Consider the following 42,527-nt stretch of genomic DNA (forward strand, 5'->3'; position numbering starts at 1 on the left):
CTAATCATTCCCTTAATCTCGCCTTCATCCATGACAACTAAATGATGTACACTGTATCTTAACATCATTTTGGCTGCTGCTTTAGCGCTAGAATCTACATGAACAACTCGAACATTTGATGATGTCATCACATCATCAATAGTAGTATTGTCAGCCACGACTTTGTTTAAATCTGTTGCAGTAACAATACCTTTAATAGTGACCTCAACTTTTAATTTATCATTGGTGTAGGAAATAATTGGAATAGCGTGAATCCCTTTGTCTTTCATAAGTTCTCTAATGTCTTGAACGCTATCTTCTCCAATTGCTGTTGTTACTGGAGCAGACATAAAATCTTTTACTTGTATTCTCATAGACTAGTTTTTTTGTTAAATTAGATACTATTTCAATTAATTGCTGTTCTATAAAAGTAAGACTATAAATTGATTTAAGATATGACAAAAATCATACTAAGTGATTGAATATTAACAAAAAAGCCACTCAATATGAGTGGCTTTTTTTAAACTAAACTAAAACTAATCTCCACTTAAGTTTTTATTGTATACCCAAATTTCATCCCATCTGTTTGAAAATGTATCATCTAATGTATCAAGAAAAGTATCCCAGGAATTTTCACCATATAGCTTTTCATATGCCTCTTTAAAATTCCTATCTTCATCCATTTCCGCCCAGTTTTTCATAAATCCAACTGTGGCGATGTGTCTACCTAAATCACCTTGTAAAAAAGCATTATAATATAATCCCCAAGGATTTTCGCCATCCATAGATTTAACTGTTTTACTTACTTGTTGAAAAACCTGATCCATAGTATAATCATGATCATCAGAAACTTCAAAATATCTAATATATAATATTGGATACTTGACCTCTGGACCAGTTAACATACTAACATTTGATTTTTTGTCATCTTGCGACCAATACTCTATTGTATGGATTTTTTTGATATATGGCATGATATTGTCTCTCCAATCTGCATCATGACCATCTGCACCTGGTCGACCATCATTGTGTTTAAGCATCATAGAACCCATTTGCCAAATCATTTTACCTGCATTTGGACCAGTTGTTATGTTGTAAACCGTAGCTTTGTAAGGGCCTTCCTTGTGATACGTTTCGTTATGCTTCCGCATATTTTCGCCTAATGTTTTTAATTGTGTGTAATCTGGTGTAAACATCATGCTTTGCCACATGTTATAGTCTTCAGATTCTTGAGCATTTACAGAAGTAGATAATGTAAATACTAGTGCAAGCATCATTATTGATGCAATAGTTGTTTTAAACATAATAAATTGTTTTTGTTGGTTAGTGTTGCTCTTACTATAAGAGCTTAAATGATTAACAGCATATAATAAATGAGGTCTCTACTTACATTTAAGATAAAGATCAGATTTGAAGACATCTAAATGTAATATAGAACTAACACATTGCCAACCGACTTAGGACGAAAGCAATCAAATACTGTGCGAAAGTGGCTTTATGTTTATCGAAGAATTAAAAAAAACTATAAGTTGAAATATGACACTCCTTTAAACTTTATATCTACGTTTATCAAGATATACCTGTAAGAATTGAAGCATTTATACATGTACTTAATTTTGAATTACGACTTAATGCAAAAAATACCGTATTTTTAACTAAAAAAAAGCGCTTTAGGTTTCAACCAAAGGCATTGAAAAAAGACTATTATTTATAAATGAAAAGAAAAATCATAAAATTGCAAAGTCAAGTAAATATGGAAACAATTTACGGAAACTTTGACATCGCTACTTTTACAAGTTCTACTAAAGATTTAATGCCACATATTGCCCTGTTTACCGATAGAAAAAAATGGAGCCAGGACTTACCTGTTAGAATTCATTCAGAATGTATGACTGGAGACCTTTTTGGTTCTAAACGCTGCGAATGTGGTGAGCAACTTCAGCAGTCTTTGAAATTCATTCAAGAACATTCAGGTATTTTGATTTATCTAAGACAAGAAGGCAGAGGAATTGGTATCATTAACAAACTAAAAGCTTATTGCTTACAAGATGAAGGTTACAATACAGCAGAAGCTAATAAAATTCTCGGTTTTGAAGAAGACCAAAGACAATACAATGATGCTGTAAATATTCTAGAATATTTTAAGGTAGAACGTATACGACTTCTTACTAATAATCCTGATAAATTAAGTTTTTTTGATGATAAAAAAATTGATGTTGTAGAGAGAATTCCTATTGAGTTAAAACCCAATGAGACAAACTATAATTATTTAAAAACAAAAAAGGATCATTTTGGTCATTTCCTAACAAAACTATGAACATAAATAATATACTTTGGCAAAACATATTGGATTTAAAAAACAAATCTGCTACCGAAAATTGTTTAGGTTGGGCTTTTAATGGAACATCATTTTCAGAATTATTAAACGAAACTGAAATCAATGACAACTACATTGCCTTGTTATTAAAATCAAGTAAATTAACAAAAATCAACACTAAATTATCTACCCATGAACAAAAAAGTATACCGTTTGATGGACTAGATTTCTTTACTAATTCTAAGATTTCAAATGACATTTTAAACATTCTACAAAATTATTGGCCGTTAAGTGTTTTGCCTCATCTCAATACAGAAATACCACACGTATTTATTCATTCTGCAATATCACTGGATGGATATTTAGCTACTAGCTCTGGGCATTCTCACTGGATTGGCAACGATGAAAATTTAATGCATGCGCACAGACTTCGTGCGCTTTCAGATGCAGTTTTAGTTGGAAGTAAAACTGTTTTAAATGACAAGCCATCATTAAATGTGAGGCTTACTGAAGGTCATAATCCCAAAAGACTAATTCTTTCAAATAAGTGTGAAGATTTATCGTCACTAAAAAAAATCGAAAACTGTAAGACCTATTTACTTAGAGATTCAGATTATAAATATGATGACTGTACAAATCATTTTGACAAAATAATAGCTTTTAGTGGTGCATCTAAAAAAGAAAAAATGTTAAACCTGCTTCATAAATGTAAGCAAGACAATATTACTTCGATTTTAGTTGAAGGTGGTGGCAAAACATTAAGCTCATTTATTGAAACCAAACTAGCAAATACCATACAATTTCATATGTCACCAATGCTTTTTGGTAGTGGTATTAAAGCAGTGACTTTACCTAAAGCAAACCTGATAGATGAAACCCTTAAGTTAAAAGACATGCAAGTCACTCCAATTGGAAATTCGTTTATGGTAACAGCAGGATTGCTATGATTAAATCACTTTGGCATACATCATCACTTACTGAAATCAGACCAAATAGGTCTCCTCATATTGAATCTAATCAAATTAGGGTTGAAAGCAAATACTCTATGATTAGCCTTGGTACTGAATCTTTAATTCTTAATAAAAATGTCCCTAAAGCGATTGAGGATTACATGACTATCCCATATATGGATGGTAACTTTGATCTGCCAATTAAATACGGTTATGCATTATCTGGTATTTTAAATACTGGAGAAAAAGTTCATCTTATGCATCCACATCAAGATAATTGTATTGTTGATAAGACTTCTATTTTTAAAGCATGTCAAGAACTGCCTCTTAAACGCATACCACTAATTAGTAACATGGAAACAGTGATTAATGCGATTTGGGACAGTGATCTAAATCAAGATCATACTATTGTAATTTCTGGTTTTGGTAATATTGGGTCTCTTCTAGCAGTCACATTAAAACACCATTTTAATATAAAGTCAAAAATTATAGAAACCAATGAATGGCGGAAACGAAAAGCTCAAGAGTTAGGGTTTGAATTGTTTTCAGAAACATCAGGTTTCGATATTGCTTTTAATACTGCAGCTAATGAAAACGCACTTCAATTTTGTATTGATAATGCTAATGAAGAAGGAAAAATCATAGATCTAAGTTGGCATGGCAACTCAAAAACCATTTTGGATTTAGGCGGAAATTTTCATAAGAACAGACTGCATTTAATCGCAAGTCAGGTTTCAAAAATCCCTATTTCTAAACGAAAAGAATATGATTATTTCAAACGAAAAGTTTTAGCAGTAGACATTCTAAAAAACAACATCTTTGACCAATTAATAACGACAATTATTCCGTTTGAAGGTGCACCAGAATTCTTCAATTCAGTTCGCAACAATAAAGTGCCAAATGGACTTATTTATCTCATAAAATATTAAATATATGTATACAGTAAAAGTTAGAAATTCTATAATGATTGCACATTCACTACCAAATCCTTTTTTTGGTCCAGCACAGCACATGCATGGTGCTACTTATGTTGTAGATGTTACGTTTTCTTCCGAAAAATTAGATCCGCATAATGTTGTTATTGATATTGGAAAAGCTAAAGATATTACAAGCGATGTACTAAGTCATTTAAACTATAAAAACTTAGATGAATTACCACAATTCATAAACAAACTCACTACTACTGAGTTCATGGCTAAATATATACACGATAAAATAAAAGAACAAGTTGTTGCTTTTTTTGAAGGAACAATTAGTGTTTGCCTTGGTGAAACACACGATGCTTGGGCAAGCTATTCTGGAAGTTAATTTATGAGCAATTCTTTGCTAAATAAACATATTGAAACATGGAGCATTTACAATGCTTTCATATTAGTTATTGCATCAATTTTTGCTTTGGCTAATAAGGAATTAAATATCTTACTAGTAGTGTTTTCGTTATCTGTTATAGTCTTAATTTCTATAAACCGAAAACAACTTTTAACATCAAAACCCTTATTTGGTATTGCAAATACAATAACATTAATAAGGATTATTATCATTGTATCCAGTTTTATTCTTCTAGATTTTAATGATACAAACGTACTTTTTTATTATCTGTGTGCTGCAGTTGCATTAGATTTCTTTGACGGAAGAGCTGCACGATATTTTAATGAATCTTCTTTCTTTGGTCATTATTTTGACATGGAAGTTGATGCTTTTTTTGTACTAGTCATGTGTTTCTTTTTTTATCTACATGGCGATATTTCGTGGTGGATTTTAATTCCAGGCTTATTAAGATATGTTTTTAGATTGTACACCTTTTGTTTTCCGAAGCCCAACGTTAAAGAAGAAAAAAAAACATATGCAACAGTTATAGCTGCGAGTTATTTCATAGTCCTTCTAATCGGACTCATAACTCACGGCACCTTACAATTTTTAATTTTATTATTAGGTTCTCTTGCTATTGTAATATCTTTTTTAATTGGAATTATTCAATATCACAAACAATGAGATCTATTAAATGAAACTTCAATTTATAAATAAGATAGCACTAGATGTGATTTCTGGAGGAAACATATATAACAAGACAGTTATTGATGGCTTAATACGAAAAGATGTTTCTATTGATTATAATACTTCACCTTCAAGAAAAAACTATGACCTGAGTATCATTGATAGTTTATGTATGAATAAAATCAATCTAAATCATCTAGATACAAACAAGCCTATAATTGCATTGATACATCAGTTGCCAATTTTGAATTCAACTGCTTTAGATTTTTATAAGAACCATTCTAAATTTATTGTCACTGGTGAACCTTCAAAAGAAATGCTCATTAATGCTTGGAATGTACATGAAGACAAAATCACTATTATTAGACCTGGAGTACCTGAACAATGGAAACCTAAAACAACATTTAATAACAAACCGAAGCGCATTTTGATTGTTTCAAATTTTATTGAAAACAAAGGTTTTGAAATGCTTATTAAACTTTTAGAACGTTTAAATCATTTGAATATTGAATTTGATATTATTGGAAATAATCAATTAGATAAAATTTACGCTAATGCTATTATTAAATCTATCAATCTAACTAATGCAAATGTTTCATTTTATTATAATCTTAATAGAGATGAGATTTATAAACGATTTATAAACTCAGACATCTTTTTAAGTCTTTCAAAATCTGAATCTTTTGGAATGGCAATTTTTGAAGCATTAAGTTTAGGTTTGCCATCTATAGCTTATAAAACAGGTGACTATACATATTTTAATAATCACTTAAATTATATGAGGATAGACAACTATTCTGAATACAGTTTTTCAGAAATCATTAAAGAATGGATTAATAACCCTATAACTTACAAAAGATATTGCGATATTAAATCGCGTAAAAAAAGACATTGGAATCAAGTAGTTGATGAATTTTCATTATGTCTAAAAAACACTATGATATGCTAGAAGCAGTTACCATAACTAGTATTGTTTTATTTTATATATCTCTTTTTGTGGAGTTATACTTCTATAGTATTCCAAGTATCGTATCTACAAAAAAAATACTCAAACCAGATCAATCGATTACAGATTATTTTTCAGAACACATCAAGAGCATTTTAAACTGGTCGCTTCCATTAAAAGTATTGGTATTTGTAGTTCCTATGATATTTATTTATGTCCTTCATCTTTTACCTGCTTATGCATTATATGATTTACTTTTCTTTGATATTCAAATACAAAATTCATATTCAACGTACATTATAGGAATAGGTTTGGTCGTTTTTGGAAGAATTATCAGTCACTTATATTTATTGAGTATAAAAAAAATAAAAACACAATCCTTTACAGGTTTTGTTACAAGTGGATTATTTAAATTTAGTAGAAATCCGGGTTTACTAGGCTTATATATATCCTTTTTAGGCTTTTATGTAATTCAACCTTCTACATTATTTTTAATATGTTATCTCATTTATATCATTCATATGCATTTTAAAATTATAATGGAAGAAAATTATTTAACCAATACACATGGTGAAGATTATAAAGAATACCTACAAAAAACAAGACGCTATTTATGAGCAAACAATTAGATAATCAAGAACAAATAACACAGTGGTTTAACAATACCTACACTAAAAGAGGATTTTGGTATTTAAGACCTATAAAAGCATATTACATTTATTTAGAACTTTTAGAGGCAAAAGCTGATCAAAAATTACTTGATATTGCTTGTGGATTAGGGAGATTACTAGAAGCGTCACAAGATTATAAAGTTGAACCATATGGGATTGATATTTCAGATGTAGCAATTTCAAAAGCCAAAGAACGGTTTCCAGATTTTAATCTTCAGGTAGCCAATGCAGAACGCTTACCTTTTGACGACAACACTTTTGACCTCATTACATGCATCGGTTCATTAGAACGCATGGTAAATACTGATGACGCATTAAAAGAAATGTACCGAGTTGGAAACAAACAGAGTAAGTATTGCTTTTTAGTTAGAAATTCTGAAACAACAAGCTGGCAATTTTTTAAGACCTTCCTTGGTATGAAAAACGAAAAAGGTCATCAAGATGCAAAAAATCTAAAAGAATGGACATCAATTTTTAAAACTGCTGGTTTTGATGTTATCGATGTATATCCTGATCAATACCCACTCATGAAAAAAGCGAGACGTAAGTATCTGTGGCTAAAAAAAGTAAATTACAAGGAAGTTATCAAATCTCATGAACCTATTGAAAAAGCAAACGAATTTTTATTCATATTAAAAAAGCATGACTGAAAGAGCCATTCAAAATATATACAATAAGCTTTTAAATTGGGAAGGAAAGAATGCTTCGCAACCCTATCCGATTCATAAAAAATTAAATGCAGACGATTTTGGTTATGCTGACATCTATGAATGGATTGCTAACACATACAAACTTGATGCAAACAAAAACGTTTTGGACGCAGGATGTGGTGTCGGATATGGTTCATTGTATTTAGCAAAGCACTATAATTGTGAGGTAACAGGTATAAGTTTGAGTGATGCTGAAGTTGAAAAAGCCAATATATTTGCAAAAAATGAACCTAGCTTAAACAAGGTTAATTTTAAGCTTCAATCGTTTGATAATCTTGAACCAAACTGTTATGATTTTATTATGGCAATAGAATCTGTGAAGCATACTTTAAATATTGATAAAACTATTCATTCGCTAAAAAACGCACTCAAACCAGAAGGAATTTTGATTATAGTAGATGATTTTTTAGTCCATGAAAATCACAATGCTTTAATCATTAAATACTCAAAAGATTGGGCTCTTAAAGTCATTTTGAAACGCAACCAGTTCTCTTCAGATTTCATAATAAAGAAAGACCTTACTTCTTTCGTTTTAACGAAAAATCAATTATCACTTTCCCTAGGAATATTGATTTTAACCCTTTTAAAACCTTTAATTAAAGTGGCCTCAATTATGAGAGGAGGTTTATATTTAGAAAAGTTATTTAAACATAATAGCATGAAATACTATGTATTAGAATTTAAAAAATCTAAAGTATGAGTGCTTTGACCATATTTATTTTAAGCTTTTTAGGAATTAACTTTATTGTATTTATTCCATATTGGTTAATTGGTCTTTTTTCAAAAATTGACCAACCAAAAACATCATTTTTTAAGGATTCTCCTTATTTCATTCTAAAAAAAATACTGTATCAAAGATATACAGATGATTGCTTTAGGCTAATTCTAGAATTACAAATACTCACACTTGTTTTACTAATGATAAACATAGAATACGTTTTATATATAAAGATCATATTCATGATTCTTATTTTACTATCATTTGTATACATCGCTTATATTTCAACGATTATTAAGGTTTTTAAAAAGGAACCTATGTTAATCAATGATGTAGATTTTGCTAAAACAGGTCTTATGGTCTATAAGAAAAAGATTCCACTAGCTATTATTGCTTTGGTGTTTTGTATTGCTTTGGTTCTTTATATAAGTAATCATTTGGTTGATGTTCTTATAAATTCTTCAGCTGAAATAAATCAAAAATGGCCTTTAATCACACTTTTATTTCTAAGTATTTTGATATCCTTCTATGCCGTTAAAAAAGTGAGTTATAATATGTATCACAGTTGCGTGAGTTTTTCTTTGATAAATCATGTTAAGCTTAATTTAAAGAAATGTTCAACACTAAAAAAATCTTTAAAAACACTTAAAAACGACTTTCCATATGATTACGTTAAGACCATCAAACTGAAAAAAAAGCCTAATATCATTTTTATGTTTTTAGAGTCTTATGGTAGTTTTGCGTTTTCTGAACCAGAACACAATAGAGAATTTAGACAGAAACTTGACGACATTTATAAATCTTTACAAACAAATGACTACCATGTTGCGAGTACTCTTAGTGAATCTCCCGTTTCCTCTGGTGGGTCTTGGTTAAGTCACTCTAGTATTTTATTTGGAACAAAAGTAAGAGACATTGCTGCACATGAAGTTATTTTTAGTCATACAGACTATGTGTCTAATCTTGAATCTTTACCAAAGTATTTTGAAACACATGGATATAATACAGCTATGACAACGACATTATCTTATGATCAAAATGAAGTTGACTGGCAAAAAGTGACAAACGCTTATCCTTTTGAAAAATTAATGCTTTATAATGATTTCAACTATAAAGGTAAGACGGTTCCAATATTTGGGGACAGATTTACAATACCAGATGAATACACTCTCAACTTTGCTTATCAATCACTTGTTGACAAATCCCCTTTCTTGTTGTCTGTGAGTACAATAAATTCACATTACAATTATATTTCACCTATTGCACCTTTAAATCATTGGGGAGATTATAACTCTACTGATTTCTCTCTTACAGATGGGCTCAAAAAAAACAATATCAAAAATTATTTTACTGCTATTAATTATCAAATAGATTACATCCATAATTTTTTACTAAATAATAAGTTAGATGATACTATTACTGTGTTAATTGGAGATCATCAACCACCATTTATAACACCTTCAGCAATTGATAAAGCAACACCAATACACATCATAACTAAAAACAACGATTTTGTAAAAGCATTTAAAAGATTTAATTTTTCTGAAGGTTTAGTCCCTAGCCAACAAACGCAAAAACACGAATCTTTCTTTTCAAAATTTCTTTATGCCTTAAATGATGCCTATGGTGTAGATAAAAATTTAGAACTCCCTATTTTTGAGGACGGCATTCATTTATATTAGCATATGAATTTCATTAAAACAAAAAATCCACTTAAATCTACACTACTCTTTGGTGTGTTTTCTGCATTACGTTCAGGGATTTCATTGTTGCTTCTACCTATATTCCTTAATTACTTAAGTCCTGAAGATTATGGCATTGTTTCAATTGTAATCATATACTCTACTATAGTCGCAGTAGTTGGATCCTTAGGACTTAGGAGTGCATTGTATACATTTTATTTTGATTATGATAATACAGACAAGCTAAAGGAGTATCTGAGCAACCTGTTTTCAGTACATCTGATTTCATTTTTTTTAATTGTATGTATACATCTACTTATTGGTGATACCATCTATGAATTACTATTTAGTTCTAATCAATTGTCGTTTTACAATTATGGACTTATTGCATTATTATCGGTATTTTTTGACACGCTTAATAGTTTATACTTTATATTCTTAAAAAATGAAGTTAACCTTAAAGTCTATTTTAGATATACTCTAGGTATAATTATATTGACTGCTTTTTTTCAAATCATATTAATAACACAATATGATTTAAAAGCTACTGGTTTACTTCTTGGCGCATTAATACCAAACTTTATAATATTCGTCCTAATTTCCTTTTCAAACAGTTATTTGTTTCAATTTAAGTTTAAAAAATCAGTGCTCTATCCGTCACTAAATTACAGTTTAAAACTACTTCCTTTTTTGTTGTTTTTTGCTTTTGAAAATCAAATAGGCAAATATTTAATTGAGTTAAACCTTGGGTTAAAAGATGTTGGACTATACACTTTATTGATAAAAATATTCGGGATACTTGCTATTTCGGTAAACGCTTTAGACGATGGAATTAGGCCCTTTTTATATCGAGATTTAAATGAGGGAAAATCGACAATAAACAAATATTTCAACCTCTATTGTGGCTTCGGAATTATGGTTCTTGTGATCATAAACACCATAGGATTTAATTTAGAGTACATTATAAAAAACGCTGAGTATTTAGTGATACAAGAGTACTTCTTTCTTGGCTCAATTGTATTCTTATTAATTATTCCTGTTAGATTTTATGGACTAATGCTGGTGTATTATAAAGAATCTCTAAAGCTTTCCGCAGTAACATTTGTCAAAGTGATATTGATGGTATTACTTATGATATACCTCATCCCAAAATATGAGATCTATGGAGCGCTTTATGCATTGCTTATTTCATACGTCATCAACATTGTTATATATGTATTTTTCCTTTTCAAAAAAGTAAATTTAATTCCGAAATTAAAAACATTCATTTTTACTATCTTATTTATTTTTGGAACTTATTGCATTTACAATCAAGAATTAATTATAAACAAACTCTTCTTCACTACTATTTATGTTTCAATAACGATCTTCTTATTTGCAGTATTTTATATTAAGGATGGAAAAACACTAGTGAAGCCTGAATAAGTGTTATTTATTCGTTTTCTTTTTACTCTTCTTCAAGAATGAAAAAATTCCTTTTTTCTTTTTCTTCTTATCATTTGAATCAGAATCAAACTCACGTTCTTTTTTATCTTTCGAAAATAGTCGTTTAAGAAACCCGTCGCGTTGTTCTGGTTCACAATCTAAAGCAGCTATTACATCATCGGAAGGTGTTTCAAACTTAGCTTTTGTTATTGTATTAAATTTAGAATCTGTGTTCAATTCTTTAAGAAACAAAGCGACTATTGGTAGTGCAGAGTTTGCACCTTGACCAATTGTTGTATTACTAAAGCCAATGCGATGATCGTCATTCCCTACCCAAGACAGCATCACTAAATTTGGACTTAATCCCACAAACCAACCGTCTTTATTGTTTTGAGTAGTTCCTGTTTTTCCAGCTAAATCATTTTTTAATCCATAAGTACTTCGTATGCGTTTCGCAGAACCAGAATTGATGGTTGCTTTCATCATCTCAATCATAGATTGTCTAGTCGCTTCAGAAAAGGCTTCAGTTCCTATATATCTATCTGATTGCTCATAAATAACATTTCCTAATTTGTCTTCAATTTTAGTAATATAAAATGGTTTTGAAACGTGACCTTCATTTGCAAATGATGTATAAGCTTCAGCTAATTCTAACATTGACAATTCTGCTGTTCCTAAAGCTAACGATGGTACTTTTGGTAATTTTGATTGAATTCCCATACGCTGAGCTTGCTCAATAACAGCATCAATACCAACGTCTTCAAGAACTTTTACTGCTATCGTATTTACAGATTCACTCAGTGCTTTTTGAAACGAATAATTTAGATGTCTATCAACTTCTTCTTTACCTCCATTTGTTGGTGTCCAACCTTTTTGGTTCGTATAAGTGACTTCTTTTATTGGATAATAAGTACAAGCATCCATACCTTTTTCTAATGCAGTAGTATACACTATAGGCTTGAATGTTGAACCTACTTGTCGTTTAGAATCAGATACATGATCAAATTTAAAACGTTCGAAATTAATGCCACCTACATAAGCTTTAATTGCACCATTATTAGGGCTTACAGCAACAAATCCAGAATTCAAAAACTTCATCATGTGTTGTAAACTATCAACAACTGAAGCATCTATTAACAGATCTCCTTCCCATGAAAATAAGCTCATTTTTGTTTTTATATTCAATGAATCTAGTATCGCTTTTTCACTCCATTTCTTTTGTTTTAGTCGCTTATAAATTGCTAAATCTTTAATTCGCTTCTCAATTAATTTTTTGTTAGAAAGCCAAGGCGCATTTTTACCATAAGAATTTTCAAATTGACTTTGCAACGATGCCATATGCTTTTGCATCGCTTTTTCAGCATAACGCTGCATATCAATATCTAAAGTGGTGTGGATTTTAAGTCCATCTTTATATAAATTGTAGGTTTTGTCATTGGCTAAAGCCAAGCTATCTAAAATGATTTTTAAGTCTTGTCTTACCTGTTCTCTGAAATAGGATGCTGTTCCTACATTATGATTGAACTTCCTATAATTTACGATTAGAGGTTGTTCACTGGTTTCAGTTCTTAAATCAGTTGTGATGTAATTATATTTTTCCATTTGCTGTAAAACGACATCACGTCTAAACTGACTACGTTCTGGAAACAATCTCGGATTGTAACTATGTGGTGCTTTTAAAGTTCCTATCAATGTCGCAGATTCTGACAAACTAAGGTCTTCAGCTGATTTACTAAAAAATCGCTGTGAAGCACTTTCTATTCCGAAAACATTCTCACTAAATGGCACTGTATTTAAATACATAGCAATGATGTCTTCCTTTGAATACAGTTCTTCAAAACGCTTAGCAAGAATCATTTCCTTTGTCTTATTGACTGGCATTGAAAACCAACCATGACGTGCTCTTCCGTAGATATTTTTCGCGAGTTGTTGACTAATTGTACTTCCGCCTCCAGAGGAATTATTCTGTAATAAAATTGATTTAAAAAGCACACGAAACAAACTCTTATAGTCAACACCACTATGCTCATAAAACCTCACATCCTCTGTTGCGACTAACGCATTGATCATATGTTTTGGAAGTATATCATAGTTTACTATTTGTCTGTCGAAAATAAAATACTTCCCTAAAAGCTCTTGATTAGTATCTAATAACAAACTTGCTTCAGCTTGTTTAATGTTGGAAATATCTTCTTTTGTAGGTAACTTTCCCCAAAACCCAAAATATACTGAACACCAAAAACAAAATATTAAAACCACACCACTTAGGCACAGTTTAAATAGCAATCTCAACCAAGTTCTTTTTGACTTAATACTCATATTTTAAATTTAGATACGTTTTATATACGTACGAAAAACCTTATTCGATGTTTTAGGTATGATAATATTAAATTGTGTAATTTTCCACTATGAAAAAAACAGCATCAGAAGCTATAAACTATAGACGTTCTACTCGAATTTATAAAGATGAGCCCATTGATAATGAAAAGGTAAAACGGTGTCTAATAAATGCATCTTTAGCACCAACGAGCAGTAATCTTCAACTTTGGGAGTTTTATCACGTAACTTCAAGTGATATTTTAGAAAAACTATCTGTAGCATGTTTTAATCAAAATGCAGCTAAAACTGCGCAACAGATGGTAGTGGTGGTAACTCGAAAAGATTTATGGAGAAAACGTGCTCAAGCCAATATTGAATTTTTAGATAAAGCCTTTGACAAACCTGATTTAGAACCAAGACTACAAAAAAGAAAAAAACAAGCTACAGATTATTACAAAAAATTGATTCCAACCATCTACTCTGATGTCTTTGGCTTACTAGGATTCGTTAAGTATTGGATATTTCAAATTATTGGATTATTCAGACCAATATATAGACAAACTAGACTAAGTGATATGCGCATTGTTGCACATAAAAGTGCTGGATTAGCCGCACAAAATTTTATGATAAGCATGGCAGCAATTGGTTATGATACATGTCCGATGGAAGGCAGTGACACACTTAGAGTTAAACAGATTTTAAAGCTACCAAGAGGTGCAGAAATCAATATGATTATTGGCTGCGGAATACGAGATGACAAAGGTATTTATGGTCCTCGTTTTCGTGTGCCTTTTGAAAATGTCTATTTTGAGAGATAATTATTTATTTTTCAAAATTTCCAATTCCATTTTTTAACCAATCATAGTATTCATTAGCATCAGGAGTATAACCAACTGGCTTTATCAAATTCTCTTCATTGTGATCCATTAAAACATAAAAAGGTTGCGTATTTGTTTTATATTTAATGGTTTGTAATTCACTCCATTTTTGACCAATATACTTAAGCTTTTTACCTGGTTTCAATTTTGAATCCGTAATCGCTTCTTCAGAAAGTTTTCGTTTATCGTCAACATATAAGGAAATCAGTACAATATCATTTTTGAGTGCATTCAAAACCTTGTCTTTTACCCAAACATTTTGTTCCATCTTTCTACAGTTAACGCAAGCCCATCCTGTAAAATCAATCATAACAGGCTTACCAACTTGTTTGGCATAAGCTAAGCCTTTATCATAATCATTGAAAGCTAAAATATCGTGTGGTGCTAATAAGTGTCCACCATCTGGTAAATCTGAATGATCTACAGAGCTAGACCCTCCACCTTTTGAATTACCAACACCATATGGAGATTCACTGTAATCTAAAGGAGGAGGAAAAGCACTAATTAAATTTAAAGGTGCTCCCCAAAGTCCAGGAATCATATACACTGTAAATGATAATGTCAATAATCCTAAAAGTAATCGTCCCACTGAGATATGTTTCAATGGTGAATCATGTGGTAACTGAATTTTCCCAAGAAGATACAAGGATAAAGCTCCGAAAATAGCAATCCAAATTGCAATAAACACTTCACGTTCTAAGAAATGCAATTGTAATACTAAATCAGCTTGAGATAAAAATTTGAAAGCGAGAGCTAACTCAAGAAATCCTAAAACAACTTTAACTGTATTTAGCCATCCACCAGATTTTGGTAGTGAATTTAACCAACCAGGAAATGCAGCAAATAATGCAAATGGTAAAGCAATTGCTGAAGAGAATCCAAGCATACCAATTACTGGAGCAATTCCACCTTTAGATGCTGCTTCAACTAGAATGGTACCTACTATAGGACCAGTACATGAAAATGAAACAATTGCTAAGGCAAGCGCCATAAAAAAGATACCAACTAATCCTCCACGATCAGCTTGTCTATCGGCTTTGTTAGCCCAAGAATTTGGTAAAACAATTTCAAAAGCACCTAAAAAAGAAATAGCAAAAATGACTAATAATAAGAAGAAAATTAAGTTAAACCATACATTAGTAGCTAGAGCATTTAAGGCATCAGCACCAAAAATGGCAGTAATAATTGTTCCTAATAAAACATAAATAATTATGATTGATAATCCATAAATAATAGCATTACGAATTCCTTTTGCTTTAGATTGACTTTGTTTAATAAAGAAACTTACAGTCATAGGAATCATTGGAAACACACAAGGTGTCAACAAAGCCACAAAACCAGATAAGAAAGCCACTAAAAAAATAGACCATAATCCACGTGTTGAACCTTCTTCAGATGAATCGCTTGACACGGCTGATTTAGCTTTAGTTGTGTTTGTCAAATCAAAATTTAAATCAACATAACTTGGTGTTAAACATTTTTCATCATCACAAGCCATAAAACCAACTTCTCCGCTCACAGACTTAATACCAGTATTTGAAAGTTTAATTTGCTGTCTGAATTCAGCTTTATTTTTGAAGAATTTGATCTTCATGTCAAACACCTTATCATGAATTTCTTTTCCTTTGTCTTCTGCAGTATTATTAATCAATTGAATACCTTCAGGTAAATCATATATAAATTCAGTAGGAATTGGTCCATCTTCAGGAACTTTTTGCGAGTACAATTTCCATCCTTTATCTATTCTAGCTTTAGATACAAGAATAAATTCTGTGTCTGACAGCTTTTCAACAGCGCTTTCCCATTTTACTGGTTCTAATATTTGCGACGTATCATCTGAAGTTTCAGCTTGAAATAGACTTGATTGTGTTTCAACTGAATCTATCTTTTTTGCTTCGTCTAAATTAAATTTAAGGTCAATATAATTGGGAGGCAAACATTTTTCATCATCACAAACCATAAATTCTACTTCCCCTTCAACTAGAGATAATTCTTGGTTAAGCACTTTTATTCGTTGTTTGAATTCAGCTTTATCTTCAAAAAATTTAATTTTCATTTCAAAAATAGGATCATCAACTGTATGACCTTCCTCCTCTTGAGTTTTATCAATAATTTCATAATCTGAAGTCATTTTGTACGAAAAAGTTGTAGGAATTGGTCCATCTTCTGGTACATTTTGAGAATACAAATGCCAACCAGCATCAATAGTCGCTGTTGAAATTAAATTATATTCAGTATTAGAAATTTTCTCGACTGAAGTTTCCCATTTAACGGGCTCAAACACTTGTGCATTAGCTGTAATAGAAAACATTACAACACTACAAATCGCTATTATGAAATTTTTCATTAGAAATAATAAGGTTTTGAAAGGAGCTAATTTAACAAAAATGAAGCGATAATTAGTGTCTATTAGCTGTTGATTCACAAATATCAATTAGAAATAAAAAAAACCGAACACTAGGTTCGGCTTAGATCTTTTTATAAAATAAAGTATTATTCGAACGTTTTTAGTTCAAGTCCTTTAAATTTCCATTGTGTGATACCTCCATTTAAATCATAGATTTTGACAAATCCAGCGTCTTTGAGTTTTTTAGAACATTTAGCACTACGACCTCCTGACTTACAATATAAAACAACTGGTTTAGTCTTGTCCAATCTTGTAATATCTTCATCAAAAGTAGGGGACTTAAAATCGATGTTTTGAGAGTTATCAATAAATCCATTTCTATATTCTTCTGGAGTTCTAACATCTACAATTTGAACATCGTCTAACTCTAAAAGCGTTTGCATTTCTTCAGGAGATATGACTTTAATCTCTGATTGGGTGTCTTGTTCGCAACTAAATAGAAAAATTGCAAAGAGAAGACCAAATACGATTGTGATTTTTTTCATTTTTTGATTGATTTATAATGAGGATACTTCGCCTTGCCATTGACTAAAGCCTCCTAATAGGTTGAATGTTTTTTTAAATCCGAGTTGATTCATCACAGCACATGCTTGTCCACTTCGTGCTCCTGCTTTACAATACACAAAGTAAGTTTTAGTTTTATCTAAGGTTTCCACCTCATCAATAAACCCTTGACCTTTAAAAATATCAATGTGTATGGCATTTGGAATAATGCCTTCAGCTACTTCTTCTGGTGTTCTAACGTCTAAAACCACAGCTTTATTATCTGACTTTAATTGAGAAATCCACTCTTGTTGTGTTAAATCTGCCATATTAATTTTATAAAATGTTATATATCAAAAATCATGCTAATTTAACATTTTCTTATGAAAAAAACAAAAAAAAATCCGAAGCGTTACACTTCGGATTGTTAAAGTTTTATTTTTTTTCTTAAACTTTTATTGAGCATCCAATTGCTCTTGTTTGCTTTTCTTTAATTTCTTGACCAGACAACAAAGCATCAACAGCCTGTTCAACATATTTATTGTTAACAGCTTCAGCATCTTGATAATTATCATCAATAGCACCAATATATTCTACCACGTTACCCTTTTTAGTTTTCTGTAGAATGTATACATGAGGTGTTTTTGTAGCTCCATATTGCGGATAAATTTTCTGACCTTCATCCATTAAATAAGGAAAAGTAAATCCCTTTGCTTTAGCTCTAGCCTGCATTGCTTCCATTTTATCACCTGGTTTGACATCTGTGTTATTAGGCATAATAGCTACAACTGGATATCCTTGATTTGCATATTTTTTATTTAAGGCTTCAATACGATCTTCATAAGCTACTGAGTAGGGACATGTATTACATGTAAATACAACTATAAAGCCTTTGGCAGATTTAAAATCTGATAAAGAAACTGTTTTACCATCAATATTTTCAAGTTCAAAATCTGTAGCTACATCACCAATATGATAACCATGGTTTCCTCCTACATACGTAAAGGAAGAAAATGCGGCGATAGCGAATAATGCAATAAATGTTTTAAGTGTGTTTTTCATGGTTTTTTTTATTTAAGGAATTGTTTTACTTCTATTTCAAGTTCTTCATAATCAAATGATTTTTCGTAGAACTCACGTTTGTTTTTATTAAAAATTACAGTTGCTGGTATCGCTCCAGTCCAACTTTCATCAACTTTCGGAATCCAAGAGTTTGAATCTACATCGTTTAATGCAACAACCTTTGACTGCAAATTTTTGTTCTTAATATATGGTTTTAACTTTGTTTCGTATTTACTCGGAAAATCTAAACTCACTAAAATGACTTTAACATCTTCAGAATACAAAGTATTAAGTTTTTCAAAATAAGGCAATTCTTTTACACAAGGTGCGCACCAAGTTGCCCAAAAATTAACAACATACGTTTTATCATCTGTTGTGCTTAAAAACTTCTGTAATCCATCAAAATCATACACTTCAAGCGTAAATTCTTTTTCCAAAACACCATTAGTTTCATCTAATTGCTTCTTTTCTGAAACATCTTTGCAACTAAAAAAAACCACCAAAATGACAAACAATACATACTTCATATTTTAAAGTTATTAATCCTACAGTGGCATTGTAAAACTTTAACAAAAAATTAAATAAAACATATTAGATTAACAATACATTTGTATATACAATTGTTGTATATGAAAGAAATAAATAATCGTTTACAAACTAATGTAAAATTACCTTTATCAAAACAGACTGTAATTAACATATTCATGTCCAATATTTGGGTAAAAAACGATTTACTTAGTGTTTTAAAACCTCATGATCTTTCATTAGAACAATTTAATGTATTGAGAATACTTAGGGGTCAAAAAGGACAACCTATCAACCTCCAAGATGTTCAAGAACGTATGGTTTACAAAATGAGTAATACAACAAGATTAGTAGATAAACTTATTTTAAAAGGGTATGTAAAACGAAATCAATGTAAAGAGAACCGACGAAAAATTGAAATCTATATTACATCAAATGGTTTAAATATATTAAAAAAACTAGACACTAAAATAGATAAAACGGAACAACATATTACTTCAAACTTATCAGAAATAGAATTAGAACAATTAAACAAATTATTAATAAAACTCAAACAAAATACAACATGAAAAACAACATTTTAAAAACAGGATTAATGATGATTTTGGCAATCACAATTGCTTCTTTTACTTCAGTATCAAAAAAAAACATCAATATTAAAGACAGTACTGTTAGTTGGAAAGGCCATAAAGTTACAGGATCACATGAAGGAACCATCAACTTATCTCAAGGCTCCCTTACATTTGAAGGCGATAAGCTTTCAGGAGGAAGTTTCACAATAGATATGACAACTATTAACGTAACAGATTTAGACTATAAAAACGGAAAAGAAAAACTAGAAGCTCACTTAAAATCTGATGACTTTTTTGGTGTTAACAACCATAAAACAGCAGTATTCAAAATCAATAGCGTAACTGGTGACAAAGGGAAATACAGAGTGTTTGGTGACTTGACAATCAAAGGCACCACTAAACAAGCAACTTTTCAAATGATGATTAAAGACAATACTGCAACAGCAAAATTTCAAATTGATAGAACAGAATATGATATTAGATATGGTTCAGCTAGTTTCTTTGATAATTTAAAAGATAAAGCCATCTACGACAATTTTGATCTAAATGTAACTTTAAAGTTTTAAACCTATAAGTTGATTAATAGCGCATTTAGAATTTAAGATTCCCATGAATTTGGGAATCTTTTTTTATTTAGTTTGAAATGTAAAAATTGATTTCTATATTTGAGCTTTAGATTAATAATGAATAAAAATTTAAATAATACTTGGTGGTGGAACTTTCGAAACTCAAACTTCGTGAAGTAGCACTATCGTATATTTAAATAAAAAATATCAAAAGGCTTGTCATTCACGACAAGCCTTTTTCAATTCATACAAATGAAAACATTTAGTTTATATACACATTACAAAAAGATATTAGCAGATACAATTACACCTGTTAGCATTTACCTTAAAATTAGAGATAAATACCCTAACAGTATTCTATTAGAAAGTAGTGATTATCATGCTAACGATAATAGCTTCTCATACATTTGCTTTAATCCAATTGCGTCAATTAAAGTTGACAATCAAACAATAGAACAGCATTATCCAGATGGAAGCAGTAAAAAAAATTACACTCAAAAGGTTGCTGTAACTGAAGAAATTCACAAATTCACCAAACGTTTTAAAGTCAATTCAGATACAGATTTTAAGTTTATCAATAACGGAATTTTCGGTTACACAGCTTATGATGCCGTACAATATTTTGAAGACATTCAAATTAACAAAAAACCAGATTCTTTAGATATTCCTGATATTTATTATGCTGTTTATCAAAATATAATTGCCATCAATCATTTTAAAAATGAAGCTTATATTTTCGCACATTGTTTCGAAACCGAAAATAATATTGATGAAATTTTACAATTAATTAGCTCAAAAAACTTTGCGTCATATAATTTTAAAACAGATTCAGAAATCACATCTAATTTATCTGATGAAGACTACAAATCACATGTAGAACTCGCAAAAAAGCATTGCGCTCGTGGCGATGTTTTTCAACTCGTATTATCGAAAAAGTTTTCTCAAAGTTTTAAAGGTGACGAATTCAATGTCTATCGTGCTTTAAGAAGTATTAACCCCTCGCCTTACCTTTTTTACTTTGATTACGGAAACTTCAAAATTTTCGGAAGTTCTCCTGAGGCACAACTTGTTATCAATAATGGTTTAGCAGAAATACATCCTATTGCTGGAACGTTTAAAAGAACAGGAAACGATGAAAAAGATCAAATCCTTGCCAAAAAATTAGCTGAGGATGATAAAGAAAATGCCGAACATGTCATGTTAGTAGATCTTGCAAGAAACGACTTGAGTAGACATGGAAGTCAAGTAAAAGTTGAAACCTACAGAGAAGCACAGTTTTTCTCACATGTGATTCATTTGGTAAGCAAAGTTACTGGCAAAATTCATGATAATACGCCAACTATTCAGGTCGTTGCTGACACATTCCCAGCAGGTACTCTTAGTGGTGCACCTAAACATAGAGCAATGCAACTCATTGAAGATTATGAAAAAACAAGTAGAGCTTTTTATGGAGGAGCAATAGGTTTTATGGATTTTGAAGGCAATTACAATCACGCCATTATGATACGAACATTTATGAGCAAAAATCATAAGTTGCATTGGCAAGCAGGTGCAGGATTAGTCTCAAAATCTAATCCTGAAGATGAATTACAAGAAGTCTATAATAAATTAGGCGCATTAACCAAAGCTATTGAAATGGCTAAGGATATTTAAAATTATGGCGTTACCCAAGGGTCAGGCTTTCAAGGCTCGCTATCAGAGATGAGCTCAAATAAACCTTTCAATCCTTAACGCAGCTTAAAAATAAAACGTGTAACAAAAAGAAACCTGCATTTGCAGACATTAATTATGAAAGTATTAGTCATAGATAACTACGATAGTTTTACTTACAATTTGGTTCATTATTTAGAAGATTTAAATTGTGAGGTCACTGTAAAACGAAATGATAAATTGACCATAGAAGAAGTTGATACTTTTCAAAAAATAGTACTATCTCCAGGACCAGGAATTCCCAGTGAAGCAGGATTATTAAAAACCATAATTCAAACTTATGCACCAACAAAAAGCATTTTAGGGGTCTGTTTAGGACAACAAGCTATTGGTGAAGTGTTTGGCGGAACACTTATAAATCTTGAAGAGGTGTATCATGGAATTTCTACTCCTGTAGAAATTGCTGTTGATGATGAATTATTATTCAAAAACATGAACAAAATCATTGAAGTTGGTCGATACCACTCTTGGGTAGTAGATGCAAACTTACCCGAAGTTTTAGAAGCTACATCTTTTGATAGTAACGGACAAGTAATGTCTCTCAGACATAAAATTTATGATGTACGAGGTGTACAATATCATCCTGAATCGGTATTAACACCTAATGGAAAACAAATTTTAGAAAACTGGATTAACAGCTAACATGAAACAAATACTCAACAGACTAATCAATCACGAAAGTATCTCAAGCGAAGAGGCTAAACATGTTTTAGTAGATATTTCAGACGGTAAATACAATCAAAGCCAAATTGCTTCCTTTTTAACAATATTCATGATGAGAAGCATCACCATAGAAGAGTTACAAGGCTTTCGTGATGCATTATTAGAACTATGTATTCCGGTAGATTTATCAGATTTTAATGCCATCGATTTATGTGGTACTGGTGGTGATGGAAAAGACACATTTAATATTTCTACATTATCGTCTTTTATAACCGCTGGTGCTGGAGTTAAAGTTGCAAAGCACGGTAATTATGGTGTGTCTTCATCATCAGGCTCTTCAAATGTTATGGAAGCGTTAGGTGTAAAGTTCACAAACGATATTGGTAAACTTCAACAAAGTATTGATAAAGCAGGAATTTGTGTGATGCATGCACCTTTATTTCATCCAGCCATGAAAAACGTTGCTCCTATTAGAAAAGAATTAGGTGTTAAAACATTTTTTAATATGTTAGGCCCAATGGTAAATCCCTCTTTTCCAAAAAATCAAATGGTAGGTGTTTTTAACCTAGAGCTTCAACGCATCTATGGATATCTTTATCAGAATACAGATAAAAATTATAGTATCGTTCATGCCTTAGATGGTTATGATGAAATTTCTCTAACTGGAAACACAAAAATCATATCAAACAACTCTGAAGTGATGCTAAATCCAATCGATTTGAACGTAAATCAAATAGAACAATCTGAAATTTATGGTGGTGCTTCCGTTAAGGAAGCTGCAAAGATTTTTAAAAATATTATTACAGGAAATGGTACTGAAGCTCAAAACAATGTTGTGTGTGCAAATGCAGGTCTTGCAATTGCTACAGTAAACCAAATTTCTCATAAAGACGGATTTCAATTAGCGAAAGAAAGTCTAGAAAATGGAAAAGCTAAAACATGTTTAGAACAACTAATAGCAATCAGTAAGTAATGGATATTTTAGATAAAATAACAACTGATAAACGCGTCGAAGTAAAACTTCGAAAACAACTAATTCCCAACAGACAATTAGAACAATCTGTATTATTTGAACGAGAAACTATATCCTTAACACATAAATTAAAAAATAGTACTTCTGGAATTATTGCTGAACACAAAAGACGTTCGCCATCAAAACAAGTCATTAATCATAGTCTTAATATCTTTGATGTTGCAAAAGGTTATGAAAATGCTGGTGTTTGTGGCATGTCTGTACTTACTGATGGAAAATACTTTGGAGGTAGTCTTGACGACCTAATTATTGCTCGTTCGAGTTGTAATTTACCCCTACTCAGAAAAGAATTTATAATTGATGAATATCAAATATTAGAAGCAAAAGCTTATGGTGCTGATGTTATTTTACTTATAGCAGCAATTCTTACTAAAGCTGAAATAAAGACATTTTCAGAATTGGCTCAGCAATTGCATTTAGAGGTATTACTTGAAGTTCATAACGAAGAAGAACTTCAAAAATCAATCATGCCTAGCCTTGATATGCTAGGTGTGAATAATAGGAATTTAAAAACATTCGAAGTCAGCTTAGAAACCAGCAAACATTTAAGTAATTGTATACCAAACGATTTCGTAAAAGTATCTGAAAGTGGTATTAGTAATATTGATGCTATAAAAACGCTACATCCTTACGGTTATAAAGGGTTTTTAATTGGAGAAAACTTTATGAAAACTGACAACCCAGGAGGTTCAGCCACTCAATTTATAAATGACTTACAATTATGAAACGTGCATGCTAAAAGCATCATTAAACAAGATAATGATTAATAGCGAACAGCATGTCACAGTTAAAAACAATAAATATAAACACATGAAAATAAAAATCTGTGGAATGAAAAACAAAGACAACATTTTAAATGTTGCTAAATTAAATCCTGAATTCATGGGTTTCATTTTCTATAAAAAATCACCACGTTATTTCAATACTGTTATCCCAGATTTACCTGAAAGCATAAAAAAAATTGGTGTATTCGTAGATGAAACTTTTGATTACATTAAAGGTATTGTGCAAAAACACAATTTACAAGGCGCTCAATTGCATGGCAATGAGTCTCCTGAACTTTGTAAACAACTAAAAGACATAAACTGTATAGTCATAAAAGTATTTTCTATTAAAGACAGTTTTGATTTCAATAGTTTAGAACCTTATGAAAACGTTTGTGATTACTATTTATTCGATACAAAAGGAAAACAACCAGGTGGAAATGGTTACAAGTTTGATTGGAGTGTTTTAAAAAAATACTCATCAATAAAACCATTTCTATTAAGTGGTGGTATTGGACCGAATGAATTAGATAATTTATTATTATTTCTAAAAAGACCTGAAGCGTTTTTTTGCCACGCATTAGATTTGAATAGTAAGTTTGAAACAAATTTAGGATTAAAAAACACAGAAAAATTAAAAGCATTTAAAGATCAACTTATAGCGAACAACTATGACGTATAATATTAATGATAAAGGATACTATGGTGAATTTGGAGGAGCATATATTCCAGAAATGCTGTATCCAAATGTTGAAGAACTGAGACAGAATTATCTAAAGATTATGGCTGAACCGTCTTTCAAAGAAGAGTTCGACCAATTACTAAAAGATTATGTAGGTCGTCCTTCTCCTCTCTATTTTGCTAAACGGCTTTCAAAAAAATATAGTACAAAAATCTACTTAAAACGAGAAGATTTAAATCACACAGGTGCACATAAAGTTAATAATACTATTGGACAAATTTTAATGGCTCAACGGTTGGGTAAAACTAGAATTATTGCCGAAACTGGAGCTGGTCAACATGGCGTTGCAACTGCTACTGTTTGTGCCTTAATGGGTTTAGAATGTATTGTATATATGGGAGAAATTGATATTGCACGTCAAGCTCCAAATGTTGCTCGTATGAAAATGCTTGGTGCTACAGTTCGTCCTGCGCTTTCTGGAAGTCGCACACTAAAAGATGCCACGAATGAAGCCATTCGTGATTGGATTAATAATCCTATAAACACACATTATATTATTGGAAGTGTGGTTGGTCCTCATCCATATCCGGATATGGTAGCGCGTTTTCAAGCTGTAGTTTCAGAAGAAATCCAATGGCAACTAAAAGACAAAGAAGGGACAACAAAACCAGATTATGTAGTCGCTTGTGTTGGCGGTGGAAGTAATGCTGCAGGCGCTTTTTATCATTATTTAGAAGATATAGATGTTAAACTCATTGCTGTTGAAGCTGCAGGAAAAGGTATTCATAGTGGTGAAAGTGCAGCAACGTCAGTATTAGGAAAAGAAGGTATTATTCACGGTAGTAAAACCTTATTGATGCAAACTGATGACGGGCAAATTACTGAGCCTTACTCTATTTCTGCTGGTTTAGATTATCCTGGTGTTGGACCATTGCATGCGCATTTATACAAATCTGGTCGTGCAGAATTTATTTCAATAACAGATGACGAAGCCATGAAAGCTGGCCTAGAGTTAAGTCAGTTAGAAGGTATAATTCCTGCTATAGAAACATCGCATTCATTAGCTATATTCAAGCAGAAAAAATTTAAAGAAACTGATGTTGTGGTGATCAACCTTTCAGGACGAGGAGATAAAGACTTACAGAATTATATTGATTATTTTAAATTATAAAATGAACAGAATAAACACAAAACTTGAAGAAAACAAAAAACTGTTATCCATTTATTTTTCAGCAGGTTATCCTAGCTTAAATGATACAGTTTCAATTATCGAAAACTTAGAAAAAAACGGTGTTGATATGATTGAAATCGGATTACCGTTTAGTGATCCTTTAGCAGATGGACCAACCATTCAAAAAAGCTCCACGAAAGCTCTACAAAATGGAATGACAACAGAGCTACTATTTCAACAACTAAAAAACATTCGTAAAACCGTTTCTATTCCGTTAATTATTATGGGATATTTTAATCCGATGCTTCAATATGGTGTTGAAGCATTTTGTGAAAAATGCCGAGAGATTGGTATTGACGGACTCATAATTCCGGATTTACCAATTGATGTATATCATGAAGAATATAAGACCATATTTGAAAAACATGGATTGATTAATGTCTTTTTAATTACACCTCAAACCTCAGTTGAACGCATCAAATTTATTGATTCAATTTCTAACGGATTTATTTATATGGTTAGCTCTGCAAGTGTTACTGGAGGTAGCTCTGGTTTTGGTGACGAACAAACAGCATATTTCAAGCGTATATCAGATATGAAGCTAAAAAATCCTCAAATTATAGGTTTTGGAATTTCAAATAATGAAACTTTTACTCAAGCTACACAATATGCAAAAGGAGCAATTATCGGGAGTGCGTTTATAAAGCATTTAACTCATTATGGTGTCAATAAAATTGATAATTTTGTTAATCGAATACTGCAAAAATGAAACTCTTAAATAATTATAGAGTGTTAATCATACTCTGCCTTACCCTTGGTTTAGCACCATTCTTTCCTGAACCACATATTTGGGGAAAATTAAAATGGATATTTGGAGGTGCTAATGGCATGGTTTTAAAAGATTGGTTTGATGTTTTGCTCCATGGAGCTCCATGGGTACTGTTAATTCGATTAACGCTTCTAAAATCTTTTAAAAATGTCACTTAATATTGTTTTATTCGAACCTGAAATACCAAATAACACAGGTAATATTGGCAGATTAGCTCTTGCATCTGGATCAAAACTACATTTGGTAAAACCCTTTGGCTTTGAAATTTCTGACAGCAGACTTAAACGTGCTGGCTTAGACTATTGGCAACATCTAGAGCTTAGAATTTATGATTCTATTGAAGACTTTTTTAAAGTAAATACTGATAAAGAATTTGCATTCTTTTCAAGTCATGGACATAAATCACATTGGGAGATACCTTTTAAAGATGATTTGTTTCTTATCTTCGGAAAGGAATCCGTTGGATTACCTAAAACAATAACTAAAACAAATAACAAGCAACTATATAAAATTCCTTTACACAGTAAGCATATAAGAAGTCTTAATTTGGCAAATGCAGTGAGTATTGTAGTTTATGAAGGCTTAAGACAATTGAACAACTAACACTATCTATGAATAAAGAATCTTTAAGAAAGTTTTGGTATAGCTTATCTCCAAATTATCGATTTATCATCAGGCGACTATATTATTTACCTGCAGACTTCTTTGATAAAATTCGAGGGAAACGTCATAAATATGTACCACCAAGAGGCTCTATTTATACAGGTTCTCCTGCTAATGCCGAAGCTTATATTGAACAAGGCAATCAACAACTTATTTGGTTAAAATCTCACATCAATTTAAAACCTAATGATAAAATTTTAGATATTGGAAGTGGTATTGGTAGAACAGCCATAGCGCTGACAGAATATCTCGAACCTGAAGCAAAATATTGTGGTTTTGATGTGGTGAAACTTGGTGTAGATTGGTGTAATTCTAAAATTGGAAGAGACTACTCAAACTTTGAATTTAAATACGTACCACTTTTTAATGATTTGTACAATACATCTACTCTAAAAGCAGAGGAATTCACCTTTCCCTACGACAACAATTCATTTAATAAAATATTTTCTTTTTCAGTTTTCACGCACATGCAAATTAATGAAATTCAAAATTATTTTAAAGAAGTCAATAGAGTTCTAACTGATGATGGATTAGCATTTTCAACTTTTTTCTTATATGATGATGCTAATGAGCATCAAATAAGCTCTGTTAATGCTTTTAAATTCCCTATTAAAAAAGAAGGCTACCGTTTAATGAATGAAGATGTAAAATCTGGTAATATCGCCATTCATAAAGACACACTAAGCACCATGCTTAATCAAGGAAATCTTAAAATTGTTAAAGTAATTGATGGTTTTTGGAAAGACAAAAGTAAATACGCAGAAGGTGTAAATTATCAAGACTTTGTTATCTTTAAAAACATATAACAACTAGGGTTTATGCTATCTAAACGAACAAAAATTTACAAATCATTATCTGAATATTTTCAAATATTTCTAGGTATAATATTGGCAAGTATCGGCTTAAAAGCATTTTTATTGCCAAACGGATTTTTAGATGGAGGTGTTACTGGTGTTGCGCTTTTGATAAGAACTCAAGTCGATATAAATTTATCATACTTACTACTCATTTTCAGTATTCCCTTTTTAATACTTGGCTATTATACAGTTTCAAAACGGATTGTTATAAAATCAATTATAAGCATATTAGGTTTAGCATTATTTATTCATTTTGAAAACTTTGATACTATAACAGACGATAAGCTTTTAACATCTATTTTCGGAGGTTTATTTTTAGGAGCAGGAATTGGGATTGCGATACGCAATGGTTCTGTTTTAGATGGTTCAGAAATTTTGGGTGTTTTTATTAATGATCGTTTTGGAATCAGTATAGGAAAAGTCATTTTGGCTTTTAATGTCATTTTATTCAGTATTACTGCTTTTGTGATTTCTACAGAAGTCGCTATGTATTCTATTCTTACTTACATTGTAACTGCAAAAGTTACAGATTTAGTTATAGAAGGTTTTGAAGACTTTATTGGTGTCACTATTGTATCCAAGGATTTTGCAAAAATTGAAGCCGCTATTATTACACAACTTGGAGCTGGAATGACTTTATATAAAGGAAGAAAAGGTTTTGGAAGTACTGGAGAAAAACAAGATTTTGATATTATTCATTCTATTATTAATCGTATTGATATCAAAAAAATGTACCGAATAGTATCAAATATTGATGAAAATGCATTCATCGTCGAGTTTGACGTAAATAATGTAAAAGGTGGTGTTTTAAGGCGTTATTTAGATAGAAAAAAAGGAAAAAAATTGGCGAACTTCCTTGCTGAACAAACGTTATGATTTCCTGTTATTTTTTAAATAATATAGATACATATTTTCAACCTTAGTCCTAGCCCAAGGTGTGCGTCTTAAAAACTTTAGACTTGATTTAACAGAAGGTTCATGAGTAAAACAACGAATATTAATTTGATGAGCCATGTATTCCCAACCATAATGAGCTTGCAAATCAGTAACAATTTGTTCTAATTTAACACCATGTAGTGGATTATTTTTTTGCGTTTCCATTATAATTTCTCAACAAGCTGCTTGATCTTTATTGCTTTTTCAAAATGGTCTAATTTGTGAGTTTTAATCCACCATGTAGCTGCTTCCATCAACAACTCAGGATTGTCATTTTTATTCTTGAAAAAGGCATAAAATGAAACACCAACAGCAGTTCCTTTTTGAGCAATTTTCTTCTCACAAACTTCTAGTATTTTTTGCTTTAAACTAGCTGTCATTTAATTTCGTCTATCGTTTCGACGTCTAGAATTATTTCTATTGTTTTTATTATTTCTGTTACCTCCAGATTTATTCGAATTTCTAGGATTTCGTCGTTGTCTATTTTGACCTGGCTTTATAGGTTCTGTTGAGGCATTTGGATCAGGTTCAAAACCTTCAAGTATTTCAACATCAATTACTTGCCCGATTAATTTTTCAATGTTTTTTAAATATGAAGTTTCATCAGCACTTACCAATGATAGCGCTTGACCATTTGCTCCTGCTCTTCCTGTTCTACCAATACGATGCACATAGTCTTCAGAAATGTTAGGCAACTCAAAATTAACTACATGAGGCAATAACGGAATATCTAATCCACGAGCTGCAATATCAGTTGCAACTAATACACGAACACTTCCATTTTTGAAGCCTGCTAAGGCTTTGGTTCTAGCACCTTGACTCTTATTTCCGTGAATAGCAGCTGCGCTAATACCAGCTGAGATCATTTTTTTTGTTAAACGATTAGCGCCATGTTTAGTTCTTGTAAAGACAAGGACTTGTTTCCAGTTACCATCTTTAATAAGCTTAATGATTAAACCAGTTTTTAAGCCTTTTGCAACACGGTATACTTTTTGAGAAATGGCTTCTACTGTTGTGTTTTCTGGTGTAGCCTCAACTTGAACTGGATTATTTAAAATGCCATTTGCTAATTTTCTTATATCCTTTGAAAAGGTTGCCGAAAACATCAAATTCTGACGCTTCTCAGGCATTAATTTCATCACACGCTCAATATCTCTAAGAAACCCCATATCTAACATACGATCTGCTTCATCGAGCACAAATACCTCAACACGTTTTAGTGATAATAGATTTTGATTATGCAAATCTAATAAACGACCAGGTGTTGCTACCAAAACGTCAACTCCACGACGAATCGTAGCTGCTTGTGGCTTTTGATTCACACCGCCAAAAATAACAGCACTTCTAATATCCAAAAATTCACTATAGTCTTTAACACTTTCATATACCTGAGCAGCAAGTTCACGAGTTGGTGTTAATATTAAAGCTCTAATTGGTCTAAATTTTGCTTTCGGATTTTCAGATAAATAATGTAATAGTGGTAATGTAAAACCAGCTGTTTTTCCTGTTCCGGTTTGTGCTGAAGCCAAAACATCACGTCCCTCTAATACAGGAGGAATTGCTTTTTCTTGAATTGGACTTGGAGTCTTATATCCTTTTTTGCTAATTGCTTTTAACAGGGCATCAGATAAGCCTAAAGATTGAAATGACATAAAAATTATTTGGTAAATGACCTTCTAATTTTAAGCGTCATTTTGTTGGAGGCAAATGTAGTGTTAATTTATTCGAATGTAGAATTTAGTTTTATTATACCAAACACTTACGAAGTGTATCTTCATAAATTTTTTCATACTGAGGCACTATGGCATGAATTCCAAATTTTTCAGACGTGGTTTTAGCATTTACTTTAAATTCTGCTAGACGATTATCATCAATTAAAATATGAATTGCATTTTTAGACATGTCAGCTACATCGTTTACTGAACTTAAATAACCTGAAACACCATCTTCATTTACTTCTGGAATACCTCCTGTGTCACTTGAAATAACAGGTACTCCTGAAGCCATAGCTTCTAAAGCTGCCAAACCAAAACTTTCTGTAATTGAAGGCAATAAGAATAAATCACTAAAACAAAGAATCTTATCTATTTCATTACTATTTCCGAAGAAAATCACCTTATCACTTATTCCTAATTCAGCACATAACTGTTCAGCTGGTTCACGTTCTGGACCTTCACCTACCATCATCAATTTTGCAGGCATTTGTTTTTGAATATTGTAAAAAACTTTTATGACATCTGGAATTTGTTTTACAGCTCTAAAATTACTGATATGTGTAATGATTTTCTCATCGTCTGTAGCCATCATACCACGTTGACAATCGGTAAAATGATTTTTATATTTATCTAAATCTATAAAGTTTGGGACGACTTCTATATCATTTTTGATATCGAATAATCGCAATGTATCCTCTTTCAAACTCTGAGATACAGAAGTCACAGCGTCAGATTTGTTAATACTAAACGTAACTGCAGTTTTATAAAATGGATGGCTTCCGACTAAAGTAATATCAGTTCCATGGAGTGTGGTAACGATTGGAATATAAACACCTTCTTCTTGCAACATTTTTTTCGCCATATAAGCTGCATAGGCATGCGGAATAGCATAGTGCACATGTAAAATTTCTATATCATGTAACTTGACCATATCAACTAACTTACTAGATAAGGCTAACTCATAAGGTTGATAAAGAAACAAAGCGTATTCAGGAACAGTAACTTCATGATAATGTACATTATTACTCAATAACTCTAAACGAACTGGCTGGCTGTAGGTTATAAAATGAATTTCATGTCCGCGTTTTGATAACTCTAATCCTAATTCTGTAGCTACAACGCCACTACCTCCAAAAGTTGGGTAACATACTATTCCGATTCTCATGTATTCAATTTTATATATTAGGTCTCAAAACTCAGCACAACCTAACAGTGTAACTATTTCATATGACTAATCGTAAAGATAAAGATTAATCAACATTATTGAAAAACGTTTTAACATTTTGAAAACTATTAATCTATAATGGCTTCATAAATAGCTTCTTGAATATTGGTACGAATATTTTCTCTTAACAATAAGTTTTTTCCGGCTTTAGGATAAGTTCTATTAGCTAAGAAGATATATACAATTTCTTCTTCAGGATCTGCCCAAGCATAGGTACCTGTAAAACCTGAATGCCCAAAACTCGTCATAGATAAACAGCCACAAGTTGGCCCTTCTTCACCTAGTTGAGGTTTATCAAAACCTATACCTCGTCTATTATCGCTTTCACAATAATAACATGTATTAAACTTGTCTAGCGTTTCTGTATTAAAATAACGTTTTCCACCATAGTATCCTCTTTGTAAATACAATTGCATGAGCTTAGCTACATCATTGGCATTACTAAAAACACCTGCATGACCACCAACGCCATTTTGCATGGCTGCTCCCATATCATGTACATATCCTTGAATTTTCTGATAGCGATAATAATCATCAATCTCTGTTGGTATAATATTCAAATTACTGAACTTAGCAGATGGATTATAGGTTGTATAATTTGCACCAATAGATTGATAAAAGTGATCTTGAACTAATTCGTCTAAAGATTTATCATAATACTTTTCGATGTATCTTTTTAGAATATAATAAGGCATGTCACTGTAGCGATAACGCAACCTAGACAACAAATCACTTTCCTTTATGATTTTTTGAATTGAGTCTGGATAATCTTTTCTTAAATATAAATCTTCTGCAACTTTTATACTAAACTTAGAACTAGGCTTTTTTCTATAATACTTGGGATCTGGTTTTTTAGTGACTGAATCTAAAGTTGCAACATAAAATGGAATCCACGGCTTAAGCCTAGCATAATGCGACAACATTTCTTTTATTGTTACATCTTTTTTATTGGATGAATTATATTCAGGAAGCATCTTAGAAAGCTTGGTATTTAATGAGACTATCCTTTTTTCTTCAAGTTCCATGACTAAAGGTAATGTCGCTAAAATCTTAGTTAGTGAAGCGACATCATAGACATCATCAAACTTAACAGCTTGTTTTTTACTGTAAGTATGATATCCAAAATTTTTATTGTAAATCACTTTTCCTTTTCTAGCTATTAGCAATTGAATTCCTGGAGTCATTTTATTATCAACAGCATATTGTGCAATAGAATCTACACGCTTTAAAAGTTCTGAACTCATACCTACACGTTCAGGCAAGCCGTAACTTAAAGCGTTAAGTGCATTATAAGTAAAACCATCATTTACCTTAAAATACTCTCCTGTTGACACAGGCAATTTCGCTTTTACAGGAACAGCTCCAAAAATAGCTTGAGCTGATTTTTGCTGAGCAATTTTACTGTTTTGATAACTCATCACAATACCTTCAATATTTTCAACTGTTTTTAGGTCGATGAGTGCATAAGGTCGAGCAAATACATCTAAAATCACGGTATTGGTTCTAGCAATTTCATAGAGCCATACCAATTCTTTATCGGTGAATTTATAAGGTTTCCATGGATGATCATTTTCACGATGTAAACCAATTATAACTGTATTATAATTTTGAAGTTTAGTAATCATCTCATCAAGCTTATCAGCTTTAATTTGATGTACTTTAGTATATTTTTTTAATTCGTTGTAAAAGGTTGAACCATCGTCATCACCTAATTGTACGTAAGCGATTTTTTTTGTTTGAAGATTCCTTATTGGTAATAATTCAGATTTATTTCTAACAACTGTTATGGCATTTTCTAAAAGTTCTTCATAAAGAACGTCATCTTTGGTTCGATTTAAATCACTGTATAATGTGGCAGTACCTATCGGACTATAATTTTGTAATCCAACCTTATGTTTTGCCATTAATATTTTTTTAACTGAATGTGCTAAACGCGCTTCGGAAATCTCTTTATTGTTATAAGCTTCTATAATCTTATCAATCGCTTTTGGCACATCTTCAGAAATCAGAAGCACATCATTTCCAGCTTGAAACGCAGCCAAATCTATTTCGCCAGGAACACTATAATTTGAAACACCTTTCATTTCCAATGCATCAGTAAAAATTAACCCTTTAAAACTCAAAGAATCTTTTAAAATATCAGTCACTATATGTTTTGATAATGACGATGGAAATCCATTTCGAGGTTCTAAACTCGGTACATTCAAATGTGCAACCATGACACTTGACAAGCCTTTATTTATTAACTTTCGATAAGGATACAACTCAACAGAATCAATTCGCTTTTCATCAAAATTGATTGTTGGCAAGGTTTTATGAGAATCGCTTTCGGTATCACCATGACCTGGGAAATGTTTAGCATTTGCAAGAACTCCAGCATCTTGCATACCTTTCATAAATGCGAGTGCTTTTTCTGTGACGTTGTCACGATCTTCACCAAAAGAACGATTACCAATAATAGGATTTTTCGGGTTGGTATTAATATCAACTACAGGCGCAAAATTAAAATGCACTCCAATACGCTTACAATGTTCACCAATATGATATCCAGTTCGTTCTATTAAAGCGTTATCACGAATCGCTCCAAGTGTCATATTCCAAGGGAAAGCATAAGTTGAATCAAGTCGCATACTCAAACCCCATTCTGCATCCATTCCTATTAACAATGGTGTTTTTGAGATGGCTTGGTATAAGTTATTAAGTTTTGCTTGACGAACCGGTCCTCCTGTAGAAAAGATCAAACCACCTATGTGATGTTTGTTAATGAGTTTAGCTATTTGATTTTCATGAGCTTTTGTTTGGTTTGAAAACGCTCTAACCATAAATAGTTGCCCAACCTTTTCTTTTAAAGACATTTTGTTATAAAGGCTATCTACCCATTGCTTTTGGGCTAGAATATCTTTTGAAGCCAATGGATGATCAACATCTTGAGTTGCTGCAGTATTTGAAAAAATGATTAAGGTGATGAGGGACAGTATATATCGCATAAATCTATTTACATGTTAAGTCTAATAAACATAACTAAAAACTATGCCAAAATAGTATTTTTAAGAAGAAGAATAAAGACTTTAAGATAGATTTATAAAGAAGGTTGTAAACAAAACTGAAGCAATACTATTCAACCAAATCAATATGTCGATCATGAAAACCGAGTAAATAAAGCACACCATCTAAACCAACACTTGAAATAGAACTTTGAGCATTATCTTTTACTGTTGGTTTTGCATGGAAAGCAATACCTAATCCAGCTAAATTGAGCATAGGCAAATCATTTGCGCCATCACCAACAGCAATAGTTTGACTGATATCTATATTTTCTATTTTGGCAATTTCTTTGAGATATTCTGCTTTTTTATTACCATCTACAATATCTCCAATATAGCCACCAGTTAACTTACCATCTTTAATCTCTAATTGATTTGCGTAGACATAATCAATTCCTAATTCCTTTTTTAAATGCTCACCAAAATAAGTAAAACCACCAGACAAAATCGCTGTTTTAAATCCATAACTTTTTAAAGTATCTATCAGCCGCTTTGCTCCTTTTGTAATCGGTAAGTTAGTAGCAATATCATGAAGTACCTCTTCACTTAAACCCTTTAAGAGTTTCATTCGCTTTTGAAAACTTTCTTGAAAGTCAATCTCACCTTGCATCGCAGCTTCTGTGATCGCTTTGACTTCATCTCCAACTCCGGCACATTCAGCTAATTTATCTATAACTTCAGCTTGAATGAGTGTCGAATCCATATCAAAACATACAAGGCGACGATTTCTTCTGTAAATATTATCTTCCTGAAAAGCAATATCAACATCTAGATCCCTTGAAATTTCCATAAATTTTTCAGTAAAATCTGCTTTACAATCAATTTTACCTCTTATCGATAACTGGATAGAGGCACGAGGGTATTCTTCGGTTTTAACAAGTGAAGTTCGACCTGTTAAACGCTTAATAGCATCAATATTCAAGTTCTTTTCTGAAATAACCTGAGTTACTCGAGCTATTTGTTCTGCGGATAATTTTTCTCCTAATATAGTAATGATGTAACGATCTTTCCCTTGAAGGTTTACCCATTTCTCATAGTCTTCAAGTGTAATAGGTGTAAATTTAGCCGACACTCCAAGTTCGTATGATTTAAATAGTAAATCTTTCAATACGGAAGCAGAATTATGTCCAGATTCAATTTCAAACATAAATCCTAAAGACAAGGTGTCGTGTATATTTGCTTGTCCAATATCTAAGACTTTAGCTCCATATTGGGATAACACATTTGTAAGACTTGAAGTTAATCCTGGTTTGTCTTGTCCAGAAATATTCATCAAAAAAATATCGTTAGTCATATTAAATTGATGCTAGATTTATTTTAGGAATCTACTATGCCAGCTTTCACTTGCAGGCACTTCCCAGTTTTCATTAAACTCTGCAATGTTATTGACCATATTGTTAAATACAATTGTGTTTCTTGATACAGCCTTATCCTTAGCCATCTTTTTAAAATCTAATAATGGCTTATAAGCAATAAATTCACCTTGTTTGTAAGACACATTCATCTTATCCATTAAATCAACATTGTATTCTTTTTCTATTTGCTGAATAAAATGTACGGATGCATCAATACTGCAACCTGTTGCTTGGTTTAAACTTTGATTCAATCCAATTATAATAAAACGTTTGTACTTTATGGTATATCCTGATTGAAGATCACTTCCATGAGCAGTCCAGTTTTCAATAAATGTATCTAATTTAGTTTTTAATTCAGAAAGTTCTTGCTCTGAAAACGACCTATTTGCTTGATAAATCCAAACTCTAGACTCTTCTGGTAATGTATTGAAATCAACTAACATATATTGTAGTTATTTTTTATGTTTTTTAAAATTTCTATAAGTAAGAAAACCGTACATGATTGTAGCAAATACGTAGTAAAAACCTAATCGTTGCCAAGAAAACCCTCTTCCCAAAATATAATCAATAAGTAATACTATTAGGCAAAAAACAACTCCACCTACTAAGGCAGCAATCACTACTTTTTTCTTATCAACCTCAGCCATTATATTAATTTTAAAATCTTAATCTTTATCTTTTATATACTTATACCTAAAACTTAAAGCCATCATAAAACCAAAGCAAATAACATAGAATAAAAATTTATAAAAAGAAAAAACCTCATTATTGAAATAATCAAATCCAGCCATAATTAAAGCAAAAAATAAGCCACTTAAAACACCTATGGTTAATTGGGATTTTGGGGACAATTTTTCTCTTTTCATTACAATTTACAAACCTTCAGAATTTGCTATTATTTCAGCAACATCCATAACTTTAACTTCATTTTCCTTTTCATGAGCTTTAATTCCATCTGTCATCATGGTATTACAATAAGGACATCCTGTGGCTATAATATTCGGATTTGTTTCTAGGGCATCTTTGGTTCTCATAACATTGATATCCATATCGCCTTTTTCAGGTTCTTTAAACATTTGAGCTCCTCCTGCTCCACAACATAAAGCAGTACTTTTATGACGCTTCATTTCGATAATATTTGCATTCGTTTTTTTAAGAACATCTCTTGGAGAATCGTAAACACTGTTTGCTCTACCTAAATAACATGGATCATGAAAAGTAATTCGCTTTCCTTTAAAGGTATTTCCTTCAATATTTAAACGTCCTGCACTTATTAATTCTTCTATATATTGTGTGTGGTGAATTACGTCATAATTACCTCCTAAACTCGGATATTCATTTTTTATACAATTAAATGAATGCGGATCACATGTTACGATACGTTTTATTTCATAAGCATTAAGAACTTCAATATTCATAACTGCTTGCATTTGAAATAAAAACTCGTTACCAGCACGTTTTGCAATATCACCAGTGTTACTTTCTTCTGTTCCTAAAACAGCGAAATCAACATTAGCTTTGTTTAATATTTTCACAAACGCCTTAGTTATTTTTTTGGCTCTATCATCATAGCTTCCAGCTGAACCAACCCAAAACAAAATTTCTGGTTGTCTACCTTCTGCCATCAGTTCTGCCATAGTTGGCACTCTGAGTAGTTCGCTCATATTTTATTCATCTTTAATTGCTGCAAAATCTTTCTTTGCTATTCTAATATAAATGGCTAATTTCTTTTTACCATTTTCTAATCTATTTTTCGGATTTTGACTTTCAGCATAAGTTCGTTGTAAAGCTTCTTTTCCTATAGCTTTCTTTTGAATTTCATTACAATAATCACATAATACTTTTGAGAGTTCAATACTCTTAATTTTATTATTTACAAATTCAATCACAGTATACGATTTAATTTGAAGTGAATCTTTTTTATATGATTGAGCACTTAAAATCATGAAATTCATACAAAAAACACAACTTAAAATAAGTTTATATTTATGATTAAATAGTTTCATTATTACTCATCTTTCCAATTTAAACGATCCATCTGATTGTAAGGCCAAGGCGCTCCATTGTTTTCTATATTAGTCATCATATTATTGAGTTCCATTGGAGCTGCACTTTGTTCCATAACTAAATATTGACGCATTTGCATAATTATATTTAGTGGATCAATACTTACAGGACAAGCTTCTACACATGCATTACAAGTTGTACAAGCCCAAAGTTCTTCGTTAGTAATATAATCACCTAATAGCTGTTTACCATCATCTATAAATTCGCCATTATTTGCATCAATATTTTTTCCAACCTCCTCTAAACGATCACGAGTATCCATCATGATTTTACGAGGTGATAACTTTTTCCCTGTTTGATTTGCTGGACATTCACTTGTACACCTACCGCATTCAGTACAAGTGTAGGCATTCAATAAATTTACCCAACTTAAATCTTGTACATCACTCGCTCCAAATTTTGCTGGCATTGCAGCTTCAGCTCCTTCTGGAGGTGCTGCAAAAGGATCAATATTTGGATCCATCATCATTTTCACTTCTTTAGTAACAGCTTCTAGATTTGGAAACTCTCCTTTTGGCGTAAGTTTTCCATAATAAGTGTTTGGAAATGCTAATAATATATGTAAGTGCTTTGAAAAATACAGATAATTCAAAAATATTAGAATCCCAACAATATGTAACCACCAAGCTGAACGCTCGACTAGATGTAATGTACTCTCTGGGAGTCCGTTGAACCATGGTGCAATAAATTGACTTATCAGATTACCAGAATTCATCTCTTGAAAGCTTGTATCAGTTGCATTCATTGTTAGAAATAAACACATAAGAACAACTTCAAAATATAAAATAATATTACCATCATTTTTTGGCCATCCTTTCATTTCAGCACTCAGAAAGCGTTTCAAATTAATTACATTTCTTCGCAACCAAAATAGGATTACAGCTACAAGAACGAGGATAGCTAAAACTTCAAAAGCACCAATTAAAAACCCATAAATTGCTTCTGGAAGCACTTTAAGGCCAATACGATGTGTACCAAAGATTCCGTCAATAATAATTTCAAGAACTTCAATATTAATAATTACAAAACCAACATAAACAACAATATGTAAGAATCCAGCAATAGGCCTTTTGACCATTTTGCTTTGTCCTAGAGCAATCATGCTCATGTTTTTCCAGCGTTGTGGTTTATTATCAGAAACATCAATATCTTTTCCGAGTTTAATATTTCTAATTAGCTTTTTTACATTTCTAGCAAAATAACCAATACCAGCGATTAGGATAATGGCAAATATTATATTAGGTAAATATTCCATATTGCAGTCTAATTATTTTGTTCTTCTTGAGTTGGTGGTTTATATGGTATTTCTTTTTTTGACAAAATTCGTCTGTAACGTGCTGGATGTAATTTAATATCTCTAATCAATTCTTCCATTTCTTTAGACGCAGCCTCCAAATTATCGTATAAACCTTCTTCTTTCAATAATTTACCAATACTTCCTTCACCATTATTGATACTAGCTAAAATTCCATCAAAATTATTAATGGTAGACCTTAAATCTTTCATTGTTTGACTTAAATTAGCATTCGCTAATGAATCTGACAATTTTGAAAAGTTCTCGGACGTTTTTTTTATACTCGACATTGTAGCAGTTAAACTTTCTTGATTACTGTCTACTAGCCTATTTATTGACATAGATGTCTTTTTAAAGGACTTAATTGTAGCATTCAATTCTGCAATTCCTTCTTTTATATTCTTTTTAGTTTCAGTATCTAGAATTTCGTTCACATTTACCAATAACGAATCAGCCTCATCCATTGCTAATTCAATTTTTTCTTGTAAAGGTGTCAATCTTTGATTAACTAATTCAGTTAAACCAGCTTTTACTGTTGTTTCAAGATACATACCAGAGGCCGCATTTTCTGCATTATCAAACGCAGGTATTATCGCTACTGCTTTACCTCCAATTAAACCAAGATCATACAATTCTGCCTTGCTGTTTTTAGAAAATTGAAAATCATTATTGATTAATAGTGTTACTAATAATTGTCCTGAGCCATCATCTTTAAAAGCGATATTTTTCACCTTTCCAACGTTCATCCCATTTATAGTCACAGGTGTAGAAGACGCAAGTCCTTCAACATTATCATATACGGCATAGTAAGTGCGTGAAGAATCTAACAGATTTTCTCCTTTGAGATAATTGAATAAGAAAATGAATAGTAGAATGCCAGAAACGACTAATACTGCTGTTTTTACTTCTCTTGAGATTTTCAATGCGTCTAAAATTTGATTATAACAAAATTAGCAATAAATATAATAAGAATGTTTTTAATTTTTGCTTGTTTTTAGCGCTTCTGAAAGTTTAATTTGTTCGCCATCCTTAAATGCAACAACAAAACTAGATGTATATCCTTTTTCTTTTGCAATAGTTTCTAGGCGTCTAATTTCATTAAGATCTGAAGTATTTCCATAATAGTATTTATAAAGCTTACCAACTTTTACTTTTGATATGTCTGATAGCCCTTTAAAATTATAAGATTTCGCTTTTAAATTTCTGGAACTTGCAGCAATTTGAACTTTAAAAACGATATCATCGTATGTAAGAACTTCATCATTTACCAAATCTTCATTGATTGGAGTAGAATCATCAAAAACATGACCACTAACATTTTGCTGAACACTATTCTTGTACTCTAAAATAGCGTCCTTAATTGCGGTAGCAAGTTCTTTTTGACCTTTACCTGAATTCAAATATTTCCCTTCGTGGTTATTAGTTATAAAACCAGTTTCAACGAGAACACTTGGCATAACAGTTTGATGCAGTACAATAAATCCTGCTTGTTTCACACCTCTATTTTTACGTTTAAGTTTATGGGTAAATTGCTTTTGAATATTAGAAGCTAATTGAATGCTCTGATCTAAATACTCTTCTTGCATTAAGGTCAAACCGATATAAGACTCTGGCGAGTTAGGATCAAATCCTGCATACGTTTTTTGATAGTCCTCTTCATAAGAAATCACTTCATTTTCTGCTTTTGCTACATTAAAGTTTGTTTCATTCCTGTGTAATCCTAATACATACGTTTCAGATCCGTAAGCTTGAGTATTGTGAGCGTTACAATGTATAGATACAAATAAATCTGCCTTTGCTTTATTTGCAATTTTACCTCTTTGAAACAACCCTATGAAAACATCAGTTTTTCTTGTGTAGACTACTTTAATATCTGGGTTTTTCTCAAGTTCTTTACCAATTGCTAATACTATTTTTAAAGCTATGTCTTTTTCTTTGTATCCTTTTTTTGAGGGTTTTCCAGGGTCTTTTCCACCATGTCCTGCATCAAGCACTACCACAAACTTATCCTTAGCATTTACATTACTATTTGCAGATGTTAAAAAACATGTAAATATTAAGACTATCGATACGAATATATGTTGTAAGTTCGTTTTCATACTTTTACTAACGGTTATTACTTTTGGTTTATTTTAAAAATGCCAGTTTACACTTGTTATAATTGACTTATTAGGCTTTTTATAATTTGATTAAATTATAAACTAATCATAAAAAATATATGTAATTTTGGCAATTCAAAAACCGAGCCATACTTTAGCAAAAATACATTTAAAAGCATTGCATACAAAAAGCTTTCATATACTTTTTACCTTAA

The 42,527-nt window shown here is 31.4% G+C and carries 47 protein-coding genes; 25 read left to right on the forward strand and 22 right to left on the reverse strand.

The window, feature by feature from the left end; all coding sequences use genetic code 11:
• Positions 1-353 (reverse strand): cyclic nucleotide-binding/CBS domain-containing protein (locus tag AB8B90_RS08125; RefSeq protein WP_405335509.1); only part of this gene is annotated, 353 nt, incomplete at its 3' end.
• A gap of 162 nt (positions 354-515) precedes the next feature.
• A complete protein-coding gene (locus AB8B90_RS08130; RefSeq protein WP_405335511.1) occupies positions 516-1,283 on the reverse strand; it encodes a hypothetical protein in 768 nt (255 codons plus the stop codon).
• Between the two features lie 410 nt (positions 1,284-1,693).
• Between AB8B90_RS08130 and ribA the strand changes: the two genes are divergently transcribed.
• The 11 genes from ribA to AB8B90_RS08185 are packed head-to-tail and all read left to right on the forward strand — an operon-like array spanning position 1,694 to position 11,393.
• Entirely contained in the window at positions 1,694-2,296 is a 603-nt protein-coding gene (ribA, locus tag AB8B90_RS08135; RefSeq protein WP_405335513.1) for a GTP cyclohydrolase II, read from the forward strand.
• The gene (locus AB8B90_RS08140; protein ID WP_405335515.1) at positions 2,293-3,243 is read left to right on the forward strand and encodes a RibD family protein; all 951 of its coding nucleotides are present in this window, start codon (positions 2,293-2,295) and stop codon (positions 3,241-3,243) included. Before ribA ends, AB8B90_RS08140 begins: the two co-directional genes overlap by 4 nt.
• Positions 3,240-4,175, forward strand: a complete 936-nt coding sequence (locus AB8B90_RS08145) for a hypothetical protein (protein ID WP_405335517.1) — start codon at positions 3,240-3,242, stop codon at positions 4,173-4,175. Before AB8B90_RS08140 ends, AB8B90_RS08145 begins: the two co-directional genes overlap by 4 nt.
• Positions 4,176-4,179: 4 nt before the next feature.
• On the forward strand, positions 4,180-4,554 hold the full coding sequence (locus AB8B90_RS08150) for a 6-pyruvoyl trahydropterin synthase family protein (RefSeq protein ID WP_405335518.1): 375 nt from the start codon (positions 4,180-4,182) through the stop codon (positions 4,552-4,554).
• A 3-nt stretch (positions 4,555-4,557) separates the two neighbouring features.
• Positions 4,558-5,238, forward strand: coding sequence for a CDP-alcohol phosphatidyltransferase family protein (locus tag AB8B90_RS08155; protein WP_405335520.1), 681 nt, complete (start codon positions 4,558-4,560; stop codon positions 5,236-5,238).
• 10 nt (positions 5,239-5,248) lie between these two features.
• Positions 5,249-6,190, forward strand: a complete 942-nt coding sequence (locus tag AB8B90_RS08160) for a glycosyltransferase (RefSeq protein ID WP_405335522.1) — start codon at positions 5,249-5,251, stop codon at positions 6,188-6,190.
• The gene (locus tag AB8B90_RS08165; protein ID WP_405335524.1) at positions 6,184-6,804 is read left to right on the forward strand and encodes a methyltransferase family protein; all 621 of its coding nucleotides are present in this window, start codon (positions 6,184-6,186) and stop codon (positions 6,802-6,804) included. Before AB8B90_RS08160 ends, AB8B90_RS08165 begins: the two co-directional genes overlap by 7 nt.
• Positions 6,801-7,508, forward strand: a complete 708-nt coding sequence (locus tag AB8B90_RS08170; protein WP_405335526.1) for a class I SAM-dependent methyltransferase — start codon at positions 6,801-6,803, stop codon at positions 7,506-7,508. Before AB8B90_RS08165 ends, AB8B90_RS08170 begins: the two co-directional genes overlap by 4 nt.
• Complete coding sequence (locus tag AB8B90_RS08175) at positions 7,501-8,268, forward strand: SAM-dependent methyltransferase (RefSeq protein ID WP_405335528.1); 768 nt, start codon at positions 7,501-7,503, stop codon at positions 8,266-8,268. Before AB8B90_RS08170 ends, AB8B90_RS08175 begins: the two co-directional genes overlap by 8 nt.
• Positions 8,265-9,968 (forward strand): hypothetical protein, encoded by a 1,704-nt coding sequence (locus AB8B90_RS08180; protein ID WP_405335530.1) that lies wholly within the window; start codon positions 8,265-8,267, stop codon positions 9,966-9,968. Before AB8B90_RS08175 ends, AB8B90_RS08180 begins: the two co-directional genes overlap by 4 nt.
• 3 nt (positions 9,969-9,971) lie before the next feature.
• On the forward strand, positions 9,972-11,393 hold the full coding sequence (locus AB8B90_RS08185; protein WP_405335532.1) for an oligosaccharide flippase family protein: 1,422 nt from the start codon (positions 9,972-9,974) through the stop codon (positions 11,391-11,393).
• Between the two features lie 3 nt (positions 11,394-11,396).
• On the opposite strand, the gene AB8B90_RS08190 is transcribed toward AB8B90_RS08185, so the two are convergent.
• Positions 11,397-13,712 carry a transglycosylase domain-containing protein gene (locus AB8B90_RS08190; RefSeq protein WP_405335534.1) on the reverse strand — a complete coding sequence of 772 codons (2,316 nt, stop codon included), beginning with the start codon at positions 13,710-13,712 and terminating at the stop codon, positions 11,397-11,399.
• 89 nt (positions 13,713-13,801) lie between these two features.
• Here AB8B90_RS08190 and AB8B90_RS08195 point away from each other — a divergent pair, with 89 nt between their 5' ends.
• Positions 13,802-14,530: a nitroreductase family protein gene (locus AB8B90_RS08195; protein WP_405335536.1), complete on the forward strand. Its 729-nt coding sequence runs from the start codon at positions 13,802-13,804 to the stop codon at positions 14,528-14,530.
• A 4-nt stretch (positions 14,531-14,534) separates the two neighbouring features.
• On the opposite strand, the gene AB8B90_RS08200 is transcribed toward AB8B90_RS08195, so the two are convergent.
• The 5 genes from AB8B90_RS08200 to AB8B90_RS08220 all read right to left on the reverse strand — a co-directional run bounded on the left by AB8B90_RS08200 (position 14,535) and on the right by AB8B90_RS08220 (position 19,069).
• Positions 14,535-16,937 carry a protein-disulfide reductase DsbD family protein gene (locus tag AB8B90_RS08200; protein WP_405335538.1) on the reverse strand — a complete coding sequence of 801 codons (2,403 nt, stop codon included), beginning with the start codon at positions 16,935-16,937 and terminating at the stop codon, positions 14,535-14,537.
• A gap of 146 nt (positions 16,938-17,083) precedes the next feature.
• Positions 17,084-17,482 carry a rhodanese-like domain-containing protein gene (locus AB8B90_RS08205; protein ID WP_405335539.1) on the reverse strand — a complete coding sequence of 133 codons (399 nt, stop codon included), beginning with the start codon at positions 17,480-17,482 and terminating at the stop codon, positions 17,084-17,086.
• Between the two features lie 12 nt (positions 17,483-17,494).
• The gene (locus AB8B90_RS08210; RefSeq protein WP_405335541.1) at positions 17,495-17,809 is read right to left on the reverse strand and encodes a rhodanese-like domain-containing protein; all 315 of its coding nucleotides are present in this window, start codon (positions 17,807-17,809) and stop codon (positions 17,495-17,497) included.
• Between the two features lie 118 nt (positions 17,810-17,927).
• Positions 17,928-18,542, reverse strand: a complete 615-nt coding sequence (locus AB8B90_RS08215; protein WP_405335543.1) for a thioredoxin family protein — start codon at positions 18,540-18,542, stop codon at positions 17,928-17,930.
• 8 nt (positions 18,543-18,550) lie between these two features.
• Positions 18,551-19,069 carry a TlpA family protein disulfide reductase gene (locus AB8B90_RS08220; protein ID WP_405335545.1) on the reverse strand — a complete coding sequence of 173 codons (519 nt, stop codon included), beginning with the start codon at positions 19,067-19,069 and terminating at the stop codon, positions 18,551-18,553.
• A 102-nt stretch (positions 19,070-19,171) separates the two neighbouring features.
• Here AB8B90_RS08220 and AB8B90_RS08225 point away from each other — a divergent pair, with 102 nt between their 5' ends.
• From AB8B90_RS08225 to AB8B90_RS08285, 13 genes are all read left to right on the forward strand, one after another.
• The gene (locus AB8B90_RS08225; protein ID WP_405335547.1) at positions 19,172-19,636 is read left to right on the forward strand and encodes a MarR family winged helix-turn-helix transcriptional regulator; all 465 of its coding nucleotides are present in this window, start codon (positions 19,172-19,174) and stop codon (positions 19,634-19,636) included.
• The gene (locus AB8B90_RS08230) at positions 19,633-20,205 is read left to right on the forward strand and encodes a YceI family protein (protein ID WP_405335549.1); all 573 of its coding nucleotides are present in this window, start codon (positions 19,633-19,635) and stop codon (positions 20,203-20,205) included. The genes AB8B90_RS08225 and AB8B90_RS08230 overlap by 4 nt, the downstream gene beginning before the upstream one ends.
• Before the next feature lie 252 nt (positions 20,206-20,457).
• Positions 20,458-21,858 carry an anthranilate synthase component I family protein gene (locus AB8B90_RS08235; RefSeq protein WP_405335551.1) on the forward strand — a complete coding sequence of 467 codons (1,401 nt, stop codon included), beginning with the start codon at positions 20,458-20,460 and terminating at the stop codon, positions 21,856-21,858.
• Between the two features lie 132 nt (positions 21,859-21,990).
• Positions 21,991-22,557 carry an anthranilate synthase component II gene (locus AB8B90_RS08240; protein WP_405335597.1) on the forward strand — a complete coding sequence of 189 codons (567 nt, stop codon included), beginning with the start codon at positions 21,991-21,993 and terminating at the stop codon, positions 22,555-22,557.
• A 1-nt stretch (position 22,558) separates the two neighbouring features.
• Positions 22,559-23,551 carry an anthranilate phosphoribosyltransferase gene (gene trpD, locus AB8B90_RS08245; RefSeq protein ID WP_405335553.1) on the forward strand — a complete coding sequence of 331 codons (993 nt, stop codon included), beginning with the start codon at positions 22,559-22,561 and terminating at the stop codon, positions 23,549-23,551.
• Positions 23,551-24,336, forward strand: coding sequence for an indole-3-glycerol phosphate synthase TrpC (gene trpC, locus AB8B90_RS08250; RefSeq protein WP_405335555.1), 786 nt, complete (start codon positions 23,551-23,553; stop codon positions 24,334-24,336). Before trpD ends, trpC begins: the two co-directional genes overlap by 1 nt.
• Positions 24,337-24,421: 85 nt before the next feature.
• A complete protein-coding gene (locus AB8B90_RS08255) occupies positions 24,422-25,057 on the forward strand; it encodes a phosphoribosylanthranilate isomerase (RefSeq protein ID WP_405335557.1) in 636 nt (211 codons plus the stop codon).
• A complete protein-coding gene (trpB, locus tag AB8B90_RS08260) occupies positions 25,047-26,228 on the forward strand; it encodes a tryptophan synthase subunit beta (RefSeq protein ID WP_405335559.1) in 1,182 nt (393 codons plus the stop codon). The genes AB8B90_RS08255 and trpB overlap by 11 nt, the downstream gene beginning before the upstream one ends.
• Position 26,229: 1 nt before the next feature.
• The gene (gene trpA / locus AB8B90_RS08265; protein ID WP_405335561.1) at positions 26,230-26,997 is read left to right on the forward strand and encodes a tryptophan synthase subunit alpha; all 768 of its coding nucleotides are present in this window, start codon (positions 26,230-26,232) and stop codon (positions 26,995-26,997) included.
• Positions 26,994-27,215 carry a hypothetical protein gene (locus AB8B90_RS08270; protein ID WP_405335563.1) on the forward strand — a complete coding sequence of 74 codons (222 nt, stop codon included), beginning with the start codon at positions 26,994-26,996 and terminating at the stop codon, positions 27,213-27,215. The genes trpA and AB8B90_RS08270 overlap by 4 nt, the downstream gene beginning before the upstream one ends.
• On the forward strand, positions 27,205-27,660 hold the full coding sequence (locus tag AB8B90_RS08275; protein WP_405335565.1) for a tRNA (cytidine(34)-2'-O)-methyltransferase: 456 nt from the start codon (positions 27,205-27,207) through the stop codon (positions 27,658-27,660). Before AB8B90_RS08270 ends, AB8B90_RS08275 begins: the two co-directional genes overlap by 11 nt.
• A gap of 8 nt (positions 27,661-27,668) precedes the next feature.
• A complete protein-coding gene (locus AB8B90_RS08280) occupies positions 27,669-28,526 on the forward strand; it encodes an SAM-dependent methyltransferase (RefSeq protein WP_405335567.1) in 858 nt (285 codons plus the stop codon).
• A gap of 12 nt (positions 28,527-28,538) precedes the next feature.
• Positions 28,539-29,453 carry a YitT family protein gene (locus AB8B90_RS08285; protein WP_405335569.1) on the forward strand — a complete coding sequence of 305 codons (915 nt, stop codon included), beginning with the start codon at positions 28,539-28,541 and terminating at the stop codon, positions 29,451-29,453.
• Here the strand turns inward: AB8B90_RS08285 and AB8B90_RS08290 are convergent.
• From AB8B90_RS08290 to AB8B90_RS08355, 14 genes are all read right to left on the reverse strand, one after another.
• Positions 29,448-29,678 carry a VF530 family DNA-binding protein gene (locus AB8B90_RS08290; protein ID WP_405335571.1) on the reverse strand — a complete coding sequence of 77 codons (231 nt, stop codon included), beginning with the start codon at positions 29,676-29,678 and terminating at the stop codon, positions 29,448-29,450. The genes AB8B90_RS08285 and AB8B90_RS08290 overlap by 6 nt on opposite strands.
• Complete coding sequence (locus AB8B90_RS08295) at positions 29,678-29,893, reverse strand: DUF6500 family protein (RefSeq protein WP_405335573.1); 216 nt, start codon at positions 29,891-29,893, stop codon at positions 29,678-29,680. Before AB8B90_RS08295 ends, AB8B90_RS08290 begins: the two co-directional genes overlap by 1 nt.
• Positions 29,894-31,165 carry a DEAD/DEAH box helicase gene (locus tag AB8B90_RS08300; RefSeq protein WP_405335575.1) on the reverse strand — a complete coding sequence of 424 codons (1,272 nt, stop codon included), beginning with the start codon at positions 31,163-31,165 and terminating at the stop codon, positions 29,894-29,896.
• 94 nt (positions 31,166-31,259) lie between these two features.
• Complete coding sequence (gene bshA / locus AB8B90_RS08305; protein WP_405335577.1) at positions 31,260-32,393, reverse strand: N-acetyl-alpha-D-glucosaminyl L-malate synthase BshA; 1,134 nt, start codon at positions 32,391-32,393, stop codon at positions 31,260-31,262.
• Positions 32,394-32,521: 128 nt separating this feature from the next.
• On the reverse strand, positions 32,522-35,440 hold the full coding sequence (locus AB8B90_RS08310) for a glycoside hydrolase family 3 N-terminal domain-containing protein (protein ID WP_405335578.1): 2,919 nt from the start codon (positions 35,438-35,440) through the stop codon (positions 32,522-32,524).
• Between the two features lie 127 nt (positions 35,441-35,567).
• Positions 35,568-36,791 (reverse strand): phosphoserine phosphatase SerB, encoded by a 1,224-nt coding sequence (gene serB / locus AB8B90_RS08315; protein WP_405335580.1) that lies wholly within the window; start codon positions 36,789-36,791, stop codon positions 35,568-35,570.
• An 18-nt stretch (positions 36,792-36,809) separates the two neighbouring features.
• Entirely contained in the window at positions 36,810-37,295 is a 486-nt protein-coding gene (locus AB8B90_RS08320; RefSeq protein ID WP_405335582.1) for an ABC transporter ATPase, read from the reverse strand.
• A 9-nt stretch (positions 37,296-37,304) separates the two neighbouring features.
• Positions 37,305-37,499: a hypothetical protein gene (locus AB8B90_RS08325; RefSeq protein WP_405335584.1), complete on the reverse strand. Its 195-nt coding sequence runs from the start codon at positions 37,497-37,499 to the stop codon at positions 37,305-37,307.
• A gap of 18 nt (positions 37,500-37,517) precedes the next feature.
• Positions 37,518-37,718 (reverse strand): hypothetical protein, encoded by a 201-nt coding sequence (locus AB8B90_RS08330; RefSeq protein ID WP_405335585.1) that lies wholly within the window; start codon positions 37,716-37,718, stop codon positions 37,518-37,520.
• A gap of 6 nt (positions 37,719-37,724) precedes the next feature.
• Complete coding sequence (locus tag AB8B90_RS08335; RefSeq protein WP_405335587.1) at positions 37,725-38,516, reverse strand: (Fe-S)-binding protein; 792 nt, start codon at positions 38,514-38,516, stop codon at positions 37,725-37,727.
• 3 nt (positions 38,517-38,519) lie between these two features.
• Entirely contained in the window at positions 38,520-38,858 is a 339-nt protein-coding gene (locus AB8B90_RS08340; RefSeq protein WP_405335589.1) for a hypothetical protein, read from the reverse strand.
• Positions 38,859-38,860: 2 nt separating this feature from the next.
• Positions 38,861-40,174 (reverse strand): 4Fe-4S dicluster domain-containing protein, encoded by a 1,314-nt coding sequence (locus AB8B90_RS08345; protein ID WP_405335591.1) that lies wholly within the window; start codon positions 40,172-40,174, stop codon positions 38,861-38,863.
• Between the two features lie 8 nt (positions 40,175-40,182).
• The gene (locus AB8B90_RS08350; protein ID WP_405335593.1) at positions 40,183-41,136 is read right to left on the reverse strand and encodes an MlaD family protein; all 954 of its coding nucleotides are present in this window, start codon (positions 41,134-41,136) and stop codon (positions 40,183-40,185) included.
• A 54-nt stretch (positions 41,137-41,190) separates the two neighbouring features.
• Positions 41,191-42,312 carry an N-acetylmuramoyl-L-alanine amidase gene (locus tag AB8B90_RS08355; RefSeq protein ID WP_405335595.1) on the reverse strand — a complete coding sequence of 374 codons (1,122 nt, stop codon included), beginning with the start codon at positions 42,310-42,312 and terminating at the stop codon, positions 41,191-41,193.
• Positions 42,313-42,527: the final 215 nt, after the last annotated feature.

The organism is Psychroserpens sp., assembly GCF_045105015.1.
In the GTDB taxonomy this organism is placed as follows: Bacteria; Bacteroidota; Bacteroidia; order Flavobacteriales; family Flavobacteriaceae; genus Psychroserpens.

What these genes read in the sequence shown, in the direction of transcription:
- AB8B90_RS08130 (WP_405335511.1), bottom strand. Translation starts at nt 1,283, where the DNA reads ATGTTTAAAACAACTATTGCATCAATAATGATGCTTGCACTAGTATTT.
- ribA (WP_405335513.1), top strand. Translation starts at nt 1,694, where the DNA reads ATGAAAAGAAAAATCATAAAATTGCAAAGTCAAGTAAATATGGAAACA.
- AB8B90_RS08140 (WP_405335515.1), top strand. Translation starts at nt 2,293, where the DNA reads ATGAACATAAATAATATACTTTGGCAAAACATATTGGATTTAAAAAAC.
- AB8B90_RS08145 (WP_405335517.1), top strand. Translation starts at nt 3,240, where the DNA reads ATGATTAAATCACTTTGGCATACATCATCACTTACTGAAATCAGACCA.
- AB8B90_RS08150 (WP_405335518.1), top strand. Translation starts at nt 4,180, where the DNA reads ATGTATACAGTAAAAGTTAGAAATTCTATAATGATTGCACATTCACTA.
- AB8B90_RS08155 (WP_405335520.1), top strand. Translation starts at nt 4,558, where the DNA reads ATGAGCAATTCTTTGCTAAATAAACATATTGAAACATGGAGCATTTAC.
- AB8B90_RS08160 (WP_405335522.1), top strand. Translation starts at nt 5,249, where the DNA reads ATGAAACTTCAATTTATAAATAAGATAGCACTAGATGTGATTTCTGGA.
- AB8B90_RS08165 (WP_405335524.1), top strand. Translation starts at nt 6,184, where the DNA reads ATGCTAGAAGCAGTTACCATAACTAGTATTGTTTTATTTTATATATCT.
- AB8B90_RS08170 (WP_405335526.1), top strand. Translation starts at nt 6,801, where the DNA reads ATGAGCAAACAATTAGATAATCAAGAACAAATAACACAGTGGTTTAAC.
- AB8B90_RS08175 (WP_405335528.1), top strand. Translation starts at nt 7,501, where the DNA reads ATGACTGAAAGAGCCATTCAAAATATATACAATAAGCTTTTAAATTGG.
- AB8B90_RS08180 (WP_405335530.1), top strand. Translation starts at nt 8,265, where the DNA reads ATGAGTGCTTTGACCATATTTATTTTAAGCTTTTTAGGAATTAACTTT.
- AB8B90_RS08185 (WP_405335532.1), top strand. Translation starts at nt 9,972, where the DNA reads ATGAATTTCATTAAAACAAAAAATCCACTTAAATCTACACTACTCTTT.
- AB8B90_RS08190 (WP_405335534.1), bottom strand. Translation starts at nt 13,712, where the DNA reads ATGAGTATTAAGTCAAAAAGAACTTGGTTGAGATTGCTATTTAAACTG.
- AB8B90_RS08195 (WP_405335536.1), top strand. Translation starts at nt 13,802, where the DNA reads ATGAAAAAAACAGCATCAGAAGCTATAAACTATAGACGTTCTACTCGA.
- AB8B90_RS08200 (WP_405335538.1), bottom strand. Translation starts at nt 16,937, where the DNA reads ATGAAAAATTTCATAATAGCGATTTGTAGTGTTGTAATGTTTTCTATT.
- AB8B90_RS08205 (WP_405335539.1), bottom strand. Translation starts at nt 17,482, where the DNA reads ATGAAAAAAATCACAATCGTATTTGGTCTTCTCTTTGCAATTTTTCTA.
- AB8B90_RS08210 (WP_405335541.1), bottom strand. Translation starts at nt 17,809, where the DNA reads ATGGCAGATTTAACACAACAAGAGTGGATTTCTCAATTAAAGTCAGAT.
- AB8B90_RS08215 (WP_405335543.1), bottom strand. Translation starts at nt 18,542, where the DNA reads ATGAAAAACACACTTAAAACATTTATTGCATTATTCGCTATCGCCGCA.
- AB8B90_RS08220 (WP_405335545.1), bottom strand. Translation starts at nt 19,069, where the DNA reads ATGAAGTATGTATTGTTTGTCATTTTGGTGGTTTTTTTTAGTTGCAAA.
- AB8B90_RS08225 (WP_405335547.1), top strand. Translation starts at nt 19,172, where the DNA reads ATGAAAGAAATAAATAATCGTTTACAAACTAATGTAAAATTACCTTTA.
- AB8B90_RS08230 (WP_405335549.1), top strand. Translation starts at nt 19,633, where the DNA reads ATGAAAAACAACATTTTAAAAACAGGATTAATGATGATTTTGGCAATC.
- AB8B90_RS08235 (WP_405335551.1), top strand. Translation starts at nt 20,458, where the DNA reads ATGAAAACATTTAGTTTATATACACATTACAAAAAGATATTAGCAGAT.
- trpD (WP_405335553.1), top strand. Translation starts at nt 22,559, where the DNA reads ATGAAACAAATACTCAACAGACTAATCAATCACGAAAGTATCTCAAGC.
- trpC (WP_405335555.1), top strand. Translation starts at nt 23,551, where the DNA reads ATGGATATTTTAGATAAAATAACAACTGATAAACGCGTCGAAGTAAAA.
- AB8B90_RS08255 (WP_405335557.1), top strand. Translation starts at nt 24,422, where the DNA reads ATGAAAATAAAAATCTGTGGAATGAAAAACAAAGACAACATTTTAAAT.
- trpB (WP_405335559.1), top strand. Translation starts at nt 25,047, where the DNA reads ATGACGTATAATATTAATGATAAAGGATACTATGGTGAATTTGGAGGA.
- trpA (WP_405335561.1), top strand. Translation starts at nt 26,230, where the DNA reads ATGAACAGAATAAACACAAAACTTGAAGAAAACAAAAAACTGTTATCC.
- AB8B90_RS08270 (WP_405335563.1), top strand. Translation starts at nt 26,994, where the DNA reads ATGAAACTCTTAAATAATTATAGAGTGTTAATCATACTCTGCCTTACC.
- AB8B90_RS08275 (WP_405335565.1), top strand. Translation starts at nt 27,205, where the DNA reads ATGTCACTTAATATTGTTTTATTCGAACCTGAAATACCAAATAACACA.
- AB8B90_RS08280 (WP_405335567.1), top strand. Translation starts at nt 27,669, where the DNA reads ATGAATAAAGAATCTTTAAGAAAGTTTTGGTATAGCTTATCTCCAAAT.
- AB8B90_RS08285 (WP_405335569.1), top strand. Translation starts at nt 28,539, where the DNA reads ATGCTATCTAAACGAACAAAAATTTACAAATCATTATCTGAATATTTT.
- AB8B90_RS08290 (WP_405335571.1), bottom strand. Translation starts at nt 29,678, where the DNA reads ATGGAAACGCAAAAAAATAATCCACTACATGGTGTTAAATTAGAACAA.
- AB8B90_RS08295 (WP_405335573.1), bottom strand. Translation starts at nt 29,893, where the DNA reads ATGACAGCTAGTTTAAAGCAAAAAATACTAGAAGTTTGTGAGAAGAAA.
- AB8B90_RS08300 (WP_405335575.1), bottom strand. Translation starts at nt 31,165, where the DNA reads ATGTCATTTCAATCTTTAGGCTTATCTGATGCCCTGTTAAAAGCAATT.
- bshA (WP_405335577.1), bottom strand. Translation starts at nt 32,393, where the DNA reads ATGAGAATCGGAATAGTATGTTACCCAACTTTTGGAGGTAGTGGCGTT.
- AB8B90_RS08310 (WP_405335578.1), bottom strand. Translation starts at nt 35,440, where the DNA reads ATGCGATATATACTGTCCCTCATCACCTTAATCATTTTTTCAAATACT.
- serB (WP_405335580.1), bottom strand. Translation starts at nt 36,791, where the DNA reads ATGACTAACGATATTTTTTTGATGAATATTTCTGGACAAGACAAACCA.
- AB8B90_RS08320 (WP_405335582.1), bottom strand. Translation starts at nt 37,295, where the DNA reads ATGTTAGTTGATTTCAATACATTACCAGAAGAGTCTAGAGTTTGGATT.
- AB8B90_RS08325 (WP_405335584.1), bottom strand. Translation starts at nt 37,499, where the DNA reads ATGGCTGAGGTTGATAAGAAAAAAGTAGTGATTGCTGCCTTAGTAGGT.
- AB8B90_RS08330 (WP_405335585.1), bottom strand. Translation starts at nt 37,718, where the DNA reads ATGAAAAGAGAAAAATTGTCCCCAAAATCCCAATTAACCATAGGTGTT.
- AB8B90_RS08335 (WP_405335587.1), bottom strand. Translation starts at nt 38,516, where the DNA reads ATGAGCGAACTACTCAGAGTGCCAACTATGGCAGAACTGATGGCAGAA.
- AB8B90_RS08340 (WP_405335589.1), bottom strand. Translation starts at nt 38,858, where the DNA reads ATGAAACTATTTAATCATAAATATAAACTTATTTTAAGTTGTGTTTTT.
- AB8B90_RS08345 (WP_405335591.1), bottom strand. Translation starts at nt 40,174, where the DNA reads ATGGAATATTTACCTAATATAATATTTGCCATTATCCTAATCGCTGGT.
- AB8B90_RS08355 (WP_405335595.1), bottom strand. Translation starts at nt 42,312, where the DNA reads ATGAAAACGAACTTACAACATATATTCGTATCGATAGTCTTAATATTT.